Source organism: Leptolyngbya sp. ST-U4 (assembly GCF_039962215.1).
Lineage (GTDB): Bacteria > Cyanobacteriota > Cyanobacteriia > Elainellales > Elainellaceae > Leptolyngbya_A.
In genome coordinates this window covers 1-57,671 of record NZ_JAMPKZ010000016.1, presented here as the reverse complement: position 1 = coordinate 57,671, position 57,671 = coordinate 1, and the positions used below count along the sequence as shown (strand labels likewise).

Below are 57,671 nucleotides of genomic sequence, written 5' to 3'. Positions count from 1 at the left end.
CCTCCGCTCTAAATGCCTCTGCTGCCAGGCGTTGCGCTGCTTCGATCACGCCTTCGGGCGCAAACAAATTATCGAGTTCGGGCAGTTCGGGCAAGTCTGCCTGCAACATTGCGAAGCCGACTCGCTGGGAAAATTTGTGCGGTGAGCCCTGTCCCTGTTTGTGTCCGGGGGTATGAAACACGGCTCGATCGCGCAGGGCGGCAGCGTTGAGGGCATCGAGTAACGGGGTTTGAGCTTGATCGGACATGGGGCAGGCAAACTACAGAAGAGAATGAGCAATTTCTCTACTGTAAAGGTCTACTGGTGGATAAGGTCTACTAAAGAGGCGAGGCTGCCATCTGCATAAAAATGGTTTGCGCGTCTCGTTCGTCTTGCTTCGATCGCGACTGACGCTGCACATATTGCCCGTTCGGTTGTAGCTCCCAAGCGTGGCGATTGTCCGAGAGCAGAATGCCCAAAATCTCCTGAAGATCTTTGACGAGGAGCGGATCATCGATCGGGGTCATTGCTTCGATACGGTGATCGAGGTTGCGGGGCATCCAGTCCGCACTGCCGATGTAAACTTCTTCCTGTCCGCCATTGTGGAAATAGACAATGCGCGAGTGTTCCAAATAGCGACCGATAATGCTGATTACCCGAATTCGATCGCTCATGCCGGGCAAACCCGGACAAAGGCAACACATGCCGCGTACAATCAGGTCGATTTGAACTCCGGCTTGCGAAGCTTCGTACAGGGCAGCGATAATTTGCGGGTCGACCAGGGCATTCATCTTGGCAACGATGCGTCCCGACCCGCCCTGCTGACAGTGCTGCATTTCTCGCCGAATCAGGGCAATTAGCCGATCGCGCAAATTCACCGGAGCCATCAACAGCCTGCGATAGGTTTGCTGACGCGAATAGCCGGTCAGGTAGTTAAACAAGTCGGTCAAATCTGCACCCAGGTCTTCTCGGCTGCTCAGCAGTCCCAGATCGGCATAAAAGCGAGCGGTCTGGTGATTATAATCGCCTGTGCCAATGTGAACATAGCGACGAATGTGCTCCGCTTCTTGCCGCACGACCAGGATAATTTTCGTGTGAGTTTTTAAGCCAAGCAAGCCATACACCACATGAACGCCTGCTTTTTCCAGCTTACGTGCCCAGGTAATGTTTTTTTCTTCATCAAACCGGGCTTTTAGCTCAATCAGCACCGCAACCTGCTTGCCCTTTTCTGCCGCCATGATCAGGGCGTTGACGATCGGCGAATCGTCTGTGGTGCGATACAGCGTCATCTTGATTGCCAGCACTTCAGGATCGTTTGCCGCCTGGGTGATGAACTGCTGCACTGATGCGCTAAACGAGTGATAGGGATGATGCAGCAAAATATCTCGCTGTCGCAAAATCGAGAAAATGTCTTGCCCTTCTTTGCTTGCTTTTGATCGCTCAGTCCCATGCCGCAGCACAGGCGGAATCGTCGGACTCCAGGCAGGTTCTTTTAGCTCAGGCAGAGCCAGCGTGGTCAGGCTCATTACATCCCGCAAACAAAGCAAGCCCTCCAGTTCGTAAACATCCAGGTCGGTCAGCTCCAGTTCTTCCATCAGCATTTGCTTCAGGCGTTGCAAGGCAGCTCCCGCGACAGAACGATCGGGGGAGTAATTGGGCGCACTGGCTTCGATTTCCAGGCGAACCACCCGACCGCCAATCCGCCGCTTGCGAAGCTCTTCTTCGATCGCCTCCAGCAAATCATCGGCTTGATCTTCTTCGAGTTCTAGATCCGAATCCCGCGTCACACAAAACAAATGAGCTGCCACGATTTCCATTCCCGGAAACAGTGCCCTGAGATTGTGAGCGATCACCTGCTCGACCGGAACCCCTGCCCAAATTGGCGGATTCGCATCCCATAGTTCAGACGGCAAGAGGATAAAACGCGGCAGCCCATCGGGCACTTTAACTCGCGCAAAACGCTCTGTTTTAGTTTCGCTATCCTGCACAATCACGCCCAGATTAAGGGTGAGATTTGAGATGTAGGGAAAGGGATGGCCTGGATCGACGGCCAGCGGCGTGAGCACGGGAAAAATGCGATTGTCGAAATATTGCTCTAGATAGCTTTGCTGTGCCAGGGTCAGATCCTGATAGTCCAGCAAATAAATTCCTTGCGCGACAAGCTGGGGACGTAAGACCTCCTGAAAATGCTGCTGCTGCTGCACCACCATCGGACGGAGCCGCTGAGCGATTAACTGCATCTGTTCTTGCGGGGTGCAGCCATCGGGCGATCGCCTCATCACCCCGGCTTCGATCTGCTGTTTGAGTGCCGCCATCCGCACCATAAAAAATTCGTCGAGGTTTGAGCAGCAGACTGCCATAAACTTAACTCGCTCTAGCAAGGGCGTACGCGGATCGATCGCCTCGTGCAGCACGCGATTGTGAAACTCTAGCCAGCTCAATTCCTGGCTGAGATAGTGCTGCGGTTCAATTGCAATTCCTTCGTTAGCGGAAACGGCAGCACTTACCTCTGGGGCAACAGCCTCTGGGGAGGGACTGGTTTGCACCGGAGCAGTCGCAGAAGAAAGTCGGGATGCAGCTTTTTTCGATCGCGGCATAATTCGAATGAAGTCGGGATGGGGAGAGAAGTCGGGATGGAGAGAAGAGTTGTCCCCAACTAATTTTGCGGGGTAGTACGAGTAGATTGCCCGCGCTCTGGGCAAGACGTTCACACAACAACCCTATAAGGATTACCAGAATTAACGGCGGGTTGAATCGTTAAAGCTACTCAATTTGAGCTGGGAATAAACTCCAAACGCTGATTAAATCTCGCAGCTGGAAGAGCCGATCGAGCACTAATCCGACTATAAACAAATAGGGGCAAGGAAACCTTACCCCCAAAGTTCTGTTTTTCTAAATACAGTGCTCTTAGAGCTAATCAATCTTAGAGCTGATCAAGCTGTCGCTTCAGGTCTTCTAGCTCTGCGTCAACCGCCGGGTCCTGGGGAGCAGCCGGAGCTGAGGCAGGCGCCGTCGTTTGCGTACCCGGTAACTGTGCCTGGCTGGGGGTGGAACCTGTAAGAAGCTGAGACTTGAGCGCGGCTAGCTCATCGTCCACGTCGCTGCCCGATTCAAGCTGGGCAAACTGACTTTCCAAATCGGCTCCTGCCAGTTCTGCCGCTGCCTGCGATCGCGCTTCCATTTGCAGCACTTTGTCTTCCATCCGCTCAAAGGCAGACATTGCGCTGCCGGTTCCCAAAGCACCCACGGTTTTCTGAAGCTGCTCGTTTGCCTTGGCTGCACTGGCTCTGGCTTTGAGCATATCTTTCTTGGTTTTTGCCTCAGAAATTTTGCCTTCCAGGGCGATCAGGTTACGCTTCAGCGTGTCCACCGTGCCCGCCTGCTGATCGAGCTGGTTCTTGAGGGCAGTCCCGGTTTCAACGTTGGTTTTTCTGCGACTTAGTGCTTCCCGTGCTAGGTTTTCGTCGCCTTTTTCCAAGGCAAGTTTTGCCCGTCGCTGCCAGTTGTCTGCTTCAGAGTTTGCCTGGTTCATTTGCTGCTGGGTGCGCTTCTGGCTGGCGATTGCCGTAGCCACTGCCTGACGCAACTGCACCAGGTCCTCCTGCATATCAATAATTGCCTGATCGAGAATCTTCTCTGGATCTTCAGCCGAACTGACGGCAGCGTTTAAGTTTGCCCGAACAACGCGGCTCACACGGTCAAATAGTCCCATGACTCTCTTTCCTCTTCGGATACGAAAATTCGGTTTTAAAAAAGCAACTCCTGCGGGTTATCCTAACCGTGATCCAGGTTTTGCCCCTGAGCAACCCTATCGCCACACTCAGCAGAGAGAAGCCCTATTTGTATTGTACGCAGGGAAACCCAGCCCGTGAAAAATCCTTGCACTTCCCTTCATTCCACTTTAGAAAAGACGATCTTGCCCAGCGGCGCAGTCTTTGACTCCACAGGTGACTATCGCTATTTACTCTGGCGCACCTGGCAAATTGATGCCCCCCGCCTCACCTTTGTCATGCTCAACCCCAGCACTGCGGATGCCGATCGCAACGATCCCACCATTCGCCGCTGCCTTCAGTTTGCTCAAACCTGGGGCTACGGTTCACTGAAGGTCGTCAATCTCTTCGGCTTCAAAGCCACCCATCCTAGGGTTTTGCAGCAGGCATCTGATCCGATCGGCGCAGAAAACGATCGCCATCTCCTGACCGCAGTTCAAGAAAGCGATCGAGTAATGATTGCCTGGGGCAACTGGGGGACATTGGCAGGACGCGATCGAAGGGTGCTGGAGCTGATTGGAAATTATGGTGTGTATTGTTTGGGGGTAAATCGATCGGGTCAGCCGAAGCATCCGCTTTATTTGTCGGGGAAGACGGTGCCGATGCTGTATCACCAGGTTTTGTAGTCGCAAGCATCATATCGGCAGGCTTCAAGTAAAGGAGCAAGTAAAGGAGTTTTGGTGCAATTTGCCTGATGCGATCGATTTTTCCTTGTAACAAATTTTCTCCAACATAAATTGTCTGCTGCGTGAGAATCAGCTCAGAAATGCTTGAAGGGTGATTTGTTCAATACACTCCATCGCCCCTTAAATTCCACATCAAGGATGGACATTGATCGCCTAGAGGAAAGCCGTACTCTCTGAAGTCCGATCGCTGGCAGCATCTAGGCTAAAATGGAGCCGTAGTCACCTAGACATTGGATTCTAGACACTCAAAGCACTGCGTCTATGACAACCGCCACCCCCACCAAAACTCAGTACGAAGCGATTATTGGTCTGGAAACTCACTGCCAGCTCAGGACTGATACCAAGGTTTTCTGTAACTGTTCCACCGAGTTTGGTACGCCACCCAATACCAACGTTTGCCCAATCTGCATGGGAATGCCGGGTGTGCTGCCCGTGCTGAATCAGCGGGTGCTGGAGTATGCCGTGAAAACGGGTTTGGCGTTGAACTGCCAGATTGCCGACTACAGCAAATTCGATCGCAAACAGTATTTCTACCCTGACCTGCCCAAAAACTATCAGATTTCGCAGTATGACCTGCCGATCGCCGAACATGGCTGGCTAGAAATCGAAGTGCTGGACAAAGCAGGCAACCCGACGCGCAAGAAGATTGGCATTACGCGTCTGCATATGGAAGAAGATGCTGGAAAGTTAGTTCACGCAGGCAGCGAGCGGCTCTCAGGCTCGAAGTATTCCCTCGTAGACTACAACCGCACGGGCGTACCCCTGGTTGAGATCGTGTCAGAACCAGACATTCGATCGGGTCAGGAAGCAGCAGAATATGCTCAAGAACTGCGGCGAATTGTGCGCTATCTGGGCGTGAGCGACGGCAATATGCAGGAAGGATCGCTGCGCTGCGACGTAAATATTTCCGTACGTCCAGTCGGCACAGAAAAATTTGGCACGAAGGTCGAAATCAAAAACATGAACTCCTTCAGTGCAATTCAAAAGGCGATCGAATACGAAATTGAGCGGCAAATCGAAGCGATCGAATCCGGCGAACGCATTGTGCAGGAAACTCGCCTCTGGGAAGAAGGGGCACAGCGCACCATTAGTATGCGGGTCAAAGAAGGCTCGAGCGACTACCGCTATTTCCCCGAACCAGACTTAGCCCCGATCGAAGTCAGTGCAGACCAGCGCAATGCCTGGAAAGACGAACTGCCCGAACTGCCTGCCCAAAAGCGTCACCGCTATGAGACTGAGCTGGGACTGTCCCCCTACGATGCCAAAGTGCTGACTGAGGATGGGACGATCGCTGCCTACTTTGAGTCTGCGCTGGCGACAGGAGCAAGCGCGAAGCCTGCGGCAAACTGGATCATGGGTGACATTAGCGGCTATCTCAACAAAGAGAAGCTGAGCGTGAACGAGATTGCCCTGAAGCCGGAAACCCTGGCAGAAATGATTCAGCTGATTGAGTCCAACACGATCAGCAACTCTGCTGCCAAGGAAATCCTGCCGGAATTGTTGAAGGAAGGCGGCTCGGCAAAGGCATTGGTCGAAAAGAAAGGACTGGTGCAGGTGTCTGACCCGAAGGTGATCGAAGCGGCGATCGATCAAGTCCTGGCAAAGTTTCCCGACGAGCTAGAGAAATATCGGGGCGGCAAGAAGAATATGCTCGGCTTCTTTGTCGGTCAGGTCATGAAGGCAACGGGCGGCAAGGCTGATCCGAAAGTGACCAATCAACTGCTTCAGCAAAAGCTGAACGGTTAGGCGATTTATTCGAGCGAATAAAGGAGATTCGGGGCACAATCATCACCGTTTTGATGACCTGTTTTAGTGACCCGGCTCCTGCTCTAACCACTGCTCAACTGCTCCAGATATCGCTCGATTAGCAGAATCGCTACAATATCGTCGATCGCTCGCGGCGGAGTGCGGAGTCCCCGGGGCAAGAGGCGCGTCAATCCGCGGGGGGGGAACATTTGCCAGTAGCGATCGCGGGCTTCCAGGGTGCTGTAGCGTTCGTTGATCAGGACAATGCGGGGCGGATCGGTGAGCTGCTCGCTGAGCTTCTGCTTCCATTCCTTCGCGCTGGTTTGATTGCCCATGACCAGAGTTGTGATGGGAAACCGCTGCCGAAGTTGTTCGATCGTCTGAATTGCGGCTTCGGCAGCGATGACTTGGTGAAAAAACAGGGTGCGATCGACTCCAACAATAGCCACACCACATTTTTGCCGTCCGGGATCGAAGCCTAGAATCACAGGCTGAGCAGGCGCAGAGGGAACTTGCATGGATGCGGCAGCAGAAAACGACGGGAAAAACAGATTAGTTTCTAGACTTTAGACGATCGACCCAGCGAAGGAAAGAGGCAAAGGACGCGATTCTTATGGAGCTTCGGACGGTGGATCGATCGCAGGCATTTGCAGGGTACTAAACAGGGGTTGCCCATTTTGAACTGCCTGTAGCTCGATTTGCAGCGGGCCAACGGTGCTGATATTGGTGGGGGCAATGACTTGAATGTCGATCGGCTGCTCAAGCGTTTTCACCCGACCCAGAAAAGAGCGAACGGCTTCTGGATCATTGTTTGCCAGGGTTAGGGTTTCGGTCGGAATGCCTGCTCGCCCAGCGCGAAACACAACGGCAGACAGCAACAGATTGAGTTCCTCTAACAAGTCGCTGTTGTCTTGGAGCAGGGGCGGATTGATGGTGGCAGAGGCAATGATTTCGTTTTGGCTAAAGACGCGCTCATTCAAAAACGCGGTGGCATAGACTTTGACGCAAGGTTCGCCTGCCAGCACACAGGGTTCACCCAACACATAGTTTCCCTGCGAGAGAATTCGCACCAGGTAATCGCGCCCGTCTTTGATCTGGTTTGCAAGCTGTTCGACTTCGACATTGGTAATCTGAATCACTTGCTGATTGCGATTTGTGCCGCCCGGAAACACTCTTTGCAAAGCAGAACGATTTGCCTGACGCAAAAGCTGATCAACGGCTTCGGGAGCCGCATCAGGATTGACCACCCGCAGCACGCCCAATGCCAAAGGCTGGTTCCGAAATACGGCAACATTGCCCGATCGCAGCCCTTCGTATTCCTGCCGCAGAATTTCCACATCCTGAGCCAGAAGGGTGCGCTGCTGCTCTAGTGCTTCGAGTTGGGACTGCCGGGAAGCAATTTCCTGATCACGGGCAGCAATTTGCTGGTTGCGCTGGGCAACTTGGTTCTCTGCCTGCCCGATTCGCTGAGTCAATTCTTGACGATCGGACTGAAGCTGCTCAATTTCGTCTTGAAGCACAGCGGCTTGGCGCGAGACAGAACTTAGCAGAGTTTGCGCCTGCTCAAATCGGGACTGAATCTGCTGAAGCCGGGACTGGGTTTGCTCTAGCTGCCCCTGGGTTTGTCGCTGCCGTTCCTGAGAGGTTTGCAGCGATCGGTTAATTTGCTCTAGCTGTCGCTGGGCACCCCGTCGCTGCTGACGAGCCTCCTGTAGCCGATCTTCGACTTCTTCTTTTTCAGTGGTGGCATCTTCGAGATCCTGGCGCGTGGTTTCCAGATCATCCTGAATGTTTTGCAGCTCAAATAGCCCCGTTCGGAGCTGATCGCTGACCGCAAGCAGGACTGCCAGGGTTGAAGCGGAAATAAGTCCTCCAGTCAAAATTGTGATCAGGGTGGCGGTCTGCCGGGGTCGTAGTTTGAATAGGCTCAGACGCGCTTTGCCTACGCGCATTCCCAGACGATCGCCCACCGTGGCAATCACCCCGCCCAGAAGCAATACGGCAAAGATTAGGACCCACCCTGTGGTCATCGTTTCATTGAAGGCACGTTCCAATCCAGCCTACTGTAATTTGGGGCTGAGGTATCAGCTTGGGGCTGAGGTCACTGCCATTGAGGAGTGGCTTTTTGCTGAAAGTTGGTCTCAGAAAAGTTTGGATCAAAGTCTGGATTCAAAAACGTTGGACAGCGCAAAGTTTAATTTTCTTTTCGGCTGGCTGCTCCACAAAGCCCTAGAAAACTTCTTATGCTGGTTTACTAGCGTTTCTTGACATTGATTCATGCCTTTTTTCGATCGGTTCACCCCGCTCTTTTCCTGCCTGAACCCTAAACGCATTGCTCGCATTAGGCATCCTGGGTTACGCCTGCTGGTGATGGGGTTAACGGTGTTCAGTCTGGTTTGGAGCCAGTTTATGCCTGTCGCACTGGCGCAAACCGCTTCTTCGACCAATATTCAGCCTTATATTGATCGCGTCAAAAACCAAATCACGGAATTCACGCTCGATAACGGCATGAAATTTATAGTAATGGAGCGGCATCAGGCTCCCGTGGTTGCATTTGAAACCTATGTCACGATCGGGGCTGCCTATGAGGAAGAGGGCAAAACGGGGGCAGCGCATTTTCTGGAGCATTTAGCCTTTAAGGGAACCAATCGAATTGGCACGACAAACTATCGGGCGGAGAAGCCGTTGCTCGATCGACTCGATCGGCTATTTGAACAGATTGAGGCAGCCAAGGCAGCAAACCGTACCGAAGAGGCAAATCGGCTTCAACAGGAATTTATTCAGGTGCGTCAGGAAGCCACAGCCTTTGTCAGGCAAAATGAATACGGGCAAATCGTGGAACAGGCAGGCGGCGTGGGGCTGAATGCGGCAACTTCTGCGGATGCCACGATGTATTTTTACAGCTTCCCGGCAAACAAGCTAGAACTGTGGATGTCGCTGGAGTCTGAGCGATTTCTCGATCCGGTCTTTCGCGAATTCTACGAAGAAAAGGACGTGATCCTGGAAGAACGCCGGATGAGAACCGACAATTCGCCGATCGGCAAAATGATCGAGCAATTCCTCGAAACCGCGCTGCCGGGGCATCCCTACGGTCGTCCGGTGATAGGCTCCGAGGCAGATATTCGCGGCTTGACGCGCCAAGATATTATTCAGTTTTTTGATACTTACTACACGCCGGATAACATGATTGCGACGGTGGTGGGTGACGTTGACCCCGATCGCGTAAAAGAACTGGCACAAGCATATTTTGGACGCTACAAGGTGCGATCAAGTGCGCCAGATGTGCAGGCAACCCTGCCCAAGCAAACGCAGCCCAAAGAAGTCTTGCTGCAACTGCCGACCCAACCCTGGTATATGGAGGGCTATCAGCGTCCTGCGATTACTGACCCGGATGAGGTGGTTTATCAAGTGATCAGCAGCATTTTGGGCGACGGGCGAACGGCTCGGCTTTATCAATCGCTAGTGCTGAACAACCAGTTGGCACTGGACTATAGCATTTCCAATAGTTTTCCGGGCGATCGCTACTCAAATCTAATGCTGATCTATGCGCTCACCGGGCCGGGACATACCGTTGAAGAAATTGCGGCAGTTTTTGATGCTGAATTCAATCGCCTCAAAACGGAGCCTGTCACCGCCGAAGAACTCGATCGCGTCAAAACCCAGTCCCGTGCCGGACTACTGCAAACCCTTGCCTCGAATGAGGGCATGGCAAGTTTGCTGGCTGAGTACGAAGCCAAAACAGGCTCCTGGCGCAACTTATTTGAGTTGATTCCAGCGATCGAGGCAGTTACTCCAGCCGACATTCAGCGTGTAGCACAGGCAACCTTTAGACCTGAAAAGCAAACGATCGGCAAACTGCTCTCGACGGATGCTCCGGTTCTGCCTGGACGCTGAGAGGATGTTGTACAAGTATCTTGTTTTACAGAATTCAGAGCCAAGATAGCCATTCCATTCCTTCTTCTCATAGCCCTTCTATTTCTCACCGCTCATGAAATTTTCGCTTCGCCCCTGGCTGCGCTACAGCCTGACTTCGATCGCCGTCCTGCTCACTGTAATCCTGGGATTCGGACGTGCCCCGGCTCTGGCAGTCACGCCCCGCCACTACAGTGACTTGGAACTGCCTGCTGCACCCGAGATCACCCTGCCCGAATATAGCCGCTTTGAGCTACCCAACGGACTCCGGGTTTACCTGCTCGAAGACCACGAACTGCCTCTGGTCGGCGGCACGGCAACAATCTACACAGGCGATCGGCTAGAACCTGCGGACAAGGTAGGTTTGGCAGGTATTACCGGAGCAGTGATTCGCAGCGGCGGCACAGCAGCTCACCCGCCCGACATGTTAAATCAGTTGCTAGAGCAGCGGGCAGCCTCGATCGAAACGGGCATCGATACCACCGCAGGCAGTGCAGGCTTTAGTGCCCTGAGTGAAGATCTGGAAGAAGTGTTTGGCTTGTTTGCAGAAGTGCTACGCCAGCCTGCCTTGCCTCAGGACAAGATCGATCTGGTGAAAACGCAGATTCGTGGTTCGATCGCTCGCCGCAATGACGATCCAGACTCGATCGCCCAGCGCGAGTTTAGCAAGCTGCTCTACGGAGCAGACAGTCCCTATGCTCGTACTGTTGAATACGCCACGCTGGACAATATCTCGCGGCAGGATGTGCAGCAGTTCTATCAGCAGTATTTCCACCCGAATAAGATGCTGCTCGGCATTATCGGCGACTTCGACTCGGCAAAAATGCGATCGCTGATCGAAGCAAAGCTGGGCGACTGGCAACCCGTCGGAGCAGATAAAATCGATCCGCCTCAAGCAACCCAGGCAAAGCAGGGCGGCGTATTTCTGGTTGATCAACCCCAGCTCACCCAGAGCTCAGTTCTGATGGGACATCTGGGCGGCAAGCTAAACGACCCGGACTACGCGCCGCTCACCGTGATGAATGAAGTTCTCAGTTCCTTTGGCGGACGCTTGGTGAACGAAGTGCGATCGCGGCAGGGACTCGCCTACAGCGTCTACGCTTTCTGGTCACCCACCTTTGATTATCCGGGCACGTTTACAGCAGGCGGACAAACGCGATCGGATGCCACTGTTCCCTTTATTCAATCCACGCTGGAGCAAATCGAGAAAATCCGCACCCGTCCTGTCACTGAAGCCGAACTGAGCCGAGCTAAGGACTCAGTGCTGAATGCCTTTATCTTCCGCTTCTCTACCCCTTTTGCCACCCTGTCGCGGGTCATGCGCTATGACTACTACGGCTATCCGCAGGACTTTATCTTTCAATATCAAAAGCAGGTCGAAGCGACCACTGCCGCAGACATTCAGCGAGCCGCTCAAACCCACCTTCAGCCTGACAAACTCGTAACGCTGGTGGTTGGCAACGCCAAGGACTTTACGCCACCGCTCCGCTCGATCGCCCCCAACGGTCAGGTCACCCCGATCGACATCACGATTCCGGCGGCTCTAGGGGCGAAGTCTTAGCAATCGTCCCCAACTTTCTCTAACGGATTGGTCTGCTTAAACGGCAACTCCTGGTTGATTGCGTCCATTTCCTGCTGCTCCATTTCGTTGATTTCATCAATATAGGTATGCAGGATTTGGCTCAGCCGGGGCTGATAGAGACGGTGGAGTGAATAGTTAGGGGTTGCCGCGAAGCCGCGCCGTTTTTTGTGTCGTCCGCCTGCGCCCGGATCAAAAAGCTGAATGCCGTTGGCAATGCCCCACTCGATCGGTGTGTAGTAGCAGGTGTCAAAGTGCAGATTATCAAACTCCTGCGTTGCGCCCCAGTAGCGTCCATAGAGCCGATCGCCCTTGGTTAAACAGAAGGACATCCCGATGGGGTGCTGGTTTTCTTCGGTGGAATACACACCAAACAGCACCACACGATCGAGATAGTCGGGATAAAGCTGCTCAAAAAAGCGGCGCGTCAGATATTTGCTGCCCCACCAGCCGAACTTGTCACAGGTATCGGCGTAGAAGTGGTACACATGCGACAGGAGCGATCGGCTAATCTCTTCCCCAGTAAGCGGCTGAAGCCGTAGACCGGCCTGGGAAACTGCTTTTCGTTCGCGCTTGATATTGCGCCGCTGGTTGGCATTAAACGCGCCCAGATAATCCTCAAAGCTTTGAAAGTTCTGATTTTGCCAAATATAGCTGTGGTGCAGCCAGGTAAAAAAGCCGTGTCGCTCCATGGTCGATCGCCATTCGGGATCAACGTAGAGAAAATTGCAGCCAGAAATCTTGTGCCGCATACAGAAATGATCGATCGCGTTGACCATCAGCTCGGTTAATTCATCTTCGTCCTCACCGGGCGCAATCAGAAAGCGATAGCCTTCGGCAGGCGTAAAGGGCGACATCCCCAACATTTTGGGATAGTAGGCAACCCCGAGCCGCGCCGCCAGATCTGCCCATTGATGGTCAAACACAAACTCACCATAGCTGTGGCTCTTAAGATAGAGCGGAGCCGCCGCCACAAGGGATCGATCGCGCCAGACCGTGAGATGAGTCGGCAGCCAGCCCGAGTTCGCACCGACGCTGCCCGATGTTTCCATGTTGTTCAGCCACGTCCACTCCAGAAAAGGCGTTTTGAGTGGCACAGCGATCGCATCCCATTCTGCTTGGGGAATTTCCTCGATTTTGTGAATCCACTGGACGGCGTAGCGAGGCTGGAGTTTTTCAAACATGAGGAAAAGGATGGAGGGGTGGGAGGAGTAAGGGGTAAGGAGATGGGGGAATGAGGGAGTGAGGGAGGAGCGTTCTTTACATTAGTTTAGATGAGTCTTTTGCTGGACGCGGTAGTGCAGGAACACCTCTTGATCGATCGCCTCTGCCGAGAGCAGTTCTAGCCGGGGCGCGAGATTTGCTGGAAAGCCGCTTCCTTCGACTGGGGTTGGAGCAATTGTGCCGCCAAGCAGCAACGGACAAACAGTCAGCCAGAGTTCATCAACGCGATCGGCTGCCAGCAGAGAAGCCACCAGTTCGCCGCCGCCCATAACCAGCAGTTTGTTTAAACCCAGTTCGTTGAACTGTTGAAGGACAGTATTCCAGTCAAACGGCTCAGGAAAGGGCAGAATGCGATCGAACTCAGTGCCCTCAGTCCCTTTGCAGGACTGCCAGCATTTTGCACCTGATTCGGTTGTAAGTAGCCAGCGCGGAACTCCCTGCTTGAAAAAGGGAAGTTGAGGATTGAAATCGCCCGAGGCAGAACAAACGATGTGAAAGGGCTGGGGCGGCTTGTGCTGTCGCTGCCGCTGAGCCAGCAAAGCCGGATTTTTGATGAGCAGCGTTGTGCCATACGCCCGCAGTGTCCCTGCGCCAAACAGAGCTGCATCGACTTCTGCAAGTCTGGCTTCTAGATGGGTCTTGTCCTGAGCCGAGCCGAATCGGGCAGCCGATCGATCGCGATCCGCAATTTTACCGTCTGCACTCATGGCAAGCACGACGATTGTATAGGGCAGGCGGGAGGAAGCAAACGCAGAAGTCATCAGGAGCCATCCGGAAAAACGACTGAACAACAGAATTTATACGGAATTGTGCGGCATCCGGCAGGCGATTTGCACCAGATTTCAGCCCCGTGAAGCCCCACAATCGATCGCATCAGTGAAGCTTGAATCAGGTTTTGTCAGGAGTCTAAAGGAACCATTGCCGCAGGGGAACCCTTGAACAGTATCGTCTGAAAATATTGTTAAGGACGATCGTTCAAGTCATTCCCAAGGCAGCAGGATTCGGGGCGGCATTATGCAGGGCATCGTTGAATTTTTGCTTCAAAACGGGCAATCGCTGTTTTTATTGATCTTATGCGGCGTGATCGGCTGCGGAGTTTACCTTCTGGTACGGGAGCTTCAGGATCAGAAATCATCGCCTCGCCGTCAGCATTCCTCTATCCGCTCTACCTCTATCCGCTCTACCCCTATCCGCTCCAGCCCTATCCGCTCCAGCCCTCAAAATCGCGGCATCAAGCGAAATACTCGCGGTCGATTTCATCTATCCCATCCCCTGCACGGCAAACTGGTTAAACTGCTGGGTGGGGATCAAAAGGCAGCTATCCGGCTGATTGCCAGCTATCAAGCCAAGTTTCCCGACAAGCCCAACCAATGGCACTACGAGAAGGCAATTTATGACTTGAGCCGCGATCGCCACTGAGCAGTCGTTTGAAGTGCGTCGAGTGCCTGTGTCTTTTCAAACCTCCCTGCTGCGGGATCGCTACTGAATTGGGGTTTAACTTCTGAGTAAAGAATGTTCGCCACTGCACCTCGATCGCAAAAGTTTGATATTACGATTAAGCCAGTTGGTTCACGGTCTTTTTAAAAAAAGGCTTTGTGTGAGGAGAATTTGAAATTATTCCGTTTGCCTGTGGATGCCAAGCCGTCGTGATCCATTGAGTATTAATGTGGATACATTACGATGGAGTTCTGCATGTGATTGCGGAGTCGTTTTAGCACTCAAACAGCGGTTACGACTATGCTTGGTCAGTCTTCCTTCCGCCGAATACTCCTGCTGCGGATTCTCCTGCTCAGCATCCCAATTCTGTTTCTGGGGATGGCAGTCACATTTCGCAATGCTCGCACGAGCCTGCTACACACCGCCCGGTTAAACCTGGAACAGAGTGCCATTCGCAAAGCCGACACGCTGCAATCGTCGATTCAATCGCTCCAAACGACCCTCTCGGTCACGAGTCAGACTGCAATTTTAAAGTCGGGTTCGCCGACCACCGTGCAGCCCTTTTTGACGCAGGTTCAAAGCCAGTTGCCTAGCGTTCGCTGCCTTCAGCTCCGAGATTTTTCAACTCAGGTTTTGGTAGCAAGCACCTGTGGCAACCGGGTTCTGGATTTTGTACCGTCGAAAAACTGGAGCCCCAAGCGTAGCCCCGCTGAAGCCAACCAGTTTTCCCCCTTTTCGATCGTCCCCAATCGCCTGAACCCGCCCCAGCAGGACGGCATGATGAGCCTGATTAATCTGGTCATGGGCACACCTGTCTACAGCCCAGCAGGACAGCTCAAGTACACCCTTTCCGCGCAGGTCTCGCTTCAGCAAACCGAAGATGTTAATCCATGGCTATTGCAGGGTTACACTGTCCTGCTCAATGGGGATGGCATGGTCTTGGCGCATCCGATCGCAAGCAGAGTGGGAACAACGATTGCCCAGGAGCCAGACAAAGATCGGCTAGAAGACATCCTGACGAACGTATTTCAGCGCGAAATGACCGGAGCCAGACACCTGTATGGCTTAGCAGGGGATTCGCACGAATGGATCGCAGGCTTTAGTCCGATAACGCTCAAGCTGAGCAACAACCAGTCCTCGACCTGGGCAATCCTGGCGGTAACGCGAATGGACAGCGCGCTTCAAGGACTTGAGAAGATTACCCAAATTCTGCTGATCCTCACAGTGGGCTTGCTGGCGGCGCATCTACTGGCAATGCTTTATATGGCGCGAGATCTCGCTTTGCCGATCGAGCAGTTGGGCAAGTACGCCATGCGGATTCACAAGCGCGACAAGCTAGAACGTGCGCCTAAAAACTTCCGAATTCGCGAACTCAACCACCTAGCAGAAGTGCTAGACAACATGGTGGGCAGGCTGGAGGAACGGGCAAAAGAGCTAGAATCTGCCTGGCAGGAAGCAGAAGCTGCGAATCAGCTCAAGAGCGAGTTTCTGGCAAATACGTCCCACGAGCTGCGAACGCCCCTGAACGCCATCATCGGCTGTATTCGATTAGTGAAGGACGGCTGCTGCGATACCAGAGAAGAAGAAGAGGAATTTCTGGAGCAGGCAGACAAAGCAGCGATTCACCTGCTGAAAATCATTAACGACCTGCTCGACATCCAGCGCATTGAAGAAGAAAAACTGCCTTTGTCGATCAAAACAGTCGATTTGCGGCAGATTATTCGCGAGGCGATGAACTTGCAAGCAGTACCAATTCAGCAAAAAGGCTTGACCCTCACCGTCACCGATCTTTCTGAGCCGATCTGGGTGCAGGCTGATCCCGATCGCCTCAAGCAAGTGTTGCTCAACGTGATCTACAACGCCACCAAGTTCACCGATCAGGGCGGAATCACGATCGACACCCGCATCCAGCCTGCTGCCGAACTGCCCACCTATTATGCTCAGCAAAACGGGCATCGCGATAGTGAAACGGCAAGCCAGCCGTGGGTTGTAATCGCAATTCAAGACACCGGAATTGGGATTGACCCTTCGCAGCAGCAAAAGCTGTTCCGTCCGTTTGTGATGGTCGATGGCTCAACCACACGCAAATTTGAAGGCACAGGCTTGGGTCTAGCAATTTCCCGCAATCTGGTTGAAATGATGAGCGGGCAGATCACGCTGCATAGCGCAGGCTTAGGACAGGGGACGACGGTTAAGATTGCGATGCCGATCGCCCCTCAGCCGGCTCAGGGTCTTGCTGCTCAGGTAACCAGTCCGAGTACAGCAGTTGAGCGATCGATGATCGGCGGTTAAGAGAATCAACGGCTAAAGGTAACTCATTGGGTCAACGGGTTCTCCATTTAGGCGCACTTCGAAATGAAGGTGGGGTCCGGTGGAGAGCCCAGTTGTGCCGATCGCTGCGATCGCCTGTCCCTGCTGAACGGACTGTCCCTCCGAGACGTAGAGTTCGCTGGAGTGCGCGTAGAGGGTGGTGAGGTTGTTGCCGTGGTCGATAATGATGGATTGACCGTAGCCGCCATACCATCCGGCAAAAATCACCACGCCGGAATCTGCGGCAAAAATTGGGCTGCCCGTGTCGGCTCCAAAATCGACGCCTGCATGAAAGCGGTTATAGCCCAGAATGGGGTGCATCCGGTAGCCAAAGCTGCTCGTCATTTCGCCGATGCTGGGATATGCCATCTGCCCTGTACCCCGAACTGCGATGCGCGATCGATTGCCAGCCAGTCGCTGAATTAGGACAGCCAAATTGCGTGAATCCCTGGCGAGCTGTTCTTCAGCGGCTTCTAGCGCAGCTCGATCTTGGCGCAGACGGTTGATGAGTTCCTGCTGAGATTGTGCCTGCGCCTGATATTCAACTTTTTGCGCCTGAAGCTCCTGAGTGAGCAGCGCAACTTCGTTTTTTTGTCCTTCCACCTGTCGCCGCTGTCGCTCGATCGCCACTGCTGCTGTTTGCAGCTGAGCCAGTGCTGTGCGATCGGCTTCATACACCCGCCGGAGCTGATGGCGGCGATCGAGAAATTCGTTCAGGTTTTCGCTTTCGAGCAGCAGTGCCCAGCCCCGACTTCCCTGCTGACGCTGCAAAAACTTGAGCCGTGCCACCGTCGCAGACTGTTTGCCCTGATAGCTTTTTTCGGCTTTGGCAAGCTGTGCCTCAAGCTTCACAAGCTCTTGGTTTGCCGCTTTGAGTTTTGCCTGGTTTTGGGCAATTTGGGCAGCCGTGGCGCGAATGCCTTGCTGAATTCCGCCGAGCCGCTTTTGTGCCGATCGTTCCAGTCCCTCAAGCTGATCCTGCTGCCGTTGCAAGCGCGATCGCTCTTCTTCTTTGCGCTGCTGCTGTCGCTGAAGCTCTTCGACAGAGTTAGTTACCTGTGCCAGGTAGGGTGTTTGGGGCGTGGAAGAAAAGAAATGTGAGGATAGCTTGGACAGCGAAACCGCAGGTAGACTCCAGCCCAGACCAAGCAAACCACTCAGCCCCAGCAGCAGCACCCCAGCCAGTAGCCTTTGATAAGCGCGTTTAACCATGTTTTTCAGGTAGGCATCCTGCTTCCAATACCGTCTCCCTGGTAAGCCAATTTTGGGGAGAACCGTGCCGACTCCGCTCCCGTTCAAAGTCCCCCAACGTTAGGGAATTTAGGGGGAATGTTCAGGAGCTTTTATCCTCCTCACCCCCCCTTAAAGGCGATCGGCAGAAATGAACCTTGCCATTATGCCTCTTCCAGTGAAGCACTGGCTCATCAATCAATCTCTTCCACCTCTCCCACCCATTTTCCCTAGCCAGGGGAACGGCTTCATACTGCTACCTTAAACTCAGAGCAATGATGCCAAAGGTAAGCAGCACCAGACCGGAAATGCGGTTGAGCCAGCGTAGCCAATTGCTCACGCGAGGAACCTGCTTGGCATCCGCACTGAAACGGGCACGAAACCAACTCACACTGCCGCAGAGCAATAGCCACCACAGTGCAGAACCGATAAACACACCCAACACTAGTACCGTCGCTTGAGGGTAACTATTCTGGCTGTTGGCTAATCCTAGCCCCGCAAAAACTGCCACGAAGGAGAGAATTGTCGCTGGATTGGTCAGCGTCAGAAACACAGTCGAAAAATAAGCCCCAGCCAAAGCTTTCGCCTGATGACGACGAATTTGCCGATGCAAAGCAGCTTCTCTTTTGAGGCGAGCGCCTGGCGGCTGACCCTTTATCGGAACATTCGCAGCTTCGTCGCTGGGTTTGTTGAGAAAAATCCTAATGCCCAGATAGCAAAGAAACAGACCGCCCAACAGCCGCAGCCAGAAAGCTTGCTGAATCAGCAGATTCGACACTGCCGTGAGTCCAAATCCGGCGATGCTGCCATAGATCGCGTCGGCGGTGGCTGCGCCCAGTCCGGTGAGCAAGCCGATCAGTAAGCCGTCGGCGAGGGTACGCCGAATACTAAGAATGCCGATTGGTCCAACCGGGGCAGCGATCGAAAAACCAATCAGTAATCCGCGCAGCAGAAAATTAGAGTGGATCATGGGTTCTCCTCTTTATTTCTCCTCTCGATCGGTCTTTTCTTATCGGTTTTATCAGTCTTGTCGGTTTTATCAGTCTTGTCGGTCTTATCGTTCCAGAGGGGCAAATCGGATGTTTCCTTAACGGTGGAAAGGACGATCGTGGTGCGGGTGCGGAGAATGCCGGGAAGTGCCTTAAGTTGTTCACTGAGCAGGTGTTCCAGGTCTTTCGTATGGCGGCAGCGAATTTTGAGCAGATAGTCATCGTCTCCGGTGACGTGATGGCATTCCTGGATGGCGGCAAGCTGCTGCACGGTTTGCACAAAGCCTTCTCGATAGCGGGGATGTTCCAGCGTGACCGCAACAAACGCTGTAAGATGACAGCCGATCGTCTCTGGATTAACCCGGGCAGTGTATCCCTGGATCACGCCTTTGTCTTCAAGTCGGCGGACGCGATCGGCAGCCGCAGGGGCGGAAAGTTCCAGCCCATTTGCCAGCTCTGCCCAGGTCATGCGTCCCTGAACCATCATCTGCTGGAGAATTTTAAAATCTGTCTCATTTAGCTCCATAAAATTAAGATTCAAAAGCTGAATACTAATATCACTTTCTTTTCTAAAGAATTCAAGTCGCTTTAGCTTTTTTTAGATTCTTAAGTCTATCGCTCGATAGGGGAAGCGTTGTGCCTTGTGAGATACGGGGATCAAAATGCTCTCAACTCAGATCAATCCATCTAAGCAGAAGCAGATCCCCACTCGGATGAAGGGAGGTTTTGGCTGGCTAAACCACAATAAAAATATCAGGAGTAGTTCGTCAGATTCGATGAGTGCTGGGGATTGAGGGTATCGCTCTACGAAATGCCTTCAATCCCGCTTTTTTTGAGTTCCTCTTTTTACAAGCAGCGGAACTTATAAGCAGTAGAACTGGATAGCAAGCTCCTATTGATTTGCCTATAATTTGCCTACTGAGTTGCCTAACTGACTTTGCCTAACTTATTTGCCTAATTTCTGCCGCATCTGTTGCTGCAAACTGAGGGCATCTGGATAATTGGGTTGAATTTGGGTGGCACGTTCTACCGAGGCAAGGGCTTCCTCAAAGCGGCGCAAACTCCACAAAGCTGCTCCCCGATTGTTCCATGCCTCCGCCAGGCTAGAATCAAGCTCGATCGCCCGATCAAAGGCGGCGAGTGCTTCCGATGGACGGTTGAGCTGTATTAGCGCAGTTCCCTTGTTGCTCCAGGCTTGGGCAAAATTGGGCTTGCGATCGATCGCCTGCTCATATAGCGTTAGTGCAGCTTGGTCTTGTCCCTGTCGATCGAGTGCGTAACCTTTGCTCCACAGCGCTTCTGCATAGCCAGGGTTGAGCTTCAGGGCACGATCGCAGGCTGTAATCGCGTTGGCAAATTGCTCTAGCGTGTTCAAGCTATAGCAGCGTCCCCAGTGAGCTTCCGGGGCATTCGGATCAAGGGCGATCGCCTGGTCATAAGTTTGAACTGCCTGCTGAAATTGGTTTTGTTCTCGCAGCTTGTCCGCCTGTGCCAACAGTGGAGTTGCCTGTGTTTGTGGGTCTGAGGAGGCAGCAGGACTGGGGGATGCGGGAGAGGATGCAGGACTGGCAGTGTTCACGGTTTCTGCCGAATCGCTGGCAGGACGAGGAGAAAATAGCGGTTTCACCAGCGAAACCAACAGGACTGATCCGACAACACCAGCCGCAAATAACCCCATTTTCTTTGGCTGAGAACGGGCAAACTGCTTCAGTTGTCCTGCCCTGGCGGTCATTGTCATCGGGCTAATGGGCAGCGTTGCGTTTTGGCTCAACGGCGCAGTCGCAGGAATTTCCCCTGAAGCACCCGAAGTCAACGATCGCGCTTGAGTGACAGGCAGGGGAGCCGTGGTTCCCACCGGGACAAACGAAGCCACAGAACTTCCAGATGCTGTAGCAGGAGGAGCGGTCAGGGGAGGCGGTTCTGCCGCAATGGGAACTTGATCGATCGCTGTCAGGGCTTCAGCCGCAGTCGAATAGCGAGCGCGAAAGTCGTAGCGCACCATTTTGTTTAAAACGGCAGCCAGATCCGAATTCACTTCTGAATTCGCTTTAGCCACCCGGTCTTGCCATTCGATTTCGCTGGTCTGAGGATTTTGAGGAAGCGATCGGGGGGAGATGCCCGTCAATGCATGAATGCCAATCATGCCAACCGCAAAGATATCGCTGCTAAAACGCGGATTGCCTGCCAGTTGCTCGTTTGGCATATAGCCTGGTGTGCCGATCGCGATCGTCAGCCTGGATTGAGCCGCTGTGTTCAGTAATTGCGTTGTAGCTTGCTTGACTGCGCCAAAGTCGATCAGCACAATTTTGCCGTCTGCGTGACGGCGGATCAGGTTGTCAGGCTTGATGTCGCGATGAATCACATTTTGCTGATGCACAAATGCCAGCACTTCCAGAATGTCTCGCATCAGCCCAACCACTTGCGCCTCGCTCCAAGGATGTCCGTTTTTCACCTCCTGGCTGAGGCAGTGTCCCACAACGAGTTCTTGAACCAGATAAAACTCCTGATTCTGCTCAAAGTGCGCCAGCAGCTTGGGAATCTGATTGTGGTTTCCCAGAGCGTAGAGCGTTTGCGCTTCGGTATCAAACAAACGTTTTGCCGTTTGCAGGGCAGCCGGATCGCTAAACTGAGGCTGCAACCGCTTGACCACGCAGTGCGGGTTCCCCGGCAGATGCAAATCTTCTGCCAAAAAGGTTTGACCAAATCCGCCCGCGCCCAATTGCTTCAGCACTTTGTAACGTCCGCCCAGTAGGGTGTTTGGCGATTCTAATTGAAGAAATCGTAAGAAGTTCACGCTGCTCAATCTGCTGGGTTTAACAAGGACAACCTAATCCACTCTTCCCCCAAAGCGATCGCCATCAGGCAGTCAAAGGAAGTCTTAACCCTGATCTTTTTTCCAGCAACATCATGGCACAGCCTCAAATCCTTCGCAGTCTTTTGAGCGGAAAGTTGCGGCACTCCAGGCTTTGGCTGTTGGTGATGACGACCCGATACCAAACAGGTTACGAAATCGTGAAAAGGAGCGTTGTTTCCGTCTATCAATCGGACAATAGCTGACAATAAGACTATCCTCGGCAGTTGGCTGTATCCCCATGCGATCGTCGCTTCGTCGTACTCTGCTAAAACCGCTCGCCAGCCTTTCTAAACGAGTTCCGCTGCGGGCAATTTTGATCATCCCGTTTCTGCTGCAAATTGTGGCGATCGTGGGAGTGACGGGCTATTTGTCCTATCGCAATGGGCAGGATGCGGTGCGCGATCTGGTCAGCCAGCTCGAGCGAGAAGCCAGTGATCGAACCCGGCAAACCCTCGAAACCTATCTGCGAATTCCTCAGATTGTGACCGAGATGAACGCCGACAATGTGCGGCTGGGCTTGCTTGATTTCGAAAATATTTCCAGCCTGGAGCCGTATCTGTGGGAGCAGTTTCAGCAGTTCAGCAATCAGCCCTTTAATCCGACCAGTTCTTCGGATCAGCGATGTTTCAAACCAACGACGGCTCAACCGAGCGGATTAACCTTTATTGCGCTTGCAACCGAAACGGGTAGCTACATCGATATCGGCTACAACATAGACAATCAGCTTGAACTTAGCATTCGCGATATTCGCAGAGACGGCATTTTGCGGGTTTGGTCGCTCAACCAGTGGGGCAGGCGGATCAAACTGACACAAACAGTGCCCACCTACGATCCGCGTCGTCGCCCCTGGTATCAATCCGCAGTGCAGGCAGGTTCACTGGTATGGGTTGACCCGTACTACACTGTGACCGATAACGCTCCGGTCATTTCCGCCGATCGCCCCTTTTCCGATCGCCAGGGCAATTTGCTGGGCGTTGCCGATGCCACCCTCAGCTTGGCAGGAATCGGACAGTTTCTCTGCGACCTGAAGGTGGGCAGCACGGGGCAAATTTTCATCCTGGAGCCAGACGGCGACTTGATTGCCACCTCCACCGGAGAAAAGCCGTTTCGCCTGGAAGAACAGGAAAAAAAGCTGATCAACGTCCGGGACAGCCAGAATAGCCTCACCCGCGCCACTGCCAGTTTCCTACAGCGAAGCTATGGCAATTTGAGCAACATTTCGCGCTCCCAGGAGTTTGAGTTTCATGAGAACGGCAAGCGGCGATTTGTGAAAGTACAGCCTTTTCCAGGCATCGATCGCCGAAGTGGGTTTCGCGGCCTAGATTGGCTCGTCGTCGTCGTGATTCCCGAAGAAGAATTCATGGCAAAGATTAATGCCAACACGCGGATCACCATTTTGCTTTGTCTGATCGCGCTGCTGGTGGCGATCGCTTTGGGAATTGCAACGAGCCGCTGGATCGCCCGCCCGATTCTGGAAATGAGCCGCGCCGCCGAAGCCTTAGCAGAAGGAGACTGGGATCGGGAAGTGCAAATTCAGCGATCGGGCGAACTGGGCACCCTGGCAGGGGCATTTAACCACATGCGACATCAGCTCAAGCAGTCCCACCAGCAGCTTGCCGAATACTCGCAAGGACTGGAGCAAAAAAACAAGCAGCTCGAAACCCTGGAAGCCGAACTGCGCCGCCAGCTCAATTTATTTCTGCACGCTGTTTCCCACGATCTTCGCAACCCCGTGTTGGGAACGGCAATGGTGCTCAACAACCTGAGCGAACAGTCCGGAGACGACCTAAAAGTACCGCGCAAAATCCTGACCCGAATGCAGGAAAGCAACCAGCGACAGCTGGAACTGATTAACTCTCTCATTGATAGCCATGCCGCCGAGATCTGGGGCATCGCCCTTCACCCAGAACCAATTGCCCTCTGCGATTTAGTGCATTCCGCAACCTCAGACCTACAACCCATGTTTGAGAAAGAGCGCACCAGCCTGATCGATCGCATTCCCACCGATCTCCCTTTGATCAAAGCTGATCCGCTTCAGCTCGCCCGAGTGTATCAAAACCTGATGGCAAACGCCCTCAAGCACAACCCGCCCGGACTCACCATCACCCTCACCGCTGAACCCCGCGACGAATGGATCTTCTGCACCGTAAGCGACAACGGCATCGGCATCAAATCCGAACAGCGCGATCGCCTCTTTGACCCCTACTATCGCGGCAGCAAAAAACCCAAATCCGTCGGACTCGGACTCGGACTCTATCTTTGCCACCAGATTATTGAAGCGCATGGCGGGGCGATCGGGGTCGAGAGTGAGCCGGGGCAGGGGACGTTGTTTTGGTTTACGTTGCCAGTGGCGTGAGGGTAGATGCGTGAGGGTGGATTGGATGAGTGGATGAGTCCCTCTACCCCTCCAATTCTCGCTTCGATCGCCCCATCACCATCTGCGGCTCCACCACCTCCACCGAATCGATCGCTTCCAGTCGGGGCAAAAGGCGCAGGGCATCGGCAATTTCACCGGATTGGGGGCGTAGCCAGGCGGCATTGGGGGCATAAACAAGGATTTGGCTGACTTGATAGCCCGCTTGCTGGATGAGGGTTTGGTGAGTTTCGATCGGAACGCCATCGACGAGGCGCAAAAAGACCTGTCCGGTGGGCACAGCGATCGATCCGCCCGGTTCTAAGGCATAAACGGCACTGATGGCTGCTGGTTGCGCAGCGGTCGATCGATGGGTGTCGGGGCTGCCGCGAAAGATGGCGATGCGTTCTTCCAGCGTGAGGACGGCTTCGGAGGCAATGCGAGAAACGGGCAGCAAAGACTGGAACGACTGCTGAAAATGCACGGCGAAATAGTTAGACTGCCGCACATAGGCGAGGCTCTGCCGTTCTCCCTGCGGGGTAGTCGATTCCTGAATTTCAACTCGCGCTGGAAACTGCTCAAATGGGTTGCTCTGAACACTCACGCTGCACCCGCTTTTATCAAAATGATCAACGATGAAGGAAGGATGGATCAAAAACCGGCTATTTCATTTCACCCTACCGCAACCTTAGCCAGAATCATCTTTCGGTAAGGTTATCTTTATGGCTGGGTTTGGCAGAGCAGGGAATTGAGGGGGTTACTCCCTGCACTCTGTCCCGATCGGTTGAGCGATAGATTGATCGCACGAGACAATCGCATGGCGATGTTAAATTTCAGCAAGGCTGACCCAATCCATTGTCAGTCAGGACTATAACTCGAAGGAAGTAATACGCATTTGGTCATCCACAAGAAGGGAAGATTGCAATGGTTTGGGTTCAGTATGGGGGCAAAAACGGGCAGCGCTACGAGTTCGTTATCAGCCAGGAGCATTTAGCCGTTCGCACAATCAACCGGGCAGCCATGATGAGTCGGCGATCGTTTGAGGTTGCCCCGCTCTCGCAGCAGGCATACCAGATGTTGAGCCAAAACTTTGAGCTGACGATGCGCTTTCGCCAGGCCGGGGTCGAAGTGCTGAAAACCAAGGCTCCGCAGTCGGATACGTCTTTGTGCGATGCTGCCCGCGAAATGCTGAGCACTGAACCCGAACTGGAATTTGCCGGACGCGTGCTGATCAATCCTGCGTCAATGCAGCCCGTACTCTACAGCGAGAATTTATTTATTAAGTTTTTTAAAGACCAGTCGCCGGAGGCGTGCGAAGCGTTGCTGGTTCGCTATGGGTTAAGCATAAAACGACCGCTGATCTACGCCCACAATGCCTATTTTGTGGCAGCGGCTCAGGGAACAGGCTTGGCAATTTTTGATCTGGCAGAACGGCTGCTGCAAGAATCGATCGTCGAACTTTGTCACCCAGAACTGATCAGCGACACGCGGACAAGGCAGGTCTTTCCATACCAGTGGCATTTGGCAACGACAACGATCGACGGACGCGAAATTAATGCCAGTGCGAATGTCGAATCTGCCTGGGAACTGAGCCGGGGCGCAGGCACGATCATTGCAGTGATTGACGATGGGGTCGATATCGACCATGAAGAATTTCGATCGTCTGGTAAAATCATCGCGCCCAGAGATGTCACTCGCCAGACCGACGATCCGCGTCCCGGACAGGGCGAAGACCACGGAACTGCCTGTGCGGGCGTTGCCTGTGCAAACGGCAATTTTGGCGCGTCGGGTGTGGCTCCACAAGCAAAGCTGATTCCGATTCGGCTGGCATCGGGACTTCAATCGCAGGCAGAAGCCGATGCCTTTGTTTGGGCAGCGCAAAATGGCGCAGATGTGATTTCCTGTAGCTGGGGTCCGCCCGACGGCGCATGGTGGGATCCAAACGATCCGCTGCATCAGCAGGTGGTTCCCCTCGCAGATTCGACCCGACTGGCGATCGACTATGCCGTAACGCAAGGACGCAATGGCAAAGGCTGTGTGGTGCTGTTTGCTGCCGGAAACGGAAACGAAAGCGTTGATAACGACGGCTACGCCAGCTATTCAAAAGTGATCGCCGTGGCTGCCTCTAACGATGTTGGCGTGCGAAGCCTGTACAGCGACTATGGCAAAGCAGTCTGGTGTGCCTTTCCCAGCAATGACGGTCAACCTTCGCTCACACCCGGCATCTGGACGACCGATCGTTCTGGAGCAGTAGGCTACAATCCGGGTGACGCTGTGCGCGGCGATCGCGTGGGTAACTATACGAATGCCTTTGGCGGCACGTCGAGTTCGACTCCGGGTGTGGCTGGGGTGGTGGCGCTGATTTTGGCAAGAAATCCTGATTTGAGGTGGGATCAGGTGCGCGACATTTTGCGGCAGTCCTGCGACCCGATCGATCCGGAAGGTGGACAGTACGATGCCACCGGACGCAGCCCGTTTTATGGCTATGGTCGGGTGAATGCCCGAAAAGCGGTTGAACTCGCCCTGCCGAGCAGCGATACCCTAAAGCAACTTTATCGGGTTGTGCAGGATGTCCCCATTCGCGACTTTGAAACTGCCCGATTACTGCTCGCCGTGGGCAGCATTGAGCCAATGCAATCGATCCAAGTGACGATCGACCTTGAGCATTCTTACATTGGCGATCTGGTCGTGATACTGTATCCACCGGAATCGCTCAGTCAGCAGCCCATCATTCTGCATGATCGCGCTGAGGACGATACCGATAATCTGCAAAGAACCTTCGATCCGGCAAATGTTCCTGCGCTGGAACCGCTGCTCAACCTGGCTCCGCAGGGAACCTGGACACTCGAAGTCACTGACAAAGCCGCACGAGATACGGGAATGCTCCGCAGTTTTGCGATCGAGATTAGCGTTTAGGAAACTCTGCAAATAAACCAGCGGCAAACCGACCAGCAGCAAACAATCCTTCGCTAGAGGATGGGCAGTTGCTTCTGAAGATGGAGCGCAGGAAAGAGGGGCGATCGCTACCATAACGGTAGTCTTGAATGAGCGAGTTGGCTTAACCCAGGACGAGGCTTTGCATTCGCAATTTGCTCAGTCATTGGCTCAGTAGTCAATTTGCTTAGTCGTCCAGGTGGGCAACCTGTTAACGCGATGGTTACATCATTTTCTTCGGGTTCTTCAACGGGGTTTAGCAGCTTCTCTAACAACACGACGGGCAGACTGACCTCTGGCTCAACTCAGTTTGATTCCAGCAGTATCAGCACGTTTAACGACCCACTTTCTAACAGTTCCAACTTCAATAACACAACGGGTGAAACGGTGGTTAACTCAAACCGGGTTAACACGACGGGAACGAGCGGCAACAGTGCTTCTGGTGATACCCTAACGAATAATTTGACCAATAACCTGACGAATAACAGGTCGGGTTCTACCGCGCAGCCGCAGACGAACTTCTTCTCGACGGGCAGCTTAGCGAACGCTGGGCTAGGCAATTCGATCGGACGTTCAGGGAATGCGGGTTTCGGGAATTCAACGGGCAATAGCGCAGGCAATACCTTTAGAAATTCAAGCTTTGGCAGCTCTAACTTAGGCGGCACTTCCAATCGAGGCGGCGGCAGTTTTGGTGGCAGTTTCGGGAGCGGCAGTTTTGGCGGCAATTTCGGCAGCGGAACCGGGATTGACCTCTCTGGCTTGATCGATCTAAGCAACTTTCGCGGCAATATTAATCAGCTTTTTGCCCCTGGCGCTTTGGGTGGAAACGGCGGCAGTACAGGCAGAACCAACCGTCGCCAGATCCCGATCGCAGGTAGTGCAGCCAACGACGTGCTTATCGGCGCAAATCGCAGTGAAATTTTGGTAGGCGATCGCGGGAATGACGTGATGCAGGGCAGGGGCGGGGCAGATACCCTGCTGGGGGGCAGGGGCGATGATCAGCTTTCTGGTGGACTTGGAAGCGATCGGCTCTCAGGCGATGGCGGTAATAATGTCCTGGTCGGTGGCGCCAACCGCGATATCTTCAGTCTTCAGCGCGGCAATGGGGTTACGGTAATTCAGGATTTCCAGCCCGGACAGGATCAAATTCAACTGCCGAGCAATCTGGAATTCCGCAGCTTGGGCATTCAGCAGCAGGGAGCCGATGCCGTTCTCCGCGCTGGTGCAGACGTGCTGGCAGTCGTGGCAAATACACAAGTCGATCGATTAAGTGCAAGCCGTTTTGTATAAGACGTCTGTATGAGATTGGATTATGAGCTTGGATTAAAAGTCTGAGGCTGAGTTAAAACGTGAGATTGGATTAAAAAGGCTCTGCCTCATCCAGCAATGTCTCGATCAGCAAATCTACCTGCTGCTGCTGCCGATTAAGAAACGTTTCGCACTGGCGCAGTTGCTCGACTGCCGTCGCAAACTGATCGAAAACTTCGGCAAGCTCCAGCTCACCCTGCTCGATGCGATCGATAATGCCTTCGATCTGAGAAACGGTTTGCTCATAGCTCCAGTCGGGTGGAAAGAGCGAGTCGCCACCGGGACGGGTACGCTGAGCAGGCATCGAAGCGGGCAAAAAGTCTGGTTCGTTCATTGCTGGGATTTAGGGCTGAGATGGGGGTTTAAGTCTGGAGCCGTTGAATTTGGATGGGTTAAATCTGTGGGGGCAGGCATTACTTCGGTCACGATCGCTTTTACCTGTCCCTGGGCAAGCTGAAGGGTGAGCGGCTGTCCGGGCTGAAGCTGCTGAGCCGATCGCACATCTTCTCCGTTCTCCTGCCGAATCATGGCATAGCCGCGCTTCAAAACGGCACTGGGGTCGAGGGCACTCAGTTTTTGATGCAGAAGTTCGCAGTGTTGCTGGGCAGCCTGAAGCTGCTGATTCATGCTCTGCGTGAGCCGCTGTTGCCGCCAGCCATTGAACTGCACCTGTTCGCGAATCAGGCGATCGAGATGAAGCCGCCGCAGCCGCCCCTTGAGTCGATCGAGCTGCTCCACTGCCCCATCCACAGAAGTACCCACCGCCTGACTAAGCGCAAGAACGCGCTGCTGATGTTCGGCAAACAGATCGGCTAATAAGGGAACTGCCTGCTCCGCGGCAGCGGTGGGTGTATGGGCATAAATATCGGCAACCAGATCCGCCAGCGACTCATCCCGCTGATGCCCAATTCCAGCCACAACCGGAATGCGACACATTGCCACTGCCCGCACAACCCGCTCATCGTTAAAGCAAGCCATGTCCTCGGTTGCGCCGCCGCCCCGCGATAGGATCAGCACTTCTGCCCGTCCGTCTGCCTCAACGCGCTCAATTGCCCGCACGATCGCCTCAGGAGCCTGATCGCCCTGCACCAGTGCCGGAGAAAACAAAACGTGCATTCCCGGATAACGGCGCTTTAGCGTGCGCTGAATGTCCCCCCAGGCAGCAGCTTGCGGGGAAGTGACGACAGCGATCGTCTGCGGATAAAGCGGTAAAGGACGTTTGCGATCGGGGTCGAACAGCCCCTCAGACTCCAGCCGATTGCGAAGCTGACGATAGCGCAGTGCCCGCAAACCCTCGCCCGCCGGAAGTGCTTGCCAGATAATGAGTTGATAAGTCCCGCGCTGAGGATGCACATGAACTCGCCCCAGCAAAATAAGCTGATCGCCCGGAACGGGCACGGTTGCCAGTCGATTGAGCTGACTGCTCCACACCACACAGTTGATCGCTGCCTGCGCGTCCGGGTCTTGCAGTGTGAAAAACAAGCCACTTCGATAGCGGGAAGCACTCGATACCTCGCCCGTAACCCACACTTGCCGAAGCTGATGATCTTGCTCCAACAATGCCTGAATATAGTCCGTCAACCCTGTCACCGACAGAGCTGTATCTGGAATCAGCAGGTTGGGCAGATTAGAGGTCATGGGCGATCGAACTCAGGGCAATCAGTCAGGTTAATCAACAATCATCAGAAGGGAAGCAGGAAAGGCAAAAGGGCAGTATCGCATCAGGAAAAGAACTAAATCTAACCTTAGCGGAGGAATCAAGCGTTGGACCTCTGGTTAAATCTTATTTTATTTAGTACGTTTGTATGGTCGAAGAAAAAAGGACTAAAATATAAGTAGGAGTAGCAGGACTTCTTTCTAAGGTAACGAAAGTCGGTTGAATCAGACAGTTCTCTGGGATGCAGAACCTCTGAAGCCCAGTCAGGAATTCCATTCGTTGATTGCATTTCATTGATTGCATTCCTGAATTACACCACTGAATTACATACACTCTTGTTTTGAGGTGCGAATGGCTAAAGCGACGAGTAACGACACAAACGGACGCGAGACGAACGGACGCGACACAACCAGTCGGGAAACTAATGGACGCGACCCAGGACGGGAAAAAGCCCTGAATCTGGTACTCACTCAGATCGATCGCACCTTTGGCAAAGGCACGATTATGCGGCTGGGCGACGCAACCCGGATGAAAATTGAAACCATTCCAAGCGGCGCACTCACCCTCGATCTGGCACTGGGCGGCGGGTTTCCTAAAGGCAGAATTATTGAGGTTTACGGTCCAGAGAGTTCAGGTAAAACAACGCTTGCCCTTCATGCGGTCGCCGAAGTTCAAAAGCGGGGCGGTGTGGCGGCATACGTGGATGCAGAACATGCCCTTGACCCTGCCTATTCCGCAGCGTTAGGCGTCGATATCGAAAACCTGCTGGTATCTCAGCCCGATACGGGTGAAGCCGCGCTGGAAATTGTCGATCAGTTGGTGCGATCGAATGCCGTTGATGTCGTCGTGGTGGACTCGGTCGCAGCCCTGGTTCCTCGCGCAGAAATTGAAGGCGAAATGGGCGATGCTCACGTCGGCTTGCAGGCCCGTCTGATGAGCCAGGCACTGCGGAAGATTACGGGCAACATCGGTAAAACAGGCTGTAGCGTCGTCTTCCTCAACCAGCTCCGCCAAAAAATTGGCATTTCCTACGGCAACCCGGAAACAACCACGGGCGGTAACGCGCTCAAGTTTTATGCTTCGGTTCGCCTCGACATTCGCCGGGTGCAAACCCTGAAGAAGGGCACTGAGGAGTTTGGCATTCGCGCCAAAGTCAAAGTCGCTAAAAACAAAGTTGCACCTCCCTTCCGCATCGCTGAGTTTGACATCATCTTTGGTAAGGGCATCTCGACGATGGGCTGTCTGGTTGATATGGCAGAGGAAACCAGCGTTTTGGTGCGGCGCGGCGCATGGTACAGCTACAACGGCGAAAACATTAGCCAGGGACGCGACAACGCGATCAAATACCTGGAAGAAAAGCCGGAATTTGCTCAGGAAGTCGAAAAGCTGGTGCGCGAAAAGCTGGATAAGGGCGCAGTGGTTTCCGCGAACTCGGTGGGTTTACCGGACGAAAGTGATGACGACGGCGATGAGCTGCTCGATGAGGAGTAAGGCTTTTCGCAGCTTGTCAGCCTCACGAGCGATTTAAGCAAAACTGAGCAGTTTAGACAGGGGGCTTTTTGCCCCTTGTTTTTTGTCGGGCTGATTCGAGAATCAGGGCTGAATTTGTGCTTAAGTGAGATCGATGTTTTTGCCGATCGACACCGTGCCCGACGCAAAGAAAACGGCTGACCCAAAGAAAACCCGATCGCTGATGACCATTGCCGGAATTGTGGCAGTGGCAACGCTGCTCAGCAAAATCTTTGGACTGGTTCGCCAGCAGGGAATTGCCGCAGCCTTTGGGGTCGGTCCAGCCTACGGCGCATACAACTTTGCCTACGTGATTCCGGGGTTTTTGCTGATTTTGCTGGGCGGTATCAATGGTCCGTTTCACAGCGCGATGGTCAGCGTTTTGGCAAAGCGCAAGCAGGAAGAAGTCGCGCCGATCATCGAAACCATTACCACGCTGGTGGTCGGAGTGCTGCTGATCGTGACGATCGCCTTAATTGTGTTTGCCGAACCGATGATGCGCCTGGTCGCACCCGGACTCTACATTTCAGCGGCAGAAGCACAGGCACAGGGCATTTCTGTGGCAACCTACGCCACTCTGGAGCAAACCAGGGCGATCGCGATCGAGCAGTTTCGCATTATGGCTCCGATGGCGGTTCTTGCCGGGCTGATCGGGATTGGCTTCGGTGTGCTAAATGCTGCCGATCAATACTGGCTGCCCTCGGTGAGTCCTCTGTTTTCCAGCGTCACCGTGCTAATTGGATTAATCGGATTAGCTTTAACACTCGGCGAGCGCATGACCCAGCCCGAATACGCGGCGATCGGCGGGGCAGTGCTGGCTTGGTCTACGCTGGCAGGAGCTGTTTTGCAGTGGCTGATTCAGCTTCCGGCGCAGTGGCGATCGGGCTTGGGCGGATTTCGGCTACGGTTTGAGTTTCAGCGTCCCGAAGTGCAGGAAGTAATTCGCATCATGGGTCCGGCAACTTTTTCGTCGGGAATGCTGCAAATCAACGTCTGGACGGATCTATTTTTCGCCTCGTTTATCCCGAATGCGGCGGCGGCAGTGTCAGCAATGGGCTATGCAGGCTTGCTGATTCAAACCCCGATCGGCGTGTTGTCAAACGTAATTCTGGTTCCGCTGCTGCCTGTATTTTCACGGCTGGCGGCTCCTGAACACTGGGACGAACTGAAGGACCGAATTCGCCAGGGACTTCTGATGACCGCGATTACAATGCTGCCCCTGAGCGCGCTGACGATCGCCCTCGCCGTCCCCATCTGTCGCGTCATTTATGAGCGATTTGCCTTCAAAGAAGAAGATGCTCGGCTGACTGCCACCGTGCTGATTGCCTACGCCGTGGGGATGTTTGTGTATCTGGGGCGCGATGTGCTGGTGCGGGTGTTTTATGCGCTGGAAGATGCCGACACGCCGTTTCGCATTAGCATCGTGAATATTGTCATTAATGCAGTTTTGGACTTTCTGCTGGTGAAACCGTTTGGCGCACCTGGCATCATCCTGGCAACGGTGGGCGTGAATCTAATTTCTACGGTGGCAATGATAGTTGTGCTAAATCGCCGTCTGAATGGATTGCCAATCGCCCAGTGGAGTCAGCCCTTTGTCGGACTCGCGATCGGCAGCGTGATTGCCGGATTTGCCGCCTGGGGCACACGCTACGGCTTAGAGCAGGTGCTGGGAACAGATAGCTTTGGGGTGCTGCTGCTCCAGGTCTGCCTTGCCGGACTTGCCGGATTGGTTGTGTTTGGACTGTTTGCCGTCCAGATGCGCTTGCCAGAAGTGAATCAGTTGGTCGATCGCCTCCTGAGACGCAGCAGAACGAGAACTTAAACGGCGGGCTTGCCGAGTGTTGTAGAATCACCCGATAGCAGAATTATGAAACAGCCTCATCAGGGAACAACAACATCACCGGATAACTGTGCCCCTTCCTGAGAAACTTCCAACGCTCAAAGTCCCGGGCTAATGGGGAATAAGGAGGCTGCCCAGCAAGGTCAAACCTAGCCCCGCATTCTTCAATTCAGCAACGCCGTTCTCCTCAGCTACACTGCACTTGCCACCGCAACGGGTTCATACAGATACTCAAACCAGTTTCCCTCCGGGTCGCGTCCGTAAAAGGAAGCAGTGCCGTCCCGATGGTCGTGAATTTCCGTGAGATGGACGCCTTCTGCCTTCAGCTTCTCGTAAGCCGATTGAACTTCAGCCCGATCGTGGAAAATAAAGCCAAAGTGCGCACCCGCGTGCTTATAGCTCGGACTCAGCAATGCCAGCCCGTCTTCCCCCGCTTTGAGATATGCCCAGTCTGCATCTTTCCAAACCAGGTTCATTCCTAAAGCCTGGTAAAACTGCGCGGCGCGATCGATATCTTGAACACAAATGGCAACGTGACCAATTCGCTTGAGCTGCATACGCCTCACCTTCCTTCAAATAGGCTCCTCTAGCTCTATTGTAGGTCAGGCATTTCGCGATAATCTGGGGTTGGATTCCTTCCATTTGGCGGCTGATACAAGATCTATGAACACTCCTCACCCTGCAAATTATCGAACCCACTTTTTTCAACAGTTTTTGCATCTTTCCTTTGCAGCGCTCGTAACTGTCACCCTAGCTTGCGGCTTATGGTTTGGCTCTGCCTCCTTCGCCCCGATCGCAGCCGCAGTCACTCAAATTTCGCTGAGCGATGTTACTTATCACGAATGTCCGGCGGAACTGTCCGAAGGGGCTATTACCTCTGGCGGCACGAGTATGCGGGCAAAGTGCTTTATCGTCACGGGCAAAGCTAACAACTCATCGGGCAAGCCCGTACTCAACGCTGATATTTTTGGACGGATCTACGATGCCAACGGCAATTCGGTAATGGAAAATCGGACTCGGTTGGGGTCGATCGAAGAAGTGCCGCCCGGAGTGAGCGATTTTGAGCTTCGCATCTCGATTCCGGCAAACCAACCGACCCCGCTTCAGCTTGAACAGTTCAAAGCTGCCGGATTTGCAGGGAAAGTTCGCCGCTAGGGTCTAAGGCAGTGTTTGAGAGGGGCAAATGGCTCCCGCTTTGAGGAACTGCGAAGCGATCGGAACTGCCGATTTTCCGCTTTAGTTCCCCACTTGCCCTCTCATTCTCCCAGGCTGGGAGCTTTGAGATTTTTATTAAGCTTTATTGGTTGCCTCGATCGATTGCGTGACGAATTCCATCAGACCGATTACAATTTCCTTCGGTTTGTGGGTGTGCAGTGGCAGTTTTCAGGCTGCCTAAACTTCCCCAATTGCCCCTTTCCCAGTGACGACGCTATGCCCTCAGGGACTACCCAACCCCATTCGCCGCAAACTGCTCAGCAGAATTTTGGATCTGCCGCATCCGAGAAGGCTCAAACCGTTCCCCCCCGGTTTGCTCAGGCTCATCCTGATTTATCTGGCTCTGATCAATCGCCTCAGTCCGCAGAACCGATCGTCGAACTGCACCAGGTTAGCAAAATCTACAGCAATGGCTGTGCTGCGCTGCTCGACGTGCATTTGCAAGTGCGAAGGGGCGATTTTCTGTTTGTCACGGGTCCATCCGGTTCAGGAAAATCAACGCTGCTAAAGCTGCTCTACGGCGAAGAACGTCCAACCCAGGGCGAAGTCATTGTCAACGATCAGTCGATCGCCCAGCTTCGTGGCAACGAACTTTCTAAGCTACGGCGGCAGGTCGGCGTAGTATTTCAAGACTACAAGCTTATTCCGCGTCGCACGGTTTCTGAGAATGTTGCTTTTGTGCTGTGGGCGCAGGGCTTTACGCGCAAAGAAATTCATCGACGGCTTTTGCCAACCCTTCGCATGGTGGGCTTGCAGGATAAAGCAAACTGTTTTCCCGATCAGCTTTCCGGCGGCGAACAGCAGCGCGTCAGCATTGCCCGTGCGATCGTCAGTACGCCCCCCATTCTCTTAGCCGATGAGCCCACCGGAAACCTCGACCCAGACAACTCCTGGCAGGTGGTCAAAATTCTGCAAAAGCTGAATGCGGTGGGCATCACTGTAATCATCACAACTCACGATGAGCAGCTCGTACGGGCATCGCATCATCCGGTCGTGCAAATTCGCAACGGGCGATTATTTCGAGAACGATAGGTCTGGAAAACAATAGGTGGTGTTGCTGAATCGGAGTATGACCCCCTCTAGCCCCCAACTTTGGGGGGAACCAGAATTCAAAGTCCCCCAGCATTGGGGGATTTAGGGGGCGATACAGAAGCTAAATTTGCACCCTTCATATCCCGAATTCAGCAATGCCCAATAGGTCTGGAAAAAGGTTCAAACCCCTAAATCTGGGACAGCCGATCGCGAATATTGGTTAGCTGGCGGCGCGAGTTAATCGGATCACGCGGTTGGGGCAATTCGGTATTGGGCCAGCCGGGAAGATCAGAACAGGGACACTCGCCGCTCGTCTGAACCCCTAAACCCAGCATCGGCACAGGCATCGCGCATCGGGCACAACTCGAAATATCCCACTGCGACGACAGCAGTTCTTCGATCGTTTGAATGGTTCCTTCCAGATAGCTCGATTTCCAGGCTCCGCTTGTGATGTGCTGCCAGCAAGCCTCAAACTCAGGACTGTATCGATCACCCTGGATCACCGCTTGGGGCAGAACCTTCGAGCGTCCGTCACTCGTTTTGCCGTTCACAATCAGCGGCTTGCCAAGCTGAAACCAGTAGGCAAGATATTGTTTGACCTGTTCAAGTGATGCCATAGGAAAATGCGGTGAAGGAAACTCTTAGCAGGGAAATGCAATCAGTTGCAAGTCATCATGGGCTGAGCCGTTGCCCGAATCGTTGCCCTCCTCTATCACGCCGACGCCGAATTGCTCCCACCTTGGTTTGATTTCTCATTGCGATTCGCCTTGACCGACCGCACTAAATCCAATTGCACTAAATTGCATTTTGGGGATGACAACTCACGTTGCTTGATTAGCAGATAATTATCTTTGATCTTAGTGATTCTACGATCGTTTAAGTGCGCTGTAATCCGCAGGAAAGATTAAGCTTTGCCAGAGGAAGTATTGGTCATTTGCGGTTAGAGGCGATTTCAACAGGAGACGTTCTATTGAGCTACCATTACCGCTCAGCATTCAGTTCTCGATCGATCGACTGCCCCAGCTCGCTCAGGTTCAGCACATAGCCGCCTGTTGCTAGATAAACAGTGTCTGCGATCGTGCCAATTCTTCGAGTGAGATCGCCCAGTCGATCGCGAAACAGTCGCCCGATCGGATAAGCAGGCACAATGCCCCAGCCCGTTTCCTCCGCTACAAAAATAATGTGAGTTTGGGTGTGGTGCAGTGCGTTTAACACCTGGGCGATCGTTTGCTGCCAGGTGTCTTCGTTTTGCTCCAGCAGGTTGGCAAGCCAGGTTCCAAGGGAATCGATCAGCAGGCATTCTTGATTTGCGCTTTCGATCGCCGCTGCCAGGCCGATCGGCACGGACAGGGTTTTCCAGGCAGGAGGACGGCGTTGCTGATGACGCTCAATTCGCGCCTGCCATTCAGCATCTTCGGGATTGAGCTGAGCCGTTGCAAGGTAAATCACCGATCGCCCCGAACGTGCTGCCAGGGCTTCTGCCCATTCGCTCTTGCCCGATCGGGCTGGACCCGTCACTAAAACTATCTGTCTGGAGGAGTTGGCAGAGGAGGGCATAGGTTTCTATAGTGGGGTAATCGCAAAAATCGCTAAAATAAGCTAGCTACAATAAGCGATAAATCGGGGTCGTGCAGGTCGTTTTGTTATTCTCTCCACATTCTCTGATCCTGCTGAGGCTGGCAGTATGAAACCTGACAAGCACGAACTGAAGCGGATTGAGGCAACGCTGAATCATCTGGATTCGGCAAATCTGCCAGCCGATACTGAGCTTTCCCGCCCTCCAGCGACGTTCCCTGCTGCCCGGTCTGTGCAGCCTTTTCCGATTCGAGAAAACAGTCCCTCTACGCCGCTGCCGAAATCAAAGTTGCCTCAAGTTAGCTCCCAGCGTCATGCGACAAATCCGCATTTATCGCTCGGCTTATTGCAGGAAATTGAGGCGATCGTGCAGCAGTGGCAGAGCGAATTAGAGCAGGTTTCGCAGCAGATTCATGCCCTTTATGCTGAAGGTCCGATCGTGGATGGCTGGCTCGAAGCACAGCCCCCTGAAGCTTATCAGACGATGCAGCCCATTGGCGCAACTACGCTGCGTCATGCCGAAATCGAACATCTTAAAGAATATGTAGATGCGATTTGCAGCATGCCCCAGCCACCCTTTACCGACAATCAGCCTCGCAGCGGCTACCGCCTGTGTGGACTTGATGCCGACGGTCAGCTCTGGTCGCGCCCCTGTCCACCGCAGCAAGTTGCCTACGTGAGTTTGGCGATCGCTCGCTATCAAAAACTGCGAACGCTGCTGGGCAAAAAGCAATCGCTCGAAAATCGCCTGATGAAACTTGTGAAGGATTTGACACTGCTGCACGGACAAATGCAGGAAGACTAACAAACTAGATTGCTATAAATTCGTTGAAATTGCCTGTACCGGACAGGTCGGAATGCACTGTTCGCACACGACGCATTTCGATCGCGTAAACGTTAGCTTAAAACTCTGGCGATCGAGGCTCAGTGCCTCTGTAGGACAAACACCCGTGCATAAGCCGCAGTGAACGCACAAATCTTCATCGATCAAAATTTCGCGGCTGGCAAGGGAAATGCCGATATCCTGTGCCCGCATCCAGTCGATCGCTGCATCCAACTGGTCGATATCACCGGATAACTCTACAACCAGCGTCCCAATCTGATTCGGCGTGACCTGTGCCCGAATAATATTTGCCGCAACGTTAAAATCCTTTGCCAATCGATAAGTGACAGGCATGTGCACCGATCGCTTCGGAAAGGTGAGCGTAACTCGTTTTTTCATTTTTGAAATTCTCCTGCTAGAAACCTACTAAGAACGGCAATCGCCTACAGCCCCGCTTTCACGCCTGATCGAAAATTCGCTACGCTAAAGAAAGTGAGCGTTCACTCTTGCTCTTAGCTTTTTCTTGTTCTGTCTCGCGTTCAACGTTTTCTTGCCATGACTGCAACGCCTTCTAGTCCTACTCCCCAGTCTAATCCGGCAGCCCGAATTCGGAATTTGATTATCCTGCTGGTTGCGATAGTCCTTAGCCTCTCGATTTTTCTGGGCGTGCGCTTTGGCAGCGATACCGGAACCCTGGCGGCAATGGCAGAAACCGCAACGCCGCTGGATGTCGCCCTCAAAAACGAACAGCCGACGCTGATTGAGTTTTATGCGGACTGGTGTACCTCCTGTCAGGCAATGGCAAAAGACATGAGCGATCTTAAAGATGAGTTTGGCGATCGAGTGAATTTCGTCATGCTCAACGTAGACAACACGAAATGGCTGCCTGAAATGCTTTCTTATCGGGTTGATGGCATTCCCCACTTTGTTTTTCTTGACCCGCAGGGAGAATCGATCGCCAGTACGATCGGAGAACAGCCGCATACAGTGATGGCAGCTAACCTCGAAGCCTTAGCAACAGGTTCACCGCTTCCCTATCTTCAGTCGAGAGGACGCATCTCCGAAGTGGAGTCTCCCACTGCCCCTAAAGCTCAAAATGATGATCCGCGAGGTCATGGAAGTCAGGTGAAGGAGTAGCCCCAGAAATACAAAAAAGCCAGAGCAAATACTCTGACTTCAAGGTTGAACTTAAGCTGATTTTATAAGATTAGGTCGTTTAACTAAATGGCTGACGCGAAACAAACTTCTCAAATTCGGCTTGCGTTTCGTGAAGCAATTGCCCACGACTATCCGTCATTTTGCCCAGGGTTGGAACCAGATTCCGCGCCTGTAATGCCATGTGAAGCTGGAGATGTGCAACGTATTCGCTGAAGTCTTCACGGGTTGAAGGGTTAGATACCGACTTGAAATTCACAGCCAAAATGCTCTCCTCTCAAGAACTGCGTTGCAAAAGTCAATGCTATTGAACGTAACATAATGCGATTTCTCACATAAGTGTTTGCAATGAACTGTTACTTTCTGCGTACTTCTTTTGACTGATGAAAATGATCGATGAAAAACCGATCGCTATTTTTGGCTAAGCGGCAGCTTAAAACATGACTCATCCCGGAGCCTTTCTTGCAGGTGAAGCAGCAGGGGTCGGAGGGGGTTGCGATCGACTCAGGCTGCCTGCTTTGTTTGTGCCCAATATTTGTGCTCAATGCTTGTGCCCAACTTACGCCAGATTAGCGCTTCGCCAGCTAACCCTCGACGTTGCGAATTAACACCCCAGGCTGTTTTTGAATCGGCAGCGAATCCAGCACATCGGTTTGGGCGCAGTATTTCAGATCGTCTAGACAGTCGAGCCGCAGCAGCCGCTTGCCGTGGGTTGCCTGGTGCAACAGTCCCAGCAGATTGTTTTGCCACTGGCTATAGAGCGCGACCGCCCCAAAGACTTCATCATTTCCGGCGATTTCCGGCAGGGAATGTTCTCCTTCGAGCTGTTGGCTGATCTGATGCACGATCGCCCCTGCACAAACGGTATCTTCCAGGGAGAAACTGCCTTCCCAGCCAGAGCCAACGATCCACACGGTTTCGGGACGGTGCTTGAGCAGATAATTCACCACCGCATGCCGGTTAATCAGCGCCGCCGTTAACACCGTTTCGGCATCCTGAAGCCGTTCCAGGCAGCGAGTTCCATTCGTGGTGCTGATAAAGAGGCGTTTCCCGGAAACTAGTTCGGGAGTACAGTCCAGCGGGGAGTTTCCCAAATCACAGCCTTCTACTTTTGCGCCACCTCGTTCTCCTGCGCGCAGCCGCTTATCAGGAAGCCACTGTTCGCTCACGTGCATCAGCTCTTCCATGCTGCTAAACACCTGAACTCCTTCTGCGCCTGCAGCGAGAGCGGTTGCAATAGTTGACGTTGCGCGAAGCACATCAACCGCAATTGCACAATCAGGAATTTGGGCGATCGGGGTCAGTTCGGGCGTGTGGTATATGGAGAACTTCACGGGCAGCGGATTTTAGGGTAAAGGTAAACAGGAGATATGAACAGATCCTATAAATAATCAATTAAAGAGCTGTAAGAAAAATTAATGCCTATTGCCCTCCATTCTATCGGGTAATGGTCAGGGAATAGGGCGATCGATTGCTCTAGACATTGATTTAATTTAAGTATTTATGCTTATTGATAAGTTAAGCTTAGGTTATCAGTCGGGACGTGAGCAATGGGAAGTAGAAGAGTAGATGGATCAGGGATAACGCTTGTATTTCGGCATTGCCGTCATTCTAGAGCGAGACAAAGCCCTATCTCTATCTCCCATTTATCCCAGATTTGAAACGATTCAAAAATCCAGGATCATAAGGCTCGAAGATGCGGTTATTCTAAGAAGCCTGTCATGTTTCCGCTCCCTTTCTGCTCTTTGAAATTAAGCTATGGATCGCTACTTTACCGTTGAAGCTCTCTCTCGCACGGCAAACGCCCAGCAGGTGATTTATGCTGCGATGCACCAGGACTATGCGGAGGCATTTGTCTGGGAGGAGCGCGATCAATTTCCCGATGAAGTCAAGGCGGGCGAATTGGTGGTTCGCAACCTGCTAGCAGGCAATCGGGGACACTTCGGACCGCTCGAACATCCTCAGATCGTGCTGAACTGCGGTTATTTCCCCCACTCGACGATGCAGCAAATCAGAACGCATCGCGTTGGAATTTCGTTTGATGTTCAATCGTTTCGGTACACTGGAGCCCGAATTACTGATGTGGTGCAAGGCAAGCGAGACGTTGAAGAAGTGTTTTATCTGCGTCCGATCGGCTCTTATACGGATCGTCAGGGTAAACGCTACGACTACACCGAGGAACTACGACAGGAAGATCTGAGCTGGTGTCTGGAGGGCTGCAAGCGATATCAGCAGCGAATGGAGCAGGGTTTTTCTGAGGAACATGCAAGAGGACTCATTCCTTTTGATGTGCGGCAGCATTGGGTGATGTCTGCCAACGTTCGATCGCTGATGCACCTGCTCGATCTGCGCTGGAAAGCCGACGCTCAGCTAGAGGCACAGCAGCTTTGCGAACTGATCTGGACGCAGTTTCAGGATTGGGTTCCCAGCATTGCAGACTGGTATGAATCAAACCGGGCGAAAAAAGCACGCCTTGCACCATGACGCTTTCTTTTTGCGCGATCGTTAAAAACGAAGCCGCCAATCTGCCACGCTGCCTGGAGAGTGTGCAGGGCATGGTCGATCAGATCGTGATTCTAGATACGGGATCAACCGATGAAACAGTGACGATCGCCCAATCCTTTGGCGCAGAGGTACATCACTTTCCCTGGAATAATTCTTTTGCTGCTGCCCGTAATGAATCCCTAAAATACATCACGGGCGATTGGGTTCTTGTTCTCGATGCCGACGAAGCCCTCAACCCGCAGATTATTCCCCCGCTTCGGCAGGCAATGCAGCAGACCCAGGCGATCGTCATAAACCTGATTCGGCAAGAAATTGGAGCAGTTCAGTCGCCCTATTCACTGGTGTCTCGCCTGTTTCGCCGCCATCCAGAGGTTTATTTCAGCCGTCCCTATCACGCAATGGTGGATGACAGCGTGGCTAAACTGCTGCAACGGGAACCGCAGTGGCAGGTCATTAATCTACCGGACGTGGCAATCCTTCACTACGGCTATCAGCCCGGTACCATCGCCAGCCGTGACAAGCTTCAGAAAGCCAGACAAACAATGGAGGTCTTTCTGGCAGATCATCCCGATGATCCCTATGTGTGTGCCAAGTTGGGTGCGCTTTATGTGCAGATGGGGGACGTGCAGCAGGGACTCGTGCTGCTTCAGCGGGGGCTGCAGAGCGGAAAAAGCGATCCGCCTATCCTTTACGAGCTGCACTATCACCTGGGCATTGCCTATCGTCAATCGGGCAATTTACCCCTGGCAGAACAGCACTACCACGCCGCCCTGCAACAGCCCATCCTCGATCGCCTCAAGTTAGGTGCACAGAATAATTTGGGCAGTCTGTTGCTGGCTGAGGGAAATCTTAAGCGCGCGAAAGACTGCTTTGAAACCGTCATTCAACTTGATCCCACCCTGGCGATCGGATACCACAACCTGGGGATGACCTGCAAAGCGATCGGACAATTTACCCAGGCGATCGACCACTATCAGCAGGCAATTCGCCTCAAGCCCGACTACGCAGAGGCATATCAGAATTTGGGCGTCGTGTGGCTCAAGCTCGGTCGCGTGAATGAAAGTCTGGCTGCGTTTCGGCAGGCGATCGATCTGCATCAGCAGCAGAATCCCTCAGAAGCCGATCGGCTCCGGCAAGGACTGCGCGAGATGGGCTTTCAGGTTTAGTTTTCGGGCTTAACTCGATAATTCAGCTAAAAACTGGCGGATTACGCCGATCGTCACCGCAGGCAGTTCGAGTTGGGGCGTTAAGCCGACCCCTTCCAAAACTTCGACGGCTTTGATAGCGCGAGGGTTCAGTTCGGCAAATCGCTGTGCCAGAGCTGGAGGGCTGAGCTGTGCCTGTCGCCCCCAGAGAATCGCAGTCGGAACAGTGAGATCAGGAAGATATTGAGCCAGGTCAAAGCACAAATCACCCCGCACTAAGGAAAGAGCACTGGCTTCGGCATTGGGCTGGAGGGCAGAAGCGAGATAGGCATCCACCACTTCAGGGGAGACGCGATTTGACTGGGCAAACTGCCGCTGCTCTAAAAACGTCCGAATTCCGAATGGGTTGGCAATCACAGTGCTATACAGCAGCCGATCGACTCCGGGAATACTGACAATTGAGGCGATCGGATTTTGATAGGGCTGTCCAAAGTCTGCCAGCCCGGTGGGGGCACTCAGGATCAGCGATCGAATCAAGCCGGGATAACTCACTGCGACTCGCACCACAAAGGCAGCGGTCAGCGAAGAAGCCACCACGATCGCAGGCGAAGGAGCAACCTGCTCTAGAAATTCGCGAATGGTGATCAGGTAGTCTTCGATTTGATAAGGGCGCGTCAGGTGGTTCGATCGTCCCCAGCCCAGCAGATCGGGAGCGATCACCTGATATTCGGGCACAAATGCGGGATAGACCTTTGACCATTCATAAGCCGATGAGCCACCGCCAAAGCCATGCAGAAAGACGATCGCCTGAAGATCAACCGCCGATCGCTTTCTGGTAGATTGCGATGCCGGCGAGGTTGCTTGATCTGCAGTGTAGTAGACGATCGATCCCAGGCTGGTTGAAATCGAGTCTTGACGAAAACCGGGCGGTTGCAGCATAGACTGAGAAAAAAATTAAATAAAGTCGTAAGCAGAGATAAAACTCTTGAAGCAGGGCAGACAACTATTAAATTATGTTAAGATTTGCAGTAAAAATACTACTTGTATGAGCGATCGGAATTGACAATTCCTTAAAAACGTACAAATCGCAACTTTTTTAAGTGATAGTTGCGTAATAATACGAGTAAGTCAAGAACGACGATATCAGACTGATAGGGTAAGTGACGCAGGCATCAGCAAAACTTCCTCTATTGTCTCAGGGTTTCTACCAGATTGTTTAGCCCAGGCTGTTTAGCGTCTACTAGCTGCTTCGACGGCTGCTTGGACAACACTCAGCTTTTGAATCAGGGCTTTTAGGGTCTTCCTCGGCGCGACAGTTTCCAGGGAAATTGCTTTGCGCTAATAGACTCAAACTTTATCTTCAATCGTCACTACTTCTCTGCAAACTGTAAGGTCTGGTCAACAAGCTGGAACCTCTACTTTGCAACTCTGCCCAGCCAGCAGGGTATTTCTGCATCTGCATTCCAAACGGTCAAGGAGCGCAATTGGGTCTGGCACTGTCCTTCTGCAAAAAGCCTGCGCTTTGTTTTGCAAGAGCACTTTGTTTCACAAATTCTGTGTAAAAAGAGCCTGTGCAAAAAAGAGACCAAGTTTTGCTCAAACCCTAACCTGCCGATCGAACCATCAGAGTGTGACGATCGTTCGGAAATTAATCCCAGCAGTGTCTTTAGAGCAGCATTTGCTTTTAGTTTACGGTTGTCGTCTGCTTTGTGGTGAGAGAGAGGCTGAATCGACTGCATCAGAAACCATCATAAGGGAGCCTATCGTGAGCAATGCTTTTCGATCGATTGATCACAATCCTCAATGCGGCTCGACTTTCAGATCTGCCGCAAACAAAAGTCCTGGAGTGATTTACTCACCTGCCTATGCCGAAGCAGAGGTGCGAACCGTGCCTCGGCTGGATGAGCTAGATCTCAGTCCTGCCGCTGTGCTAATGCAGCAGTCGGTCTGTGTCCGCCTCGATTGGGAAGATTTGTCGCGCTTTGCGATCGTCGATCGCCAGTTTGAGCAGTGGGGCGTGGTCTTTGCCAATGCGGTTGCCGTCTGTCCTTCAAATCCTGCCTATCCGCCCTACTCCGGCACGATGGCAGTGATGGGCGCACCCAAAGGCGGCTGGCTCGAAGCCAGATTTTTGCGCCCGGTAAAGTTTGTCAGCAGCTTTGTCACCAGTTCTCGCCGCACAACGCTCAGTGCCTATGATGCAGACGATCGCCTGATTGCCTCGGCTAAAACCCCCGCCCCAAACCTGGCATACTCCGACTCTGAATGCCCCCCAAATGTCTGGCTCAACCTGCGAAATTTAGACATTCATCGTGTTACGTTTCATGCCTTTGATGGGCAGTTCATCCTCGACGACTTCTGCTTTTGCTTTTAGTGCCCAGCTTATTGCCCAACTGGTTTCTCAACTGGTTTCCCAGCTTATTTCGCCTGAAGAACAAATCGCTCGATCGCCACAGCCGCTCCGTCTGATTCCACATCAGGGGCAACCCAGTGAGCGGCAGTCTTCACCGCATCGGGCGCAGTTCCCATTGCCACACCAATTCCTGCATACTGAATCATTTCCAGATCATTAAAGTTATCGCCGATCGCCATCACGTTTTCTGGACGCAGTTCCAGCATTTCTTCTGCAAGATAGCGGACGGCGGTTCCTTTGTTGACGAGGGGATGGGTTGCCTCAAAGAACGTCGCAACGGATTTGGTGAAGTAAAGCTCTGCCGGAGTATATTGCTGCCGTAGCGAAGAAAGCAGGCGATCGATCACGGCGGGATCATGGCAAAGGGCAAGGATTTTAGTCGGCTCATGATCCACCAGCATCCGCCGCAAATCCCCTACTGCAAACGGCTGGATTTGGCTGCGCTGGGCGTAGAGTTCTGTTTCTGGCGTAATCTCGCGCACATACAGCAAATCGTTTATATAAAAGTGAATCGACAGCAGATCGTGCAGTTCCGGCTGCTCAAAGTAATCGAGCAACTGCAGGGCTGCCTCGCGAGACACGGTGAGATGGCGATAGATTTTCTCGGTGGTCGGGTCTTTGATCAGTGCCCCCTGATAAGTCAGCAGCGGCAGCGTTAAGGCATTGCGAAGCCTTTCTTCCTTCGGAGCAATGGTTTGATAAAAGCGCAGGGCAGACTGAAACATCCGCCCCGTGGCGATCGCCACCTGCACGCCTTTCTCCTGAGCTGCCTGAATTGCCTGCTGCACGGCAGGGGTCATTTGGTTCGACTCGCCCACCGTGGTTCCGTCGAGGTCGATCGCAATCAAGCGAATCTGAGGCGAATGCGTTTCAGCGGCAGGATTTGCCGTCAGATTTAGGGTGGAATTTGACATAGAATTTAGTCGCAAAATTGCTTACGGAATAGGTCACAAAAAGAATCTAAATCCAAGAACACCGATCCAAAAATACCGATCCAAAAATACCGATCGAGGGACAACACACTTGTGCCCCACCCCCCAGGTAGGGACATCCCCATTCTCGCGAATCCCGATCGTCCCGTCTGATAAGGCACACTGGAATTTGGCAGCTCAGCACTTGCTGAAGGTTTCAAGTTCAACACTTGCTGACTGGTTCAATTATTGATAGGTTACTGAAAAAAAGCATGATTCGGCTCTTTAAGCCCCGGTTTCGCAAGCAAATTGCACGAATTGAAGTCTCAGGCGCGATCGCAGGTGCAACCCGTAAGTATGTCCTCGATGCCCTAAAAACAGTCGAAGAAAAGAAATTCCCCGCTCTGCTGTTGCGGATCGACAGCCCTGGCGGAACGGTGGGGGACTCCCAGGAAATTTACAGTGCCCTGAAGCGGCTGCGTAATAAAACCAAGATCATCGCCAGCTTTGGCAATATTTCGGCATCGGGCGGTGTGTATATTGGCATGGGCGCAGAACACATCGTTGCCAATCCGGGAACGATCACGGGCAGCATTGGCGTGATCCTGCGCGGCAATAATCTGGAACGACTGCTCGACCGCGTCGGCGTTTCCTTTAAGGTAATCAAATCTGGTCCTTATAAAGATATTCTGTCGTTCGATCGCGAATTGACCGAGCCAGAACAGCAGATTCTGCAACAGCTCATCGACACCAGCTATAACCAGTTTGTCCAGACAGTTGCCGAAGGTCGTCGCCTCAGTGTGGATGCCGTTCGTAGCTTTGCTGACGGACGCATTTTTACCGGAGAACAGGCTCTAGAACTAGGAGTCGTCGATCGCCTGGGAACCGAAGAAGATGCGCGTCGCTGGGCAGCCGAACTAGTCGGACTCGACCCCGAAAAAACCCAGCTCCACAACATTGAGGAGCGCAAAAAGGGATGGCTCAGCCGCTTCCTGCCGGGTCGAAGCCAAAGCCGCAGCCAAAATAAAGGCCTCCTCGGCGGGCTGAATTGGCTGGAGTTTGAAATGGAAACGAACGGACTGCCCCTATGGATGTTTCGCCCCTAATTCATAAAACACTGCTGAAGACAGCATGGGCATGATCGCACTTGACTCTTGAATTCAGCTTGTCAATTCAGCCTGTAAATTTTCAAGTTGTGAATTTTAAGTTAAGTCCTTGGCATTTCAAGGCAGAACTGAGGAGGATAGATTGTAGACATCAGACCATTAGACTTTAAACTGAAGCCTGATGGAATGAAGCGATCGATTGTCTGGTCTACACAGGGCTGTTTTGTTTGCACAAAGCTGTACAGAGCTGTTTTGTTTACACAAGAGCCATGCGAAGCAGTTCCCCTTTAGAGTAGCCGGGCAAATCGAAGGGATTGGAAGCGTGTTGAAACATAGGAGGCGATCGACGTGGGCTGGAAAGTAAGGGCAATTCGTGGGGCAACAACGGTTTCAGAAAACACGGTAGAGGCGATCCGGGAAGCTGTCGCCGAACTGCTGGACGAGCTAGAACGCCAAAACCCCATCGACCCTGACGATATTATCAGTGCCACATTTTCTGTCACCCGCGATCTAGATGCAATTTTTCCCGCATCCGTTGCCCGTCAGCGTCCACACTGGCAGGATGTGCCGCTTCTGGATGTGCAGCAGATGCACGTCGAGGGCAGTCTGGAACGCTGTATTCGCTTCCTAATCCACATCAACACGCCCGATCCCTTCGTCAAAATTCACCATCCTTATCTGCGGCAGGCGAAATATCTGCGCCCGGACTGGAGTATGGCGACGATCGAGCATTAATTCTCCCCGCGACTTTCCAGTTTCAGGGTCGAAAAATCCCTACTCGCAACCAGTTGACTCGATCGCTATGATCGAGATAGAGCAACATTGGAGGAAATCCAACGGTTTACACCAAGCCTTTAGCTCGTTTAATTGAGCAATTTCAGCGATTGCCCGGTGTGGGTCCAAAAACCGCACAGCGTCTCGCGCTGCACATTTTACGAAGACCAGAGGCAGAAGTTCATGCCCTGGCACAGGCACTTGTTGAAGCCAAGCAGCAAGTAGGGCTATGTTCGGTGTGCTTTCACCTGTCGGCTGAGCCAGTCTGTGAAATTTGCCGCACCCCCAATCGCGACCCGAATACAATCTGTGTGGTTGCCGATTCTAGAGATGTGATTGCGCTGGAGAAAACCCGCGAATACAAAGGCAAGTATCACGTCCTGGGCGGATTGATTTCGCCAATGGATGGCATCGGTCCCGATCAGCTTCACATTACGCAGCTCGTGCGGCGCGTCAGCAAGCAGGACATCAAGGAAGTAATTCTGGCGATCAGCCCTAGCGTCGAAGGGGAAACCACAACGCTCTATGTCGGTCAACTGCTGAAGCCATTCACCAAAGTTACCCGGATTGCTTTTGGTCTGCCGATGGGTGGCGATCTGGAGTATGCCGACGAAGTAACGCTTGCCAGAGCCTTAGAAGGACGGCGGGAACTTGATTAGGTTCTTGAACCAGGCTTAGTGGGTAACAAGCTGGGCTGCTTGGTTAAAGAATTGGCGATCGAGTCCCTGAATCAGCAGAAATGTGGTGCAGAGGGTTGCAAATGCCAGAATAAACATAATCAGCATTTGATAGACTGCGGCATCGAGCGGATTTACGCCGCTCAGAATTTGTCCGGTAATGGTTCCTGGCAGCGTCACAATTCCGACGACCAACATTTGATTCAGGGCAGGGATTAGTCCCGCTTTGATTGCCTCACGGCGATAGGCGGTAGTTGCCTGCTGCGGAGTTGCGCCTAAGCTCAAGTGGGTTTCAATCTCTTGGCGGCTATTGTTGAGTGTACTAACAAACCGTTCTCCGCCGATCGTCGCCCCATTCATCGCACCTCCCAACAAAATTCCTGCCAGTGGCACAAGGTACTGCGGCTCAAACCAGGGATCGGGACGCAGAACTAGCAGATTCACATACGCCAGCGTCAGAGCGGTACTGAGCAGAATTGACCCCCCGACCACTGGAAGCAGTGCCGGGATTTTTTTACTGATTCGGTTTCGGGCAACGACAGCGGCGATCGATGCCATGGCTGCGATAATCAGCAGCACCGCGATCGGATTATTCAGGGCAAACACAATTTCCAGAACGTAGCCCACTGCGGTGAGCTGCACGATCGTTCGTCCCGTCGCGACTGCAAGATTCCATGCCAATCCCAGCCCTTGCCAAGCAGATAGGGCGATCGCAATCAGCACCAGTCCCAGGGCAAACCCCATCCTGACCAGATCTAGCTCGATTAATCCATTCATTGCCCGTTGGATCCGCTGAAATGTGCAAATTTTAGCTTTGATTCCGCTGCTTTAACTTGTATTTCAAGTTTCCCATCGCCGATTGCCAGCGCTTACACTGGGGCATTCTCGATAGAGTGCATTTACTTCGTATTGAATTTGTGAGTTGCTGTCATGAATCTGCCATTTATTGTAGATGTTGCGATCGGGCTAGTTTTGATTTACCTCATCCTTAGCCTGCTCTCTTCAGAAATCCAGGAGATCCTGGCGACCATTTTGCAGTGGCGAGCCGCCCACCTGAAGAAGTCGATCGAAATTCTCTTGATGGGAGATGGCTCTGTGCAGGGCGATTACCTGAAGCTGGCAAACCAGGGAATTTTTCAAACGCCTGCCGAGGTTGCACAGCACACAGTGAGTTTCCTGCCGGATTCTGACCCCAATAAGCCGGCGATTCAAGACCTGATCCAGAGCCAGCTCGAAACGCTCAGAGGAACTGCCGAAGAACAGACAGCGGCGATCGTTCAGGCATTGGACTCAAAAGGGTTGGTGAGCGGTGATGGCGTGACTGAAACAGGTTCAACGATTCCAATCAAATCTGAAATCTCGCGACGACTTCGGGATGCGCTGCTGATTGAAGAACTCCATCGCGCAAAAGCTGTTACCCAGAAAATCTATAATGACCCCTTGATTCGCAACATCAGTCAGGATGCGCGAGAAGGGTTTGAAGGCTTGATTCGTGGCGTAACGCGATCGGTCGTCACTGTAGGCAGGAGCAATACGACGCTCGAGCGGGGCAACGAGCCATCCTACATTCCGTCTGAAACCTTTGCTACGACACTGTTGGAAATCCTCAACATTCCGCAGTTCACTCGTCGCTTAACCGCTCTAAATCTGCAAATCCTGGTTCAGGATCAGATTATTTCTGACATTGAAGATGCAGTGAAACGGTATCAGAGTCAGGGAAAAAGCCAGGAACTCAATCGCTTTATTGATGCAGGTTTTAATAAGTTCAGCGACAAACTGCATCTCGTCCTCAAAGCCTTTGTCGATCAGCGGCTCAGCCTCGAAATGACGATTAGCCTCATTCGCGGCGAACTGGTTGAGTATGTCAACAACGCGCAGGCGATCCGCAAAAAACTGGCGGCATCTCAAGACACAAACCGCGCTCGATCGATCGCCCCTGAAGATCTGGAAGCTTTTGATGCTTTTGCAAATCAACTCGTCTCAATTCGGCAGCTCGTCTTTTACGAAGACCCTCAGGGCGAATACCACAACACCAATGAGCTGATTCAGCAGCTTCAACCTAGCGTTGCCCAGGTCATGAAAGCCTTTCGCAGCGACCTTCAGGACGTAGACCAAAAATACAGGCGGTTTACTGATAGTGAATCGCTGAGAAGCAATCCAAACCTCTCCGGCTACCAGGAAATTATCGCCCTCTACAACGAAATTCATCGGGATGCTCAGCAGATTGCCCAGACGCTTCCCTTCTCGGTGCGAGTCAGTCTTAATGCGCTGGCAGACCGTGCCCAAATTAACCCCACTCAGGCTAAAGGTGAAGTAAGACGTGCTCAGGACGACCTGTATCAGTTCAAAACGGAAGTCGAGAAATGGTTCGATCGCTCGATGGAGCGCGCCTCTGGTGTGTATAAGCGCAATGCGAAGGGCGTAGGTTTCCTGATTGGATTGACGATCGCCCTTGCCGCAAATGCCGACACGATTCACATCGCCCAACGACTTGCCTCCAGCACTACGCTGCGTCAGGCACTTGTCTCTTCTGCCGAAATCGTCACCCAATCCTGCCCCAGACCGATTTCCCCTACCAACCCTGAAGCAGCTCCTGCCACCAATCCTGAACCCGTCCCTGCGCCTGAAGTTGCTCCGCCTGTCATTCCACCTGCCCCCGAGGCGGCTCCCGTTGCTCCACCCGCCGAGCCTGCTCCCGTTTCCCGACTATTTTTCGAGCAGCCCGCCTATGCCCAAGCTCAAGCTGTTCCGTCTGAACCTGAAGCTTCCTCAGCTTCTACTAATTCGTCAGTGAACTGTATCGAACAAGCAGTTGGGGATGTGACACAACTACCGCTAGGCTGGGGCGAGGAAAACCAATCGCAGCAAATGGCAATCAAGCCGATCGACAGCAACGGCGACGGCAAGCCTGAAGAGCCGGCTCCCTGGATGCCACTATGGAATCAGCTCAAGCGCGCTATCGGCTGGATCGTAAGCGGTCTGGCAATCTCAATGGGAGCTGCCTTCTGGTTTGAGTTTCTCAGCAAGCTGGTGAACGTACGAAACACGGGCAAGCGTCCGGACGATCGCTCGGCAACTTGACCCGGGTTTAATTGTTAGATTCGCTCAAGGTTTGCGACTCAGGCAGCCCTAAAGCTTCAGCACTGCCATAAATGCCTCTTGCGGAACGTCTACAGTGCCGATCGCCTTCAGGCGTTTCTTACCCTTTGCCTGCTTCTGCAAGAGTTTCTTCTTTCGGGAAATATCGCCACCGTAGCACTTCGCTAACACGTCCTTTCGCAGGGCGGGGATATGTTCGCTGGCAATAATCCGGGAGCCGATCGCCGCCTGAATCGGAATCTTGAACTGGTGACGGGGGATGAGCTCTTTGAGCTTTTCGACCAGGGCTTTGCCGACGTAGTATGCCTTGTCTCGGTGAACGATCGTCGCCAGGGGATCAACTTTCTCACTGTTGATCATCACATCCAGCTTCACCAGATAGTTTTCCCGGTAGCCGATCAATTGGTATTCCATGCTGGCATAGCCGCGCGATCGAGACTTCATCTGATCAAAGAAATCCGTTACGACTTCTGCCAGAGGAATCTCGTAGATCAGCGTGGTTCGCCCCTTAGTGAGGTACTTCATGTCTTTGAATTCGCCCCGCCGGCTCTGGCTCAGCTCCATTAGCGGACCCACGAATTCCTCGGGCGTAATCATGTCCACCTGCACGTAGGGTTCCTCGATTTTTTCGCGGTACTGCGGGTCGGGCAAGAGGCTAGGATTATCGATATACAGCACTTCGCCGTCGATTTTGGTGACGCGATAGATTACCGAGGGCGCAGTGGTAATCAGATCCAGGTCATACTCGCGCTCTAATCGCTCCTGCACAATTTCCATGTGGAGCAGACCGAGGAAGCCACAGCGGAAGCCAAAGCCCATCGCGCTCGAAGTCTCCGGCTCGTAGCTGAGGGCGGCATCATTCAGGCGCAGTTTTTCCAGTGCCTCGCGCAGGTCGGGATACTCGTCGGCATCGGTGGGAAACAGTCCGCAAAAAACCATCGGTTTCGCTTCGGCGTAGCCCGGTAGGGCTTCAGGAGCGGGGGCGTATGCCAGGGTAATCGTGTCACCTACCCGCGCATCGGCAACGGCTTTGATCGAGGCGGCAAAATAGCCCACTTCGCCCGCATGTAGCTCATCCACCTCAATTTGGTTTGGCGACAGTACGCCCAGTTCGTCGATCTGGTATTCCTTGCCGGATGCCATCAGACGCACTCTGTCGCCTTTGCGAACTTTGCCATCCATCACCCGGAAGTAGACGATCACGCCGCGATAAGCGTCGTAGTAGCTATCAAAAATCAGAGCGCGGAGGGGTTTGTCTACCGTATCTTCAGGCGGCGGAACTAGATAGACGATCGACTCCAGGATTTCATCGATCCCGATCCCTTCTTTGGCTGAGGCTAAAATTGCGCCGCTGCAGTCCAGACCGACGACTTCTTCGACTTCTTCCCGGACGCGATCGGGTTCGGCTCCCGGCAGATCAATCTTGTTCAGCACCGGAATGATTTCCAGATCGTGTTCCAGTGCCAGATAGACGTTTGCTAGCGTTTGCGCTTCCACGCCCTGGGATGCATCGACCACCAGCAACGCCCCTTCGCAAGCAATCAGCGATCGAGATACCTCGTAGGAAAAGTCTACGTGTCCCGGCGTGTCGATCAGGTTCAGCACATATTCCTGACCATCTTTTGCCGTATAGCTCATCCGCGCCGCCTGAAGCTTGATCGTGATGCCCCGTTCACGCTCCAGTTCCATATTGTCGAGAAATTGCTCTTTCATCTCCCGATTGCTCACCGTTCCCGTTACCTGAAGCAACCGATCGGCGAGGGTCGATTTCCCGTGATCGATGTGAGCAATGATGGAGAAATTCCGAATGCGAGAAACAGGTACGTCGGTCATATCACGCAGTATGAGGGGGAAAGCGAGGAATTTGCGTCTCAGAATCGATCGGGTTACTTGCTCCGTTAGGATTATCCGTCGGAATTCGTGTCATGAGATCCAGACAATCGGAGTCTCAATGGAAGTCTTGGCGGATTGGGTGAACCAATATGTCATCTGCTTAAAACATTTTAAGCTGTTCGTCACGCTGCGGGAATCCGGCAAAAGGCTTTCCTCCGCTGAAATGGCTCGCTTCAGTAAGATTTTTAGGAAATTAGGGGAAGGATTTCTGCTGTTCGCAACGATCGTGAAAAGGATAAGGTTTAATAGTGATGTGAGAAACACGCCCCTTTTCCAAAGAGAAAAATAAAAACGGCTGTTCCTCAATATTGTTCTTGCTGTTGTCCTCCTGTTGCGGCTTCCCCTCCGCCCCTAACTGGCTTATGACTGACCCTGCTGTAGATTCTAAATCCACCTCCGACTCCGAAAAGGTAAATCTGTCGATCGAAATTGATGCTGACCTGCTTGAGCAAATCAATCATCTTACGGGCAATCCCAGTAAGGTGATCGAAGTTGCTGTACGTCAATGGCTGGGTGGAGGCAGCCGTCGAGATGATGATTTAACCCGATCGATTCGCCGCAACCCACCCGTTCCGCCTAAGGGCGAATGGAACGACTAGCCGTCGCTTAACCCATCGCGCTTTTTCCCCTCTAAAATAAGGCAAATAGGGTAAAAAGTGAGGCAAGCCTTGACAGGTTGAATCAATCTTTGGGGTGTTACAAACATTTAGACTTAGCTGAACTTGAAGCAATTTCAGTGAAACCACTGATAATAGTAAAAGGTTTAAGCAAAAGCGGGAATTCTAGATTTGCTGATGAATAATTAAGCTTGTCAGTCGCAAGCTTGTCAGTCACAAAGCATTTGCAGGTTGCATCTACGCATCGTATCTACCCTTACCGCAAACCTGGGACAGTGCTTGACCCTATTCACTGTGTACTCTGAGTTCTACGCTGATGACTCTGCCTAGCGATCGTTCACCTTCGACAACTGAGTCAATCCATCCGGGTACGTTTCAACAATTCGACGGGTCTCTTCCGGCTGCCGATCTGGTTTTCACTCAGGACGGCTCTGGGCAGTATTTGTCGTTCTATTGGCGCGATGCCGATCGCTTTGGACTGAAACTCGATCAGGTCATTGGGCAAGCTGTAGAGGCTGCTTTCGCGCCTGCGGCGATTGCTTCCTATCTAGAGCGCATTCACCAGGTTTTGAGCGATCTGATTCCGCTCCGGTTTGAGTCTGCGTTTCAAGTTGCCAATCAGCATCTCGTTTTTGAGCTCACGGTCAGCCCAATCCTGATGCCGCACGGCACGGCAACCAGCGTTCTGGTCATGGGACGCTTTCTCTACACCACCCCTCAAGAACCTGTTACCGAGGTCGTTCCCGGATCAAAGCAAGGGCATTTGCTGCGCCTTGCCGATCGCCCTGAAGAGAGAACTGCTCTACATCGCCCCGAAGCAGAAACCGCCGCGCATCGCTATCAAAAACGCCTGACCGAGCTAGTCTGGAAAATTCGCCGCACTCTGGATTTAGAAACCATTTGGCAACAGACAGTAGAAGGATTGGGAGAAGCGTTTAGCGTGAGTCGCTGCCTGATTTTTCCCTACACGCCTGGTCATAACGAAGTCTGTGCAGTGGCAGAATATTGCAGTCCAGAGCTGCCCTCCCTGCTCAATCGATCGTTTTCGATCGTCCAGGAAGCCTATTTTGCTCAGGCATTGACCACCCTAAAACCGATTGCTTGCAGCACTGCCGAAGAGCAGGACAGCGAGTTGTCTGCCTCTGTAGTGACGATTGCCACCTGCTACCAGGATCAGCCAAATGGCTTGATTGTGCTGTACCAGACGGATCGATCGCGAGTCTGGAGCGATATCGAGATTGACCTGCTGAGAGAGATCGCTGATCAAGTGGGAACTGGGATTGCCCATGCTTCACTGTTTGCACAGAGCCAGAATCTCGCATCGGAACTTCAGCAGGCCAACGACAGCCTGGTAAAAAAACATCAGGAACTAGAAGATGCCCGCCAGCAGGCAGAAGCCGCTTCTCGACTCAAGAGCGAATTTCTTGCCAACACCTCCCACGAGCTACGGACTCCCCTCAACGGCGTGATTGGCTTCCTCAAGCTAATCATGGACGGCATGGCTGACGACCCGGCAGAGCAGAGCCAGTTTCTTCAGGAAGCGTATGGCTCAGCAATCCACTTGCTCAATATCATTAATGACATCCTGGACATTGCGAAAATTGAAGCCGGGAAAATGCAGCTTGAGCTGAATCCAATCAAGCTGGATGATTTGCTCAATGCCGTTGACAATTTCACCCGCCCTCAAGCGCAGCAGAAAGGGTTAAGCTTTGAAATTCGCACGCCTGCCACCCGCGACGAAGTGATTCTCCACGGCAATTACCAGCGATTGCTGCAAGTCATGCTCAACCTGGTGGGTAATGCAATTAAATTCACCCATGAAGGCGGACTAACCATCAGCGCAGAAATTCTCTCTAAGCGAATGCCCCACAGCGAAGACAAGCAGGAAAAGCCGGGCATTGTCAAAATTAGTGTTGCTGATACTGGAATTGGGGTATCTCTGGAGAAGCAGGACAAGCTATTCCAGTCGTTTAGCCAGGTAGACGGTTCACGTACTCGTCAGTATGGCGGAACTGGCTTGGGACTGGCGATCTCCCAAAAGTTGGTTGAGGCAATGGGCGGAGAAGTCAATTTTTACAGTATGGGCGAAGGACTGGGATCAACCGTTACTTTCACCGTTCCCTTGTTTCACGATCCTTTAATAGTAACGGCTCCCTTACCCGATGCAGCCGATTTGCTTCTGTAGTCTGCTGCGCTACTGCGGTCTGCGACGTCCAGAGGTTACGGTTACGGAGGCTTGCTTTAGACTGAGAAATAGCATTCTTTGAATGTCAAGAGAATGTCAAGAGCCATATTTTTTGTTTGCTACGCTGGTTGCGTGCCCTCACGATCGCTGTAAACCAATCTTGAAACTTGTCTTCGATAGGGCTGCTTGAGGTTTATACCATGATCGAGGTTTTTGCCGCTCTTGCGCTCTCGACGGCGGCTGGTATGAGAATTGCTCTTCCCCTGCTACTCATTGGATTGCTCTACAGCGACAATCTTTGGGCAAACATGCCGCTATTGTCCCAGATTCCCCCCCGTATTGTTCTGGGTGTTTTGGTGAGCTGGTCAACCGTTGAGCTCTTTCTCTCTAAAGGCAGACTCGGACAGCGCGTTTTGCAGATCGTGCAGCTTGTGGGCAGTCCTATCGTGGGGGCGATCGTCGGCATTGCCGTGGCGCGAACCGCTCTGTTTCCCGGCTGGTTTACGGTGCTGATTGGCACGGTTTGTGGATTGATTGCCCTGGTGCTACAACTTGTTCAGATCGGCTGGTTTTATCGCCTGCGGGGTTTGCCCATCTGGATGATTTTTGCCCAGGATTTTTTGTGTGTGCTGCTGGTTCTGCTAGCTTTTGATGCCCCAACTCAAGGCGGCATTATTGCGCTGCTGTTGTTCTGGCTCATGATTCGGAGTTCGGTAGGCTGGCGAAAGTGGTATCAGGCACAGGCAAAACCAGGCGAGCGCAAAAATCCACGCCGATACAAACAGGAGCCAGATTAGCTCCTAAGTTTAAGAATTTAATTTGGTGCTCCTTGAGGACTTCTGTTCACAACGGCATCGCTGGCAAATTTGCCTGAGTACAATCCTTCAATTCTTTTCAGGGACTTAAGAAGCGATCGCTATTACTTGTTAAAAGCCAACTGAAAAGCAGCGGAAACCCACTTAATTGCTACACTCAACGAATGCAAAAAGACACCCTCCTTGAGGAGAGTGCCTTGATTGCTAAGCAGCGAGAGCTTAACCGTGGATAGCGGGAGCGGTCACTGCAACAGGAGCAGCCTCACCCGCAGCCAGGTCAAGCGGGAAGTTGTGAGCGTTGCGCTCGTGCATCACTTCCATGCCCAGGTTCGCCCGGTTCAACACATCCGCCCAGGTGTTCACCACCCGTCCCTGCGAATCCAGAATGCTCTGGTTGAAGTTGAAGCCGTTCAG

The 57,671-nt window shown here is 52.9% G+C and carries 49 protein-coding genes and 1 pseudogene (1 of these 50 running past the window's edge); 25 read left to right on the top strand and 25 right to left on the bottom strand.

All coding sequences use genetic code 11. The annotated features are described in order from the left end of the window. From NDA02_RS19775 to NDA02_RS19765, 3 genes are all read right to left on the bottom strand, one after another. Window positions 1-247, bottom strand: the beginning of a protein-coding gene (locus NDA02_RS19775; RefSeq protein WP_348255687.1) for an aminotransferase class I/II-fold pyridoxal phosphate-dependent enzyme. It extends 1,241 nt beyond the left edge of the window; only the first 247 of its 1,488 coding nucleotides appear in the window; it begins with the start codon at window positions 245-247; the stop codon falls past the left edge of the window. Window positions 248-317: 70 nt separating this feature from the next. After that, window positions 318-2,576 (bottom strand): polyphosphate kinase 1, encoded by a 2,259-nt coding sequence (gene ppk1, locus NDA02_RS19770; protein WP_348255686.1) that lies wholly within the window; start codon window positions 2,574-2,576, stop codon window positions 318-320. 326 nt (window positions 2,577-2,902) lie between these two features. Continuing rightward, window positions 2,903-3,691 (bottom strand): PspA/IM30 family protein, encoded by a 789-nt coding sequence (locus NDA02_RS19765; RefSeq protein WP_190791125.1) that lies wholly within the window; start codon window positions 3,689-3,691, stop codon window positions 2,903-2,905. A gap of 156 nt (window positions 3,692-3,847) precedes the next feature. On the opposite strand from NDA02_RS19765, the gene NDA02_RS19760 reads away from it, so the two are divergent. Both NDA02_RS19760 and gatB read left to right on the top strand, forming a co-directional pair. Further along, the gene (locus tag NDA02_RS19760) at window positions 3,848-4,375 is read left to right on the top strand and encodes a DUF1643 domain-containing protein (RefSeq protein ID WP_348255685.1); all 528 of its coding nucleotides are present in this window, start codon (window positions 3,848-3,850) and stop codon (window positions 4,373-4,375) included. A 321-nt stretch (window positions 4,376-4,696) separates the two neighbouring features. After that, complete coding sequence (gene gatB, locus NDA02_RS19755) at window positions 4,697-6,181, top strand: Asp-tRNA(Asn)/Glu-tRNA(Gln) amidotransferase subunit GatB (protein WP_348255684.1); 1,485 nt, start codon at window positions 4,697-4,699, stop codon at window positions 6,179-6,181. A gap of 83 nt (window positions 6,182-6,264) precedes the next feature. On the opposite strand, the gene NDA02_RS19750 is transcribed toward gatB, so the two are convergent. After that, the gene (locus tag NDA02_RS19750) at window positions 6,265-6,699 is read right to left on the bottom strand and encodes a pre-16S rRNA-processing nuclease YqgF (RefSeq protein ID WP_348248816.1); all 435 of its coding nucleotides are present in this window, start codon (window positions 6,697-6,699) and stop codon (window positions 6,265-6,267) included. 93 nt (window positions 6,700-6,792) lie between these two features. Beyond that, entirely contained in the window at window positions 6,793-8,211 is a 1,419-nt protein-coding gene (locus tag NDA02_RS19745; RefSeq protein WP_348248814.1) for a DUF3084 domain-containing protein, read from the bottom strand. A gap of 379 nt (window positions 8,212-8,590) precedes the next feature. On the opposite strand from NDA02_RS19745, the gene NDA02_RS19740 reads away from it, so the two are divergent. Together NDA02_RS19740 and NDA02_RS19735 are read left to right on the top strand one after the other, a co-directional pair. Beyond that, on the top strand, window positions 8,591-10,075 hold the full coding sequence (locus NDA02_RS19740; protein ID WP_348255694.1) for a pitrilysin family protein: 1,485 nt from the start codon (window positions 8,591-8,593) through the stop codon (window positions 10,073-10,075). A 94-nt stretch (window positions 10,076-10,169) separates the two neighbouring features. Further along, entirely contained in the window at window positions 10,170-11,654 is a 1,485-nt protein-coding gene (locus NDA02_RS19735; RefSeq protein WP_190791120.1) for a pitrilysin family protein, read from the top strand. Here the strand turns inward: NDA02_RS19735 and NDA02_RS19730 are convergent. Both NDA02_RS19730 and NDA02_RS19725 read right to left on the bottom strand, forming a co-directional pair. After that, window positions 11,651-12,856, bottom strand: a complete 1,206-nt coding sequence (locus NDA02_RS19730) for a GNAT family N-acetyltransferase (RefSeq protein ID WP_348255683.1) — start codon at window positions 12,854-12,856, stop codon at window positions 11,651-11,653. The genes NDA02_RS19735 and NDA02_RS19730 overlap by 4 nt on opposite strands. 81 nt (window positions 12,857-12,937) lie before the next feature. After that, entirely contained in the window at window positions 12,938-13,657 is a 720-nt protein-coding gene (locus NDA02_RS19725; RefSeq protein WP_348255682.1) for a RibD family protein, read from the bottom strand. Between the two features lie 253 nt (window positions 13,658-13,910). Between NDA02_RS19725 and NDA02_RS19720 the strand changes: the two genes are divergently transcribed. Next, entirely contained in the window at window positions 13,911-14,315 is a 405-nt protein-coding gene (locus NDA02_RS19720; RefSeq protein WP_348255681.1) for a hypothetical protein, read from the top strand. Window positions 14,316-14,633: 318 nt separating this feature from the next. After that, the gene (locus NDA02_RS19715; protein WP_348248806.1) at window positions 14,634-16,625 is read left to right on the top strand and encodes a sensor histidine kinase; all 1,992 of its coding nucleotides are present in this window, start codon (window positions 14,634-14,636) and stop codon (window positions 16,623-16,625) included. Window positions 16,626-16,637: 12 nt separating this feature from the next. On the opposite strand, the gene NDA02_RS19710 is transcribed toward NDA02_RS19715, so the two are convergent. From NDA02_RS19710 to NDA02_RS19695, 4 genes are all read right to left on the bottom strand, one after another. Further along, on the bottom strand, window positions 16,638-17,942 hold the full coding sequence (locus tag NDA02_RS19710; RefSeq protein WP_242067330.1) for a M23 family metallopeptidase: 1,305 nt from the start codon (window positions 17,940-17,942) through the stop codon (window positions 16,638-16,640). A gap of 187 nt (window positions 17,943-18,129) precedes the next feature. Beyond that, window positions 18,130-18,840: a LysE family transporter gene (locus NDA02_RS19705; protein WP_190791965.1), complete on the bottom strand. Its 711-nt coding sequence runs from the start codon at window positions 18,838-18,840 to the stop codon at window positions 18,130-18,132. Beyond that, window positions 18,840-19,403, bottom strand: a complete 564-nt coding sequence (locus NDA02_RS19700) for an Lrp/AsnC family transcriptional regulator (RefSeq protein ID WP_242067329.1) — start codon at window positions 19,401-19,403, stop codon at window positions 18,840-18,842. Before NDA02_RS19700 ends, NDA02_RS19705 begins: the two co-directional genes overlap by 1 nt. Before the next feature lie 405 nt (window positions 19,404-19,808). Further along, the gene (locus NDA02_RS19695; RefSeq protein WP_190791961.1) at window positions 19,809-21,656 is read right to left on the bottom strand and encodes a serine/threonine-protein kinase; all 1,848 of its coding nucleotides are present in this window, start codon (window positions 21,654-21,656) and stop codon (window positions 19,809-19,811) included. Between the two features lie 298 nt (window positions 21,657-21,954). On the opposite strand from NDA02_RS19695, the gene NDA02_RS19690 reads away from it, so the two are divergent. Continuing rightward, window positions 21,955-24,072 carry a sensor histidine kinase gene (locus NDA02_RS19690; protein ID WP_190791960.1) on the top strand — a complete coding sequence of 706 codons (2,118 nt, stop codon included), beginning with the start codon at window positions 21,955-21,957 and terminating at the stop codon, window positions 24,070-24,072. Window positions 24,073-24,115: 43 nt separating this feature from the next. On the opposite strand, the gene NDA02_RS19685 is transcribed toward NDA02_RS19690, so the two are convergent. Then, entirely contained in the window at window positions 24,116-24,673 is a 558-nt protein-coding gene (locus NDA02_RS19685) for a hypothetical protein (RefSeq protein ID WP_190791959.1), read from the bottom strand. Window positions 24,674-24,993: 320 nt separating this feature from the next. Between NDA02_RS19685 and NDA02_RS19680 the strand changes: the two genes are divergently transcribed. Next, window positions 24,994-26,985, top strand: coding sequence for a S8 family serine peptidase (locus NDA02_RS19680; RefSeq protein WP_190791958.1), 1,992 nt, complete (start codon window positions 24,994-24,996; stop codon window positions 26,983-26,985). 237 nt (window positions 26,986-27,222) lie between these two features. Then, complete coding sequence (locus NDA02_RS19675) at window positions 27,223-28,293, top strand: hypothetical protein (protein ID WP_348255680.1); 1,071 nt, start codon at window positions 27,223-27,225, stop codon at window positions 28,291-28,293. Window positions 28,294-28,363: 70 nt separating this feature from the next. On the opposite strand, the gene xseB is transcribed toward NDA02_RS19675, so the two are convergent. After that, a complete protein-coding gene (gene xseB / locus NDA02_RS19670) occupies window positions 28,364-28,615 on the bottom strand; it encodes an exodeoxyribonuclease VII small subunit (protein ID WP_190791963.1) in 252 nt (83 codons plus the stop codon). 26 nt (window positions 28,616-28,641) lie between these two features. Further along, a complete protein-coding gene (xseA, locus tag NDA02_RS19665) occupies window positions 28,642-29,949 on the bottom strand; it encodes an exodeoxyribonuclease VII large subunit (protein WP_190791956.1) in 1,308 nt (435 codons plus the stop codon). A gap of 370 nt (window positions 29,950-30,319) precedes the next feature. Between xseA and recA the strand changes: the two genes are divergently transcribed. Together recA and murJ are read left to right on the top strand one after the other, a co-directional pair. Beyond that, a complete protein-coding gene (gene recA / locus NDA02_RS19660; protein ID WP_348248799.1) occupies window positions 30,320-31,459 on the top strand; it encodes a recombinase RecA in 1,140 nt (379 codons plus the stop codon). 133 nt (window positions 31,460-31,592) lie between these two features. Then, a complete protein-coding gene (gene murJ, locus NDA02_RS19655; RefSeq protein WP_190793249.1) occupies window positions 31,593-33,299 on the top strand; it encodes a murein biosynthesis integral membrane protein MurJ in 1,707 nt (568 codons plus the stop codon). A gap of 209 nt (window positions 33,300-33,508) precedes the next feature. On the opposite strand, the gene NDA02_RS19650 is transcribed toward murJ, so the two are convergent. Then, complete coding sequence (locus NDA02_RS19650; RefSeq protein ID WP_190793248.1) at window positions 33,509-33,874, bottom strand: VOC family protein; 366 nt, start codon at window positions 33,872-33,874, stop codon at window positions 33,509-33,511. 106 nt (window positions 33,875-33,980) lie between these two features. Here NDA02_RS19650 and NDA02_RS19645 point away from each other — a divergent pair, with 106 nt between their 5' ends. Both NDA02_RS19645 and ftsE read left to right on the top strand, forming a co-directional pair. After that, complete coding sequence (locus NDA02_RS19645) at window positions 33,981-34,472, top strand: hypothetical protein (protein ID WP_242067465.1); 492 nt, start codon at window positions 33,981-33,983, stop codon at window positions 34,470-34,472. Between the two features lie 276 nt (window positions 34,473-34,748). Beyond that, window positions 34,749-35,564: a cell division ATP-binding protein FtsE gene (ftsE, locus tag NDA02_RS19640; protein ID WP_190793247.1), complete on the top strand. Its 816-nt coding sequence runs from the start codon at window positions 34,749-34,751 to the stop codon at window positions 35,562-35,564. Between the two features lie 188 nt (window positions 35,565-35,752). On the opposite strand, the gene NDA02_RS19635 is transcribed toward ftsE, so the two are convergent. Together NDA02_RS19635 and cobU are read right to left on the bottom strand one after the other, a co-directional pair. Further along, entirely contained in the window at window positions 35,753-36,181 is a 429-nt protein-coding gene (locus NDA02_RS19635) for a hypothetical protein (RefSeq protein ID WP_190793246.1), read from the bottom strand. 364 nt (window positions 36,182-36,545) lie between these two features. Next, the gene (gene cobU / locus NDA02_RS19630; RefSeq protein WP_190793245.1) at window positions 36,546-37,121 is read right to left on the bottom strand and encodes a bifunctional adenosylcobinamide kinase/adenosylcobinamide-phosphate guanylyltransferase; all 576 of its coding nucleotides are present in this window, start codon (window positions 37,119-37,121) and stop codon (window positions 36,546-36,548) included. A gap of 127 nt (window positions 37,122-37,248) precedes the next feature. Between cobU and NDA02_RS19625 the strand changes: the two genes are divergently transcribed. Continuing rightward, complete coding sequence (locus tag NDA02_RS19625; protein ID WP_348255679.1) at window positions 37,249-37,944, top strand: hypothetical protein; 696 nt, start codon at window positions 37,249-37,251, stop codon at window positions 37,942-37,944. Window positions 37,945-37,956: 12 nt separating this feature from the next. Here NDA02_RS19625 and NDA02_RS19620 read toward each other — a convergent pair whose 3' ends face one another. Further along, the gene (locus NDA02_RS19620; protein ID WP_190793243.1) at window positions 37,957-38,361 is read right to left on the bottom strand and encodes an NIL domain-containing protein; all 405 of its coding nucleotides are present in this window, start codon (window positions 38,359-38,361) and stop codon (window positions 37,957-37,959) included. 156 nt (window positions 38,362-38,517) lie between these two features. Here NDA02_RS19620 and NDA02_RS19615 point away from each other — a divergent pair, with 156 nt between their 5' ends. Continuing rightward, entirely contained in the window at window positions 38,518-39,099 is a 582-nt protein-coding gene (locus NDA02_RS19615) for a thioredoxin family protein (RefSeq protein WP_348255678.1), read from the top strand. A gap of 79 nt (window positions 39,100-39,178) precedes the next feature. Here NDA02_RS19615 and NDA02_RS19610 read toward each other — a convergent pair whose 3' ends face one another. Together NDA02_RS19610 and NDA02_RS19605 are read right to left on the bottom strand one after the other, a co-directional pair. After that, complete coding sequence (locus NDA02_RS19610) at window positions 39,179-39,382, bottom strand: hypothetical protein (protein ID WP_348248791.1); 204 nt, start codon at window positions 39,380-39,382, stop codon at window positions 39,179-39,181. Between the two features lie 319 nt (window positions 39,383-39,701). Beyond that, window positions 39,702-40,451, bottom strand: coding sequence for a 2-phosphosulfolactate phosphatase family protein (locus NDA02_RS19605; protein ID WP_190793240.1), 750 nt, complete (start codon window positions 40,449-40,451; stop codon window positions 39,702-39,704). 424 nt (window positions 40,452-40,875) lie between these two features. On the opposite strand from NDA02_RS19605, the gene thyX reads away from it, so the two are divergent. After that, window positions 40,876-41,601: an FAD-dependent thymidylate synthase gene (gene thyX, locus NDA02_RS19600; RefSeq protein WP_190793239.1), complete on the top strand. Its 726-nt coding sequence runs from the start codon at window positions 40,876-40,878 to the stop codon at window positions 41,599-41,601. After that, window positions 41,598-42,788, top strand: coding sequence for a tetratricopeptide repeat protein (locus NDA02_RS19595; protein ID WP_348255677.1), 1,191 nt, complete (start codon window positions 41,598-41,600; stop codon window positions 42,786-42,788). The genes thyX and NDA02_RS19595 overlap by 4 nt, the downstream gene beginning before the upstream one ends. Window positions 42,789-42,797: 9 nt before the next feature. Here the strand turns inward: NDA02_RS19595 and NDA02_RS19590 are convergent, their stop codons facing one another. Continuing rightward, complete coding sequence (locus NDA02_RS19590) at window positions 42,798-43,706, bottom strand: alpha/beta hydrolase (RefSeq protein WP_348255676.1); 909 nt, start codon at window positions 43,704-43,706, stop codon at window positions 42,798-42,800. An 826-nt stretch (window positions 43,707-44,532) separates the two neighbouring features. On the opposite strand from NDA02_RS19590, the gene NDA02_RS19585 reads away from it, so the two are divergent. After that, a complete protein-coding gene (locus NDA02_RS19585; protein WP_190790742.1) occupies window positions 44,533-45,141 on the top strand; it encodes a hypothetical protein in 609 nt (202 codons plus the stop codon). Window positions 45,142-45,185: 44 nt separating this feature from the next. On the opposite strand, the gene NDA02_RS19580 is transcribed toward NDA02_RS19585, so the two are convergent. Next, window positions 45,186-46,094, bottom strand: coding sequence for a Cof-type HAD-IIB family hydrolase (locus NDA02_RS19580; protein WP_190790743.1), 909 nt, complete (start codon window positions 46,092-46,094; stop codon window positions 45,186-45,188). 269 nt (window positions 46,095-46,363) lie between these two features. Between NDA02_RS19580 and sppA the strand changes: the two genes are divergently transcribed. The 3 genes from sppA to recR all read left to right on the top strand — a co-directional run bounded on the left by sppA (window position 46,364) and on the right by recR (window position 48,630). Next, a complete protein-coding gene (sppA, locus tag NDA02_RS19575; protein ID WP_348248783.1) occupies window positions 46,364-47,197 on the top strand; it encodes a signal peptide peptidase SppA in 834 nt (277 codons plus the stop codon). 348 nt (window positions 47,198-47,545) lie between these two features. Beyond that, window positions 47,546-47,932 carry a chorismate mutase gene (aroH, locus tag NDA02_RS19570; RefSeq protein WP_190790227.1) on the top strand — a complete coding sequence of 129 codons (387 nt, stop codon included), beginning with the start codon at window positions 47,546-47,548 and terminating at the stop codon, window positions 47,930-47,932. Window positions 47,933-48,018: 86 nt separating this feature from the next. Then, window positions 48,019-48,630, top strand: a complete 612-nt coding sequence (gene recR / locus NDA02_RS19565; protein ID WP_190790233.1) for a recombination mediator RecR — start codon at window positions 48,019-48,021, stop codon at window positions 48,628-48,630. Between the two features lie 15 nt (window positions 48,631-48,645). Here recR and fetB read toward each other — a convergent pair whose 3' ends face one another. Beyond that, entirely contained in the window at window positions 48,646-49,425 is a 780-nt protein-coding gene (fetB, locus tag NDA02_RS19560; RefSeq protein ID WP_190790228.1) for an iron export ABC transporter permease subunit FetB, read from the bottom strand. 153 nt (window positions 49,426-49,578) lie between these two features. Here fetB and NDA02_RS19555 point away from each other — a divergent pair, with 153 nt between their 5' ends. Beyond that, window positions 49,579-51,729, top strand: a complete 2,151-nt coding sequence (locus NDA02_RS19555) for a hypothetical protein (RefSeq protein WP_190790234.1) — start codon at window positions 49,579-49,581, stop codon at window positions 51,727-51,729. Window positions 51,730-51,777: 48 nt separating this feature from the next. On the opposite strand, the gene lepA is transcribed toward NDA02_RS19555, so the two are convergent. Further along, the gene (gene lepA, locus NDA02_RS19550; protein WP_190790229.1) at window positions 51,778-53,580 is read right to left on the bottom strand and encodes a translation elongation factor 4; all 1,803 of its coding nucleotides are present in this window, start codon (window positions 53,578-53,580) and stop codon (window positions 51,778-51,780) included. A 422-nt stretch (window positions 53,581-54,002) separates the two neighbouring features. Between lepA and NDA02_RS19545 the strand changes: the two genes are divergently transcribed. The 3 genes from NDA02_RS19545 to NDA02_RS19535 all read left to right on the top strand — a co-directional run bounded on the left by NDA02_RS19545 (window position 54,003) and on the right by NDA02_RS19535 (window position 57,239). Next, window positions 54,003-54,239 (top strand): hypothetical protein, encoded by a 237-nt coding sequence (locus tag NDA02_RS19545; protein WP_190790230.1) that lies wholly within the window; start codon window positions 54,003-54,005, stop codon window positions 54,237-54,239. 334 nt (window positions 54,240-54,573) lie between these two features. Then, on the top strand, window positions 54,574-56,442 hold the full coding sequence (locus tag NDA02_RS19540) for an ATP-binding protein (protein WP_190790231.1): 1,869 nt from the start codon (window positions 54,574-54,576) through the stop codon (window positions 56,440-56,442). Window positions 56,443-56,642: 200 nt separating this feature from the next. Further along, window positions 56,643-57,239, top strand: a complete 597-nt coding sequence (locus NDA02_RS19535) for a DUF4126 domain-containing protein (RefSeq protein ID WP_190790232.1) — start codon at window positions 56,643-56,645, stop codon at window positions 57,237-57,239. A 237-nt stretch (window positions 57,240-57,476) separates the two neighbouring features. On the opposite strand, the pseudogene NDA02_RS19530 reads toward NDA02_RS19535, so the two are convergent. Beyond that, window positions 57,477-57,671, bottom strand: a pseudogene (locus NDA02_RS19530) (photosystem II q(b) protein); the annotation flags it as partial.

What these genes read in the sequence shown, in the direction of transcription:
- ppk1 (WP_348255686.1), bottom strand. Translation starts at nt 2,576, where the DNA reads ATGCCGCGATCGAAAAAAGCTGCATCCCGACTTTCTTCTGCGACTGCT.
- NDA02_RS19765 (WP_190791125.1), bottom strand. Translation starts at nt 3,691, where the DNA reads ATGGGACTATTTGACCGTGTGAGCCGCGTTGTTCGGGCAAACTTAAAC.
- gatB (WP_348255684.1), top strand. Translation starts at nt 4,697, where the DNA reads ATGACAACCGCCACCCCCACCAAAACTCAGTACGAAGCGATTATTGGT.
- NDA02_RS19750 (WP_348248816.1), bottom strand. Translation starts at nt 6,699, where the DNA reads ATGCAAGTTCCCTCTGCGCCTGCTCAGCCTGTGATTCTAGGCTTCGAT.
- NDA02_RS19745 (WP_348248814.1), bottom strand. Translation starts at nt 8,211, where the DNA reads ATGACCACAGGGTGGGTCCTAATCTTTGCCGTATTGCTTCTGGGCGGG.
- NDA02_RS19740 (WP_348255694.1), top strand. Translation starts at nt 8,591, where the DNA reads ATGCCTGTCGCACTGGCGCAAACCGCTTCTTCGACCAATATTCAGCCT.
- NDA02_RS19735 (WP_190791120.1), top strand. Translation starts at nt 10,170, where the DNA reads ATGAAATTTTCGCTTCGCCCCTGGCTGCGCTACAGCCTGACTTCGATC.
- NDA02_RS19730 (WP_348255683.1), bottom strand. Translation starts at nt 12,856, where the DNA reads ATGTTTGAAAAACTCCAGCCTCGCTACGCCGTCCAGTGGATTCACAAA.
- NDA02_RS19725 (WP_348255682.1), bottom strand. Translation starts at nt 13,657, where the DNA reads ATGACTTCTGCGTTTGCTTCCTCCCGCCTGCCCTATACAATCGTCGTG.
- NDA02_RS19720 (WP_348255681.1), top strand. Translation starts at nt 13,911, where the DNA reads ATGCAGGGCATCGTTGAATTTTTGCTTCAAAACGGGCAATCGCTGTTT.
- NDA02_RS19715 (WP_348248806.1), top strand. Translation starts at nt 14,634, where the DNA reads ATGCTTGGTCAGTCTTCCTTCCGCCGAATACTCCTGCTGCGGATTCTC.
- NDA02_RS19690 (WP_190791960.1), top strand. Translation starts at nt 21,955, where the DNA reads ATGCGATCGTCGCTTCGTCGTACTCTGCTAAAACCGCTCGCCAGCCTT.
- NDA02_RS19680 (WP_190791958.1), top strand. Translation starts at nt 24,994, where the DNA reads ATGGTTTGGGTTCAGTATGGGGGCAAAAACGGGCAGCGCTACGAGTTC.
- NDA02_RS19675 (WP_348255680.1), top strand. Translation starts at nt 27,223, where the DNA reads ATGGTTACATCATTTTCTTCGGGTTCTTCAACGGGGTTTAGCAGCTTC.
- xseB (WP_190791963.1), bottom strand. Translation starts at nt 28,615, where the DNA reads ATGCCTGCTCAGCGTACCCGTCCCGGTGGCGACTCGCTCTTTCCACCC.
- xseA (WP_190791956.1), bottom strand. Translation starts at nt 29,949, where the DNA reads ATGACCTCTAATCTGCCCAACCTGCTGATTCCAGATACAGCTCTGTCG.
- recA (WP_348248799.1), top strand. Translation starts at nt 30,320, where the DNA reads ATGGCTAAAGCGACGAGTAACGACACAAACGGACGCGAGACGAACGGA.
- murJ (WP_190793249.1), top strand. Translation starts at nt 31,593, where the DNA reads ATGTTTTTGCCGATCGACACCGTGCCCGACGCAAAGAAAACGGCTGAC.
- NDA02_RS19650 (WP_190793248.1), bottom strand. Translation starts at nt 33,874, where the DNA reads ATGCAGCTCAAGCGAATTGGTCACGTTGCCATTTGTGTTCAAGATATC.
- NDA02_RS19645 (WP_242067465.1), top strand. Translation starts at nt 33,981, where the DNA reads ATGAACACTCCTCACCCTGCAAATTATCGAACCCACTTTTTTCAACAG.
- ftsE (WP_190793247.1), top strand. Translation starts at nt 34,749, where the DNA reads ATGCCCTCAGGGACTACCCAACCCCATTCGCCGCAAACTGCTCAGCAG.
- NDA02_RS19635 (WP_190793246.1), bottom strand. Translation starts at nt 36,181, where the DNA reads ATGGCATCACTTGAACAGGTCAAACAATATCTTGCCTACTGGTTTCAG.
- cobU (WP_190793245.1), bottom strand. Translation starts at nt 37,121, where the DNA reads ATGCCCTCCTCTGCCAACTCCTCCAGACAGATAGTTTTAGTGACGGGT.
- NDA02_RS19625 (WP_348255679.1), top strand. Translation starts at nt 37,249, where the DNA reads ATGAAACCTGACAAGCACGAACTGAAGCGGATTGAGGCAACGCTGAAT.
- NDA02_RS19620 (WP_190793243.1), bottom strand. Translation starts at nt 38,361, where the DNA reads ATGAAAAAACGAGTTACGCTCACCTTTCCGAAGCGATCGGTGCACATG.
- NDA02_RS19615 (WP_348255678.1), top strand. Translation starts at nt 38,518, where the DNA reads ATGACTGCAACGCCTTCTAGTCCTACTCCCCAGTCTAATCCGGCAGCC.
- thyX (WP_190793239.1), top strand. Translation starts at nt 40,876, where the DNA reads ATGGATCGCTACTTTACCGTTGAAGCTCTCTCTCGCACGGCAAACGCC.
- NDA02_RS19595 (WP_348255677.1), top strand. Translation starts at nt 41,598, where the DNA reads ATGACGCTTTCTTTTTGCGCGATCGTTAAAAACGAAGCCGCCAATCTG.
- NDA02_RS19590 (WP_348255676.1), bottom strand. Translation starts at nt 43,706, where the DNA reads ATGCTGCAACCGCCCGGTTTTCGTCAAGACTCGATTTCAACCAGCCTG.
- NDA02_RS19580 (WP_190790743.1), bottom strand. Translation starts at nt 46,094, where the DNA reads ATGTCAAATTCCACCCTAAATCTGACGGCAAATCCTGCCGCTGAAACG.
- sppA (WP_348248783.1), top strand. Translation starts at nt 46,364, where the DNA reads ATGATTCGGCTCTTTAAGCCCCGGTTTCGCAAGCAAATTGCACGAATT.
- fetB (WP_190790228.1), bottom strand. Translation starts at nt 49,425, where the DNA reads ATGAATGGATTAATCGAGCTAGATCTGGTCAGGATGGGGTTTGCCCTG.
- NDA02_RS19555 (WP_190790234.1), top strand. Translation starts at nt 49,579, where the DNA reads ATGAATCTGCCATTTATTGTAGATGTTGCGATCGGGCTAGTTTTGATT.
- lepA (WP_190790229.1), bottom strand. Translation starts at nt 53,580, where the DNA reads ATGACCGACGTACCTGTTTCTCGCATTCGGAATTTCTCCATCATTGCT.
- NDA02_RS19545 (WP_190790230.1), top strand. Translation starts at nt 54,003, where the DNA reads ATGACTGACCCTGCTGTAGATTCTAAATCCACCTCCGACTCCGAAAAG.
- NDA02_RS19540 (WP_190790231.1), top strand. Translation starts at nt 54,574, where the DNA reads ATGACTCTGCCTAGCGATCGTTCACCTTCGACAACTGAGTCAATCCAT.
- NDA02_RS19535 (WP_190790232.1), top strand. Translation starts at nt 56,643, where the DNA reads ATGATCGAGGTTTTTGCCGCTCTTGCGCTCTCGACGGCGGCTGGTATG.